The sequence below is a fragment of the Nonomuraea gerenzanensis genome, assembly GCF_020215645.1.
Lineage (GTDB): Bacteria > Actinomycetota > Actinomycetes > Streptosporangiales > Streptosporangiaceae > Nonomuraea > Nonomuraea gerenzanensis.
The window spans coordinates 6675367-6733037 of sequence record NZ_CP084058.1; the positions used below are offsets into that span (position 1 = coordinate 6675367).

General features: G+C 72.9%; 51 protein-coding genes and 1 pseudogene (2 of these 52 only partly in view). 27 read left to right on the top strand and 25 right to left on the bottom strand.

All coding sequences use genetic code 11. The features are described 5' to 3' along the window. On the bottom strand, window positions 1-223 hold the 5' end (the start) of the coding sequence (locus LCN96_RS31215; protein WP_225265999.1) for a hypothetical protein. It extends 722 nt beyond the left edge of the window; 223 of the gene's 945 nt are visible here — the first part of the coding sequence; its start codon is at window positions 221-223; the stop codon falls past the left edge of the window. Between the two features lie 140 nt (window positions 224-363). Here LCN96_RS31215 and LCN96_RS31220 point away from each other — a divergent pair, with 140 nt between their 5' ends. After that, window positions 364-6216, top strand: coding sequence for a VWD domain-containing protein (locus LCN96_RS31220; RefSeq protein WP_225266000.1), 5853 nt, complete (start codon window positions 364-366; stop codon window positions 6214-6216). Between the two features lie 52 nt (window positions 6217-6268). Here the strand turns inward: LCN96_RS31220 and LCN96_RS31225 are convergent, their stop codons facing one another. Further along, a complete protein-coding gene (locus tag LCN96_RS31225) occupies window positions 6269-6691 on the bottom strand; it encodes a nucleoside deaminase (protein WP_225266001.1) in 423 nt (140 codons plus the stop codon). 13 nt (window positions 6692-6704) lie between these two features. Beyond that, complete coding sequence (locus tag LCN96_RS31230) at window positions 6705-7559, bottom strand: LLM class flavin-dependent oxidoreductase (protein ID WP_225266002.1); 855 nt, start codon at window positions 7557-7559, stop codon at window positions 6705-6707. 94 nt (window positions 7560-7653) lie between these two features. Here LCN96_RS31230 and LCN96_RS31235 point away from each other — a divergent pair, with 94 nt between their 5' ends. Further along, on the top strand, window positions 7654-8109 hold the full coding sequence (locus tag LCN96_RS31235; RefSeq protein ID WP_225266003.1) for an Lrp/AsnC family transcriptional regulator: 456 nt from the start codon (window positions 7654-7656) through the stop codon (window positions 8107-8109). Between the two features lie 9 nt (window positions 8110-8118). Here LCN96_RS31235 and LCN96_RS31240 read toward each other — a convergent pair whose 3' ends face one another. The 4 genes from LCN96_RS31240 to LCN96_RS31255 form a co-directional block, all read right to left on the bottom strand. Then, on the bottom strand, window positions 8119-9006 hold the full coding sequence (locus tag LCN96_RS31240) for an ABC transporter permease (protein ID WP_225266004.1): 888 nt from the start codon (window positions 9004-9006) through the stop codon (window positions 8119-8121). Window positions 9007-9118: 112 nt separating this feature from the next. Further along, a complete protein-coding gene (locus LCN96_RS31245) occupies window positions 9119-9706 on the bottom strand; it encodes a TetR/AcrR family transcriptional regulator (protein ID WP_225266005.1) in 588 nt (195 codons plus the stop codon). 41 nt (window positions 9707-9747) lie between these two features. Next, entirely contained in the window at window positions 9748-10653 is a 906-nt protein-coding gene (locus tag LCN96_RS31250) for a LysR family transcriptional regulator (protein ID WP_225266006.1), read from the bottom strand. A gap of 66 nt (window positions 10654-10719) precedes the next feature. Next, window positions 10720-11586 carry a hypothetical protein gene (locus tag LCN96_RS31255; RefSeq protein ID WP_225266008.1) on the bottom strand — a complete coding sequence of 289 codons (867 nt, stop codon included), beginning with the start codon at window positions 11584-11586 and terminating at the stop codon, window positions 10720-10722. 166 nt (window positions 11587-11752) lie between these two features. Between LCN96_RS31255 and LCN96_RS31260 the strand changes: the two genes are divergently transcribed. Together LCN96_RS31260 and LCN96_RS31265 are read left to right on the top strand one after the other, a co-directional pair. After that, on the top strand, window positions 11753-12502 hold the full coding sequence (locus LCN96_RS31260) for an HAD family hydrolase (protein WP_225266009.1): 750 nt from the start codon (window positions 11753-11755) through the stop codon (window positions 12500-12502). Continuing rightward, window positions 12499-15423 (top strand): pyridoxamine 5'-phosphate oxidase family protein, encoded by a 2925-nt coding sequence (locus tag LCN96_RS31265; protein WP_225266010.1) that lies wholly within the window; start codon window positions 12499-12501, stop codon window positions 15421-15423. The genes LCN96_RS31260 and LCN96_RS31265 overlap by 4 nt, the downstream gene beginning before the upstream one ends. Window positions 15424-15434: 11 nt before the next feature. Here the strand turns inward: LCN96_RS31265 and LCN96_RS31270 are convergent, their stop codons facing one another. The 3 genes from LCN96_RS31270 to LCN96_RS31280 form a co-directional block, all read right to left on the bottom strand. Then, window positions 15435-16535 carry an esterase-like activity of phytase family protein gene (locus tag LCN96_RS31270; protein ID WP_225266012.1) on the bottom strand — a complete coding sequence of 367 codons (1101 nt, stop codon included), beginning with the start codon at window positions 16533-16535 and terminating at the stop codon, window positions 15435-15437. Window positions 16536-16714: 179 nt separating this feature from the next. After that, complete coding sequence (locus tag LCN96_RS31275) at window positions 16715-17335, bottom strand: TetR/AcrR family transcriptional regulator C-terminal domain-containing protein (protein ID WP_225266013.1); 621 nt, start codon at window positions 17333-17335, stop codon at window positions 16715-16717. Between the two features lie 28 nt (window positions 17336-17363). Continuing rightward, window positions 17364-18161 carry a putative protein N(5)-glutamine methyltransferase gene (locus tag LCN96_RS31280; RefSeq protein ID WP_225266014.1) on the bottom strand — a complete coding sequence of 266 codons (798 nt, stop codon included), beginning with the start codon at window positions 18159-18161 and terminating at the stop codon, window positions 17364-17366. 482 nt (window positions 18162-18643) lie between these two features. Between LCN96_RS31280 and LCN96_RS31285 the strand changes: the two genes are divergently transcribed. The 8 genes from LCN96_RS31285 (at window position 18644) to LCN96_RS31320 (ending at window position 23835) form a co-directional block, all read left to right on the top strand. Further along, complete coding sequence (locus LCN96_RS31285; RefSeq protein ID WP_225266015.1) at window positions 18644-18865, top strand: hypothetical protein; 222 nt, start codon at window positions 18644-18646, stop codon at window positions 18863-18865. A gap of 92 nt (window positions 18866-18957) precedes the next feature. Next, window positions 18958-19746, top strand: a complete 789-nt coding sequence (locus LCN96_RS31290) for a hypothetical protein (RefSeq protein WP_225266016.1) — start codon at window positions 18958-18960, stop codon at window positions 19744-19746. A gap of 98 nt (window positions 19747-19844) precedes the next feature. Next, the gene (locus LCN96_RS31295) at window positions 19845-20363 is read left to right on the top strand and encodes an RICIN domain-containing protein (protein WP_225266017.1); all 519 of its coding nucleotides are present in this window, start codon (window positions 19845-19847) and stop codon (window positions 20361-20363) included. A gap of 216 nt (window positions 20364-20579) precedes the next feature. Then, window positions 20580-20786, top strand: coding sequence for a sugar-binding domain-containing protein (locus tag LCN96_RS31300; protein WP_225266018.1), 207 nt, complete (start codon window positions 20580-20582; stop codon window positions 20784-20786). Between the two features lie 26 nt (window positions 20787-20812). Further along, window positions 20813-20986 carry a sugar-binding domain-containing protein gene (locus LCN96_RS57485; RefSeq protein ID WP_225276094.1) on the top strand — a complete coding sequence of 58 codons (174 nt, stop codon included), beginning with the start codon at window positions 20813-20815 and terminating at the stop codon, window positions 20984-20986. 57 nt (window positions 20987-21043) lie between these two features. After that, window positions 21044-22027: an AraC family transcriptional regulator gene (locus tag LCN96_RS31310; RefSeq protein WP_225266019.1), complete on the top strand. Its 984-nt coding sequence runs from the start codon at window positions 21044-21046 to the stop codon at window positions 22025-22027. Window positions 22028-22132: 105 nt separating this feature from the next. Beyond that, on the top strand, window positions 22133-23356 hold the full coding sequence (locus tag LCN96_RS31315; RefSeq protein WP_225266020.1) for a styrene monooxygenase/indole monooxygenase family protein: 1224 nt from the start codon (window positions 22133-22135) through the stop codon (window positions 23354-23356). After that, a complete protein-coding gene (locus LCN96_RS31320; RefSeq protein WP_225266021.1) occupies window positions 23353-23835 on the top strand; it encodes a flavin reductase family protein in 483 nt (160 codons plus the stop codon). The genes LCN96_RS31315 and LCN96_RS31320 overlap by 4 nt, the downstream gene beginning before the upstream one ends. Before the next feature lie 119 nt (window positions 23836-23954). On the opposite strand, the gene LCN96_RS31325 is transcribed toward LCN96_RS31320, so the two are convergent. The 8 genes and pseudogenes from LCN96_RS31325 to LCN96_RS31360 all read right to left on the bottom strand — a co-directional run bounded on the left by LCN96_RS31325 (window position 23955) and on the right by LCN96_RS31360 (window position 33344). Beyond that, on the bottom strand, window positions 23955-24785 hold the full coding sequence (locus LCN96_RS31325) for a carbohydrate ABC transporter permease (RefSeq protein ID WP_225266022.1): 831 nt from the start codon (window positions 24783-24785) through the stop codon (window positions 23955-23957). Next, on the bottom strand, window positions 24775-25719 hold the full coding sequence (locus LCN96_RS31330; RefSeq protein WP_225266023.1) for a carbohydrate ABC transporter permease: 945 nt from the start codon (window positions 25717-25719) through the stop codon (window positions 24775-24777). Before LCN96_RS31330 ends, LCN96_RS31325 begins: the two co-directional genes overlap by 11 nt. Window position 25720: 1 nt before the next feature. Further along, complete coding sequence (locus LCN96_RS31335; RefSeq protein ID WP_225266024.1) at window positions 25721-26974, bottom strand: ABC transporter substrate-binding protein; 1254 nt, start codon at window positions 26972-26974, stop codon at window positions 25721-25723. A 19-nt stretch (window positions 26975-26993) separates the two neighbouring features. Further along, a complete protein-coding gene (locus tag LCN96_RS31340; RefSeq protein WP_225266025.1) occupies window positions 26994-28598 on the bottom strand; it encodes an FAD-dependent oxidoreductase in 1605 nt (534 codons plus the stop codon). A gap of 7 nt (window positions 28599-28605) precedes the next feature. Next, window positions 28606-29616: a LacI family DNA-binding transcriptional regulator gene (locus LCN96_RS31345; RefSeq protein WP_225266026.1), complete on the bottom strand. Its 1011-nt coding sequence runs from the start codon at window positions 29614-29616 to the stop codon at window positions 28606-28608. 472 nt (window positions 29617-30088) lie between these two features. Then, window positions 30089-30307 (bottom strand): annotated as a pseudogene (locus LCN96_RS57490) (histidine kinase); the annotation flags it as partial. Between the two features lie 610 nt (window positions 30308-30917). Beyond that, window positions 30918-32156, bottom strand: coding sequence for an ATP-dependent Clp protease ATP-binding subunit ClpX (gene clpX / locus LCN96_RS31355; RefSeq protein WP_225266027.1), 1239 nt, complete (start codon window positions 32154-32156; stop codon window positions 30918-30920). A 9-nt stretch (window positions 32157-32165) separates the two neighbouring features. After that, on the bottom strand, window positions 32166-33344 hold the full coding sequence (locus LCN96_RS31360) for a cytochrome P450 family protein (protein WP_225266028.1): 1179 nt from the start codon (window positions 33342-33344) through the stop codon (window positions 32166-32168). 82 nt (window positions 33345-33426) lie between these two features. Between LCN96_RS31360 and LCN96_RS31365 the strand changes: the two genes are divergently transcribed. Continuing rightward, a complete protein-coding gene (locus tag LCN96_RS31365) occupies window positions 33427-34497 on the top strand; it encodes a TetR family transcriptional regulator (RefSeq protein WP_225266029.1) in 1071 nt (356 codons plus the stop codon). Window positions 34498-34849: 352 nt separating this feature from the next. Here LCN96_RS31365 and LCN96_RS31370 read toward each other — a convergent pair whose 3' ends face one another. Next, a complete protein-coding gene (locus LCN96_RS31370; protein WP_225266030.1) occupies window positions 34850-35713 on the bottom strand; it encodes an SMP-30/gluconolactonase/LRE family protein in 864 nt (287 codons plus the stop codon). A 319-nt stretch (window positions 35714-36032) separates the two neighbouring features. Here LCN96_RS31370 and LCN96_RS31375 point away from each other — a divergent pair, with 319 nt between their 5' ends. Continuing rightward, the gene (locus LCN96_RS31375; protein WP_225266031.1) at window positions 36033-37379 is read left to right on the top strand and encodes a family 43 glycosylhydrolase; all 1347 of its coding nucleotides are present in this window, start codon (window positions 36033-36035) and stop codon (window positions 37377-37379) included. Window positions 37380-37392: 13 nt separating this feature from the next. Here LCN96_RS31375 and LCN96_RS31380 read toward each other — a convergent pair whose 3' ends face one another. Then, the gene (locus LCN96_RS31380) at window positions 37393-38271 is read right to left on the bottom strand and encodes an EamA family transporter (protein ID WP_225266032.1); all 879 of its coding nucleotides are present in this window, start codon (window positions 38269-38271) and stop codon (window positions 37393-37395) included. Between the two features lie 106 nt (window positions 38272-38377). Here LCN96_RS31380 and LCN96_RS31385 point away from each other — a divergent pair, with 106 nt between their 5' ends. Next, on the top strand, window positions 38378-38881 hold the full coding sequence (locus LCN96_RS31385; protein WP_225266033.1) for a MarR family winged helix-turn-helix transcriptional regulator: 504 nt from the start codon (window positions 38378-38380) through the stop codon (window positions 38879-38881). A gap of 49 nt (window positions 38882-38930) precedes the next feature. On the opposite strand, the gene LCN96_RS31390 is transcribed toward LCN96_RS31385, so the two are convergent. Genes LCN96_RS31390 through uppS form a run of 3 tightly spaced genes read right to left on the bottom strand, consistent with a single transcriptional unit; the run spans window position 38931 to window position 41479 of the window. Then, window positions 38931-39872 (bottom strand): pentapeptide repeat-containing protein, encoded by a 942-nt coding sequence (locus tag LCN96_RS31390; protein ID WP_225276095.1) that lies wholly within the window; start codon window positions 39870-39872, stop codon window positions 38931-38933. Between the two features lie 9 nt (window positions 39873-39881). Then, the gene (locus tag LCN96_RS31395) at window positions 39882-40649 is read right to left on the bottom strand and encodes a GNAT family N-acetyltransferase (RefSeq protein ID WP_225266034.1); all 768 of its coding nucleotides are present in this window, start codon (window positions 40647-40649) and stop codon (window positions 39882-39884) included. Between the two features lie 53 nt (window positions 40650-40702). Next, window positions 40703-41479 (bottom strand): polyprenyl diphosphate synthase, encoded by a 777-nt coding sequence (gene uppS / locus LCN96_RS31400; RefSeq protein WP_318528319.1) that lies wholly within the window; start codon window positions 41477-41479, stop codon window positions 40703-40705. A 358-nt stretch (window positions 41480-41837) separates the two neighbouring features. Between uppS and fdhA the strand changes: the two genes are divergently transcribed. The 8 genes from fdhA to LCN96_RS31445 all read left to right on the top strand — a co-directional run bounded on the left by fdhA (window position 41838) and on the right by LCN96_RS31445 (window position 52351). Continuing rightward, the gene (gene fdhA / locus LCN96_RS31405) at window positions 41838-43061 is read left to right on the top strand and encodes a formaldehyde dehydrogenase, glutathione-independent (protein ID WP_225266035.1); all 1224 of its coding nucleotides are present in this window, start codon (window positions 41838-41840) and stop codon (window positions 43059-43061) included. Window positions 43062-43139: 78 nt separating this feature from the next. Further along, window positions 43140-44510, top strand: coding sequence for a sensor histidine kinase (locus LCN96_RS31410; RefSeq protein WP_225266036.1), 1371 nt, complete (start codon window positions 43140-43142; stop codon window positions 44508-44510). 43 nt (window positions 44511-44553) lie between these two features. Beyond that, window positions 44554-44928, top strand: coding sequence for a VOC family protein (locus LCN96_RS31415; RefSeq protein WP_225266037.1), 375 nt, complete (start codon window positions 44554-44556; stop codon window positions 44926-44928). 142 nt (window positions 44929-45070) lie between these two features. Beyond that, window positions 45071-45619 (top strand): DUF1062 domain-containing protein, encoded by a 549-nt coding sequence (locus LCN96_RS31420; RefSeq protein WP_311131961.1) that lies wholly within the window; start codon window positions 45071-45073, stop codon window positions 45617-45619. 267 nt (window positions 45620-45886) lie between these two features. Then, window positions 45887-46267, top strand: coding sequence for an STAS domain-containing protein (locus LCN96_RS31425; RefSeq protein WP_225266038.1), 381 nt, complete (start codon window positions 45887-45889; stop codon window positions 46265-46267). A gap of 91 nt (window positions 46268-46358) precedes the next feature. After that, the gene (locus LCN96_RS57180) at window positions 46359-47693 is read left to right on the top strand and encodes a TetR/AcrR family transcriptional regulator (protein WP_311131962.1); all 1335 of its coding nucleotides are present in this window, start codon (window positions 46359-46361) and stop codon (window positions 47691-47693) included. A gap of 159 nt (window positions 47694-47852) precedes the next feature. Then, the gene (locus tag LCN96_RS31440; RefSeq protein WP_225266039.1) at window positions 47853-49673 is read left to right on the top strand and encodes a flavin-containing monooxygenase; all 1821 of its coding nucleotides are present in this window, start codon (window positions 47853-47855) and stop codon (window positions 49671-49673) included. Next, window positions 49670-52351 carry an MOSC domain-containing protein gene (locus LCN96_RS31445; protein WP_225266040.1) on the top strand — a complete coding sequence of 894 codons (2682 nt, stop codon included), beginning with the start codon at window positions 49670-49672 and terminating at the stop codon, window positions 52349-52351. Before LCN96_RS31440 ends, LCN96_RS31445 begins: the two co-directional genes overlap by 4 nt. A gap of 13 nt (window positions 52352-52364) precedes the next feature. Here LCN96_RS31445 and LCN96_RS31450 read toward each other — a convergent pair whose 3' ends face one another. Together LCN96_RS31450 and LCN96_RS31455 are read right to left on the bottom strand one after the other, a co-directional pair. Beyond that, window positions 52365-52784, bottom strand: a complete 420-nt coding sequence (locus LCN96_RS31450; RefSeq protein ID WP_225266041.1) for an HIT family protein — start codon at window positions 52782-52784, stop codon at window positions 52365-52367. An 84-nt stretch (window positions 52785-52868) separates the two neighbouring features. Next, a complete protein-coding gene (locus LCN96_RS31455; protein ID WP_225266042.1) occupies window positions 52869-53375 on the bottom strand; it encodes a hypothetical protein in 507 nt (168 codons plus the stop codon). Between the two features lie 222 nt (window positions 53376-53597). Here LCN96_RS31455 and LCN96_RS31460 point away from each other — a divergent pair, with 222 nt between their 5' ends. The 4 genes from LCN96_RS31460 to LCN96_RS31480 form a co-directional block, all read left to right on the top strand. Further along, entirely contained in the window at window positions 53598-53789 is a 192-nt protein-coding gene (locus LCN96_RS31460) for a hypothetical protein (RefSeq protein WP_225266043.1), read from the top strand. 30 nt (window positions 53790-53819) lie between these two features. Beyond that, a complete protein-coding gene (locus LCN96_RS31465) occupies window positions 53820-54170 on the top strand; it encodes a hypothetical protein (protein ID WP_225266044.1) in 351 nt (116 codons plus the stop codon). A gap of 173 nt (window positions 54171-54343) precedes the next feature. Next, complete coding sequence (locus LCN96_RS56775; protein ID WP_263657343.1) at window positions 54344-56266, top strand: RNA ligase family protein; 1923 nt, start codon at window positions 54344-54346, stop codon at window positions 56264-56266. Then, window positions 56263-57671 carry the 5' portion of an RNA repair domain-containing protein gene (locus LCN96_RS31480; protein ID WP_225266045.1) on the top strand. It continues 1513 nt past the right edge of the window, so only the first 1409 of its 2922 coding nucleotides appear in the window; it begins with the start codon at window positions 56263-56265; its stop codon lies off the right edge, out of view. The genes LCN96_RS56775 and LCN96_RS31480 overlap by 4 nt, the downstream gene beginning before the upstream one ends.

A 57671-nucleotide genomic window follows, 5' to 3' on the forward strand; every position in this document is an offset into this window, starting at 1 on the left:
GCGCGGTGAGCACCAGCCGGGTGCCGTCGGACGACAGCGACACCGTCTCCGGCGCGAGGTGCGCCGGCAGGCCGGGGACGGCCGCGAACGTGTCGCTGTCGGCGTCGAGCACGATCACCGCGCTGCCGCCCGGCCCGGTGGCCGCGAGCACCATCCGGGCCGCGCGCACCGGCCGCGCGGCCGGTGCGTCGAGTGCGATCTCCCATGACCGGTCGACGACCACGACACCTCCCGTTACTGATCCGGTGCGCAGCCTAGTCAAAGATCACCCGAATGGGGAGCCGATGATCTCTATCGCCAAACGATCTTTTGGGTGTACGGTCCCGCTGCCAGTCTTATGTTCTCTTTATTCGGGGTGAACGCGTGCGGCGTCTTTCTGTCTTCATGGTGGCCGTGCTCGTGGCCGGGTTCCTCGTGCCCGTGCCCGAGTTCCTGTTACCCAGGCGGGCGGAGGCGGCCACCGCCTGCTCCCCCAACAGCAGCGACTGGTCCAACGGCCGCAGCGGCCAGAAGCGCTGCGTCTTCAACCACCAGTACTCCACGCGCCGCCGCATCAACGAGGCGTGCCTGCGCGACCGCCCGGTGCTCGGCACCCACATCTACCAGCAGCCGAACGAGTGCAGCCCGTCCGGCGGCATCGAGGCCATCGGGCAGGCCCGGGCCATCAAGTACCTCAGCGACCAGATCGGCGGAAGCGGGGGGCTGATCAACCCCGAGATCCAGTGGGAGCCGACCCTCAGCGGCGGCAGCGACCGGCCCGACATCGTCTACTACGACCGCGCCGGCAACAACTGGGGCCAGGTGATCGAGGCCAAGGTCGAGGGCAACCCCGACTACTCCGGCTGGGGTGGCCAGGTCGTCCGCTACATCAACGTGCTGACCGGCGACGGCGTCAAGAACGTCGTCCCCGGCACGGTGCTCAACCGCTGGGGCACCTACGACGACTGGTTCCAGGTCTACAGCAAGAACGCCTCCTGCAAGGTGGGCGACAAGGACGGCTACCAGTTGTCCACCTACCGGGCCCTGTCTCCCCTTCCCGGCCTGCTGCACATCGAGGAGGTCAAGAAGGAGCGCAAGTGCGAGGAGACCAAGAGGCAGCCCCCGCCGGGCAGCCCGCCCGCCGACATCCCCGAGCTGGACGAGAACGACGACGACCGCGACTGGCCCATCCCGCAGGGCCTGCGCCAGCTCATCGACCGCCTCACCAGACCGCCAGGCGGCGGCTCGAACGACTCGCAGAACAACGACGTGGCCAGGTACGGCAGCGCGGCGGCGGCCGCCGCCGCGCTGACCGCCGCCACCGTGGCCTTCCTGCGTACCCCGCAGGGCGTGCTGTTCCTGCGCGCGGCCGGCTTCGCCACCGTCGAGATGGCGCTGGCGCTCGGCGTGGGCGCGCTGGTCGCCCTCATCCTGCTGTGGTACTTCTCCGAGCACGGCGGCCTGGTCAAGGGCGAGCCGCACTTCACCACCCTGGACGGCCTGGGCTACGACCTGCAGTCCGTCGGCGAGTTCGTCCTGGCCGGCTCCGAGAAACACGGCCTGGAGATCCACGGCAGGCTCAGCCCCGCCAGCGGCGGCCGGGACGTGTCGGTGATGTTCGACGCGGCGATGGAGGCCGGTGACCACAAGGTCGAGTTCGACGAGGACGACCTGTACATCGACGGCCAGAAGCTCACGCTGGAGACCGGCAAGATCCTCTACCTCGGCCAGGACGCGTTCGTGCTGCGCGAGGACGGCAAGTGGCTCGTCATGTTCGACGGCCTGGAGGGTCCGGTGCTGTCCTGGAGGCGCGGCGCCGCCGGCCTCTACCTGCCGCCGTCCGCAGACAGCGACCTGGAGGGCCTGCTCGGCAACGCCGACGGCGACCCGAAGAACGACCTGAAGCTGCGCGACGGCACCCAGTTGCCCGCCAACGCCTCCCCGGCCCAGCTGCACACCGACTACGCCAACTCCTGGCGGCTGGACGACACCGAGTCGTTCTTCACCTACGGCCCCGGCGAGAGCACGGCGACGTTCACCAACCTGCAGTTCCCCTCCCGTATCGTCACGATCCACGACCTGACGCCCGAGCAGATGCAGCTCGCGACGGCGCAGTGCGAGGAGAGCGGCGTCGCGCCTGGCGTGCCGTTCAACGACTGCGTCCTGGACATCGCGCTGACCGCGGACACCTCGTTCGCCGAGGCCGCCGCCGAGCAGAAGACGGTCAGCCTCGACCCGGCCGCGCAGGCGGTGAACGCCGGCGGGGACCTGGCGATCGACTTCGAGGGCACGCTGGGCAAGAACGTGCTGCCCTCGCGGGTGTCGGCCGACCCCGCGGTGAGCTCGTTCGCCGGGCCGTTCAGCGGCGGTGACTCCTACCGGTTCTTCGTGCAGTCGCTGCCGCTGCACAAGGCCGGCACGCTGGGCTTCGATCTGCTGGCCGTCGGCGACTGGGCGTCCGACTCCGACACCGAGACGATCAAGGTCGAGACCGACCGCGACGACCCGTACACGATCACGCCGGGCGAGCTGACGCCCGTCGCGTCCGGGACGCTGGCCAACGGCCTGCCGTGGGCGAAGTACCGCGTCACGATGCCGATCGCGCACAAGAACAGCCAGATCGAGGTCAAGGTCTCGGCCACCGGTACGGCGGGCCTGTCCAACCAGGCGTACGGGCTCGACAACGTGGCGCTCGATCTGGAGGTCACGCCGCCGCAGACGTTCCAGGTATCGCTGCCGTTCACGGCCTCGGACGGCGTGCCCGGCGAGGGCGCGGGCAACCTGGAGGGCGAGGTCGCGGTCGACGAGTACCGCTTCACGCTGGACCAGCCGGCCTCGGTCTTCGTCAACGCGCAGGAGTGCCCCGGGTCCGGGTTCGGGCTCCGGTGGGAGCTGGCGAACGCCGCGGGCGCGAGCGTCGCCACCTCCTACCTGTGCGGTGCCAAGCGCGTGGACGGGCTGCCCGCCGGCGCCTACCGGCTGCGCGTGTGGCCGTGGAACGACGTGTTCGGCGCCTACAGGCTCAGCGTGAACACGCTGGGGGCCGACGTGAGCGCCACCGCGTCGATCGACGGGCCGCAGGTGCCGCTGCAGGTCACCGACCCGGGCCAGCGGGGCACCTGGACGTTCACGGGCACGGCGGGCCAGAAGGTCTCCGCCGAGCTCGCCGACGGCACGCTGACCTCGCTCAGCGACGCCACCCTGCAGCTGCGCGGGCCCGACGGGAGGGTGCTGGCGCAGGACTCCTGCGGCCCGGCCTGCTACGTCGACACCGAGACGCTGCCGGTCACCGGCACGTACGCGATGGTGTGGGACCCGAAGGACGCCAAGACGGGCTCGATCGCGCTGCGCCTGCACGGGGTGCCCGAGGCGGTCACCGGGACGGTCGCCATCGGCGCGCCGTCCACGCTGACCACCACCGTCCCGGGGCAGAACGCGTCCTGGTCGTTCGCCGGCACGGCGGGCCGGCGGGTCGCGTTCGCGGTCAGCGGCCTGGCCGGCGCGGCCAGCGCCTCGATCGCCAAGCCGGACGGGACCCGGCTGTTCGGCTCCACCTACTGTTCGAAGGCCTGCGCCTTCGACACCACCACGCTGCCCGCGACGGGCACGTACACGCTGCTCGTCGATCCCAGCGACGTGCACACGGGGCCCGTCACGGCCAGTGTGATCGAGGGTGACGTCGTCGGCGCCCTGACCGTCGGCGGCGAGCCGGTGCGGCTGACCACCACGGGGCCCGGCCAGCGGGCGTACTGGACGTTCGCCGGCACGGCGGGCCAGCGGGTCGCGTTCGCGCTGACGGACGGCACGTTCAGCGGCGCGTACGCGTCGCTGCGCAAGCCGGACGGCACGGACCTGGTCCGCTCCACCTGGTGCAAGACGTCGTGCGCGTTCGACACGATCGCGCTGCCGGCGGACGGCACCTACACGCTCGTCCTGGACCCGTCCAACACCGCGGTGGGCGCCATCAGCGCGCAGGTCACCGAGGGCGACGTCACGGGCACGCTCACCGCGGGCGGCGGCCCGGTCAAGCTGACCACGACCGGCCCCGGACAGGCCGCCACGTGGTCCTTCGCCGGCACGGCGGGCCAGCGGGTCGCGTTCGCGCTGACGGAGGGCACGTTCGGCAACGCGTACGCGCTGGTGCGCAAGCCGGACGGCACGGAGCTGTTCGACTCCACCTTCTGCAAGACGTCGTGCGCGTTCGACACGGTCTCGCTGCCGGCGGACGGCACGTACACGGTGGTGCTGGACCCCTCCGCCACGGCGGTGGGCTCCATCTCCGCGCAGGTCACCGTGGGCGACGTCACGGCGGCGCTCACGGCGGGCGGCGAGCCGGTCGAACTGACCACGAAGGGCCCGGGGCAGAACCCGATCTGGACCTTCGCCGGGACGGCCGGGCAGCGGATCTCGGTCACCTTCTCGGGCGGCACGTTCTCCAGCGCGAACGCCTCCCTGCGCAAGCCGGACGGCTCGGTCCTGGTGCCGTCCACGTTCTGCGCGAGCTCCTGCTACTTCGACACGACGGTGCTGCCGGTGGACGGCACCTATCAGGTGGTGGCCGACCCGGCCGGCATCCAGACCGGCTCGATCTCGGCCCAGCTCAACCTCGTGCCGCCGGACGTGACCGCGCAGATCGCCGTGGGCGGGCCGGCGTCCACGCTGACGACCGCCATCCCCGGGCAGCGCGGCCTGTGGACGTTCGCCGGGACGGCGGGGCAGCGGGTGTCGTTCGACTTCACCGGCTCGACGTTCACCTACGCCTCGGACGCCACCGTCAGGGTCAGGAAGCCGGACGGCCCCGACCTGATCCCCGACACCAACTGCGGCATCGGGTGCCTGCTGGAGCCGGTCACCCTGCCGGCGACCGGCACCTACCAGGTGGACCTGCGGCCCAAGGGCGCCAAGACCGGCGCGCTGACACTGCGGACGTACCTGGTGGAGGACGTCACCGCCACGATCGCGGTGGACGGCGTCACCTCGACGCTGACCACCACGACCCCGGGGCAGAACGGCACCTGGACCTTCACCGGGACCGAGGGCCGCCACGTCAACCTCGCGTTCATGAGCGGGACGTTCTCCAGCGCCTCCGACGCCGCGGTCTCGGTGCGCGCCCCGGACGGCACCGTCCTGCGGGAGGACACCTCCTGCGGCAAGCTGTGCATGCTGGACCCGATCACGCTGCCCGCGCCCGGCACGTACACGATCCTGTTCGACCCGCGCAAGGCCCTGGCCGGCTCGCTGACCGCGCAGCTCACCGAGGGCGACGTCACCGGGACGGCCTCGGTCGGCGGCCCGGCCTCCACGCTGACCACCGTCGGCGCCGGGCAGAGGGCCGTCTGGTCGTTCACGGGGACGGCGGGCCGGCGGGTGTCGTTCAACTTCACCGGCTCGACGCTCACCAGCACCTACGACGCCTACGTCGCGGTGCGCAAGCCGGACGGCACCGTCCTCATCGACGACACGGCGTGCGGGAAGAACTGCCTGCTGGATCCGGCCGTGCTGCCGGTGGGCGGCACCTACACGGCCGAGTTCAGGCCGCAGAACGCCAAGACGGGCTCGATCACCCTGCAGCTGCACGAGGTCACCCACCTGAGCGCGAGCGTCACGCTCGGTGGCCCCGCCTCGACGCTGACCACCACCACTCCGGGCCAGAACGGCACGTGGTCGTTCGCCGGGACGGCCGGGCAGGTGGTGTCGTTCAACCTCACCGACGCCGGCTTCACCGCCACCACCGGCGCGCGGGTGTCGGTCAAGAAGCCGGACGGGACCACGCTGGTGCCGGCCACCTACTGCGGCAGGAACTGCTTCCTGGAGCCGGTGGCCCTGCCCGTGACCGGCACGTACACGGTGGAGTTCGACCCGCAGGACGAGAAGGTGGGCAAGCTGACGCTCAGGGTCCACGCGGTCCGCGACCTCGCGCCGGCCGCCGTCACCATCGGCGGCGCGGCGCTCACGCTGACCACCACGACGCCGGGCCAGAACGGGAGCTGGACCTTCAGCGGCACCGCCGGGCAGCAGGTGGCCGTCACCTTCACCGGCACCAGCTTCGCCGCCTCCACCGACGCCCGGGTCGGCCTGCTGAAGCCCGACGGCACGGCGCTGGGCAGCTCCCCCTACTGCGGCCGCAACTGCACGATCGCGGCGACGACGCTGCCCGCCACGGGCACGTACACGATCGTCTTCAACCCGCAGGGCGACAAGACCGGCTCGCTGACCGCGAAGGTGGCGGTGCCATAGTCCCCTGAACGAAAAGGGCACGGCCGGAACCGCTCCGGCCGTGCCCCCCTTTCTAGTAGTAGCCCTCCAGCGGGACGCGGGCCTCCTCGAACAGCGCCGGCCCCTCCTGCGGCACCTGCGGCCAGCCGCCACCGGGCTTGAGCCCGGCGAGCTGCTCGTTGGACAGCGCGTACACCACGCGCCCGAGCCCGGACCGCTCGATCCCGCCGCGGCACATGTCGCACGGCTGGCAGCTCGTGTACATGGTGGTGGCCGCGGCGGTGGCCGGGTCCAGCTCGCGGGCCGCCCACCGGGCCAGTTTCAGCTCGGGATGGGCGGAGATGTCCCGGTCGCCGAGGACCGTGTTGTGCGCTTCGGCCAGCACGTCGCCGTCCGGCCCCACCAGCAGGGACCCGAACGGGGCCTCGCCGCCGGCGCGCGCCTTGGCGGCCAGCTCGATGGCCCTGCGCAGGAAGCTCTCCTCTTGCGGCGTCACTGTCGCTCCTTCGTCACTCGCGGGTGTCGTCCAGGCTCCACCGGTCCGCCACGGCGGCCAGCGCGTGCCAGGCCCCGGCCGGGTGCAGCGTCTCGGCGGGGTCGTCGTCGAACGGGTCGAGCACCACGGTGTCGGCCCCGAGCACGCGCAGCTCCTCGAGGTCCTCGACGATCTGCTCGATGGTGCCCTCGCCCGCCCGCCGCTCGGAGCCGGTGACCGGGGTGGTGGTCAGCCGCAGCACGATGCGCGGCACCAGGGCGGGCGCCGGGCGGCCCAGGTCGTCCGCGGCGGACTTCAGCCGGTGCGCCGCGTCGCGCAGCCACGGCAGGGTCGTGCGCAGGGGATGGTAGGCGTCCCCCAGCCGCACCGCGCGGCGCAGCCCGGCCTCGCCGTTGCCGCCCACCCAGATGGGAATGGTGCCGGCGCGGTAGTCGTCGTCGTCCGCCCACGCGGTACGCATCGCCTGGAGGTGCTCGTCCGTCAGCCGGCCTCGCCGCTCGAACGGCACCCCGAGCGCCTCGAACTCCTGCCGCGCCCAGCCGGTGCCCACGCCCAGGACCAGCCGCCCGCCGCTGAAGCGGTTGAGGTTGGCCGCCATCCGGGCCATGAGCAGCGGGTGGCGGTACGGCACGATGAGCACCGAGGTGCCCAGCCTGACCCGCTCGGTGACACCGGCCAGCCACGCGAGCGTGGTGAACGGCTCGTAGAACGGAGCCGGGTACTGCTCGGCGACGTCGGGTGTCACCACCACATGGTCCGAGATCATCAACAGGTCGTAGCCGAGGGCCTCCACCGTCTGCGCCCAGCGCCGCAGCACGGCCGGGTCGGTCCCCGGCCCGAAGTTCGGCACGTTCACCCCGATTCGCATAGCTGCGAGGCTATCGGGGTGACGGCCCGGAGCTGAAGGCATTGTTCACGGCGTCGGCGGAGGTTCGCCGGGATCCTGCCGGTATCGTGGCCGGGTGACCGAGGAACTCGACGAGACCGACTGGTCGATCCTGGCGGAGGTCCAGCGCGACGGCCGCGTCCCGTTCACGGAGCTGGGCCGCCGGGTCAACCTGAGCGCCTCGGCCACCACCGAGCGGGTCAGGCGGCTGGAGACGCTGGGCGTCATCACGGGCTACCGGGCCGAGGTCGATCTCACCAAGGTCGGTTACGCCATCCTGGCCGTCGTCCGGCTGAAGTACCCCGGCAGCCGGCACGAGCCGCTGCGCCGCCTGCTCGGCGAGCGGGCGGAGATCCTGGAGTGCCTGCGTACGACGGGCGAGGACTGCTACACGCTGAAGGTGGCGGCCGGCTCGATGGCCCATCTCGAACGCATCGTGGACGAGCTCGCCCAGTTCGGCAGCACCACGACGAACCTCGTCTACAGCCGGACCCTGCCCTATCGCGGCCCGCGGACCCCGCCCCCGCCGTGATCGCGGCGCTCAGCCCCGCCCGTACCGGTCCTCGGCCCGCCAGAAGTACCAGGATCCGGCCACGAGCGCGACGAGCGCCCACACCAGGCACGACACCCACACGAGCTGCGGCGGGGTGTGGCTGCCGATGAGGATGTCCCGCATCCACTCGATGTAGGAGGCCGCCGGGTTCAGGTACATGGCGGTGGCCACCCATTCGGGCAGCCCGGCGCTGTTGACCACCTTGTCGTGGATGGCGAAGAACACGCCGGAGGCGTACAGCCACGTCCGCATGATGAAGGGCAGCAGCTGGTTGAGGTCCCGCAGCGAGGCGCCGAGCCTGGCCAGGACCAGCCCCGCGCCGATGTTGAACATGCTCTGCAGCAGCAGCACGAGGGGGATCATCAGCCAGAACAGGGTCGGCGGCTCGCCGGTGAGCACCACGATGACCAGCAGCACGCCCATGGAGATGACGAGCTGCTGCAGCTCCTGGATCGTGTACGCCAGCGGCAGCGAGGCCCGCGGGAAGTGCAGGGCGCGGATCAGCGACAGGTTGCCGGAGATCGACTTGGCCCCCGCCGTGACCGTGCGCTGGGTGTAGGTGAAGACGAACATGCCGGTCAGCAGGAACGCCGGATAGTTCGGGATGTTCTTGCTGCCGCCGAGGATGAGGCCGAACATCACGTAGTAGATGGCGGCGTTCAGCAGCGGCGTGATCACCTGCCAGAGCTGGCCCAGGGCGGAGCCGGAGTACTTGGAGACGTTGCGCGAGGTCGCGTACGTCAGCACGAAGTGCCGCCGCTGCCAGAGCTGGCGCAGGTAGAGGCCGAATCGGGGGCGCGCGATGGCGGGTTTGAGCCCGTGCCTGCGGGCCAGATCCGCCAGCGACTGCGGTGCGGGGTCTTCCACTTGGCTCATGAGCACCTCGAAGCGTTGCGGTCACCGTGCCGGACGGCTGTTGCGCTGATCATGCCCCGTGGCGGGGGGCATCGGTCCAGTCTTGGGCCGGAGCGTCGCGGAGTCGAGGAGCTCAGCCGGTGAGATACGGGCGCAGCGTCTGCGCGAGCGCAGCGCGCATCGCGTCGGGCAGCGGGCCCTCGCCCGTCAGCGCCCACAGGATCAGGGCGCCGTTGTAGGCCACCTGCACCGCGCCGGCCAGCGGCTGCACCTGCGTGTCCGCGTGCAGCTCCCCGGCCGCCACCGCCTCGGCGAGCAGCGCGGTGATCTCCTCGCGGGTGCGGCGGGCGTGCTCGGCCGCGTGCGCGCGGAATTCGGGGTCGGTCAGGTCGAGCTGCAGGAACCCGAGGCTGCCCGCCAGCTCCTCGGGCGTGGACACGCCTTCGGCCAGGTGGACGAGCGCGGCGCGCAGCGCGGCCAGCGGCGCGGCGTGCTGCTGCCTGGCCTGCCGGAACGGCTCGGCCGCGGTGCCGGTGGCGTGGGCGGCGAAGGCCAGCAGCAGGCCCCGCTTGGAGCCGAACCGCTGCACCAGCGTGGCCGGGGACAGCCCGGCCTCCTGGGCGACGGCGGCCAGCGTGAGCCCCTGGGGGCCGTGCCGCCCGATCGCGCGGGCGGTCGCGCCCAGGATCGCCTCGTCGCTGGTGGTGCGGGGCCTGCCCATGATCGCTTCCCCCGGAGGATTGACGAATGCGCGTTTATAAACTAACAGCTCCCGCCCGTGCCGAGGTCCGGCAGGTGGCGGCGGGCGTGCTCGATGAACGCCCTGGCGGCGGGGCCGCTCCGGCCGCCCTCCCGCCACACCACGCCCATCCGCCCGCGCAGGGGCGGCTCGGTGACGGCCAGCACGTGCAGCTCGGACTCCGCCGCCGCGACCGTGGACTCGGGCAGGACGGCCACGCCGAGCCCGCGCGCGGCGAGCTGCCCCAGCACGTACGGCTCGGCGGCCTCGAACGCCACGTGCGGTGCGAACCCCGCCTCCCGGCAGACCTCCTCCAGCGCGGTACGCAGCCCCGTGCCGGGCGGCAGGCAGATCAGCGGCAGCCCCTTCAGCTCCGCCACCCGGATCGACCGCGCCCCGGCCAGCTCGTGCCCGCGGCTCACGACCGCCACCAGCGCCTGGTCCACGACCACCTGCACCGCCAGCCCCGGCGGCAGCGGGGCGCCGAGCCCGAGCAGGCCGAGGTCGATCCGCCCGCCGGCGACGCCGTCGAGCAGCTGCTCGGGGCCGGACTCCACGAGCGAGATCTCCACGGCCGGGTGCCGCTCGTGGAAGCCGGCGAGCATCCCCGGCAGGTCCAGCACGGAGGGCGTGGCCACGCCGCCCATCACGACGCGGCCCCGCAGCAGCCCGGTGAACTCGTCGGCGACCTGCCGCATCCCGGACACCGCGGCCAGCGCGGCCCGCGCGTACGGCAGCACGGCCTCGCCCACGGCGGTCAGCCGCACCTCGCGGCCCGACCGGTCGAACAGCGGCTCCCCCAGCTCCCGTTCGAGCTGGCGGATCTGCGCGCTCACGCCGGGCTGGGCGACGTGCAGCCGGGTGGCGGCCCGGGTGAAGCCCGCCTCCTCGGCGACGGCCACGAAATACTCGAGCTGCCGCAGTTCCATGGCCACCCATGCTAGGCCCCCACCCAGGCTGCGGGGTCAGGGCTGCGGGGGTCAGGGCTGCGGGGGTCAGGACGGCGAGGTCACGCCCGTCACCGCGAACCGCTCGACCTCGGCCACGTGGCCACCGGTCGAGGCCACGACCGTCAGCACCCGCCCCGGCCGCGGCTCGAACGTGACCCGCGCCGACCAGGCGGCGTTCTCGCCTCCCGCGGCCAGGCAGCACCGCTCCCCCAGCGGGGCCTGCGTGCCGGGCTGCCGGACCTGGATCCTGATGCTCTCGTCCACGCCGGTGATGCGCCCGCCGACGGTCAGCGGGGAGCCGGCGGAGGCGCCGTAGGCGGGTCTGGTCAGGGAGAGCGTGGTGTCGTCGGTGCCGACCACCTCCCAGGGGGCGTCCTGGCCCGAGCCGTACCGTACGAGGTGCACGACGGCCGCGACCAGCGGCCGGGAGGTGTCCTCCGCGCGCAGGCCGACGTGCACGCGGGCGTGCGGGCCGTCCGTCACGGTCTTGACGGCGCGGTCGATGCCGGCGAAGCCGAGGAAGTCGCGGCTGAAGGCGATCGCGGTGAGGCGGGCGTCGAGGTGCCACGGCTGGTGGCCGCTCGCGCGGTACTGGCGCTGCCAGGCCGCCACCTCGCGCGGGCTGGAGAACGGCCACAGCGGCTGGTAGCGCCCGGCGACCAGGTTCGAGCGCGGCGTGGGCCGGCCCTCGGGGCTGGTCGCGGGGGCGTCCGGGGCCGACGTGGCGGGGGCCGACGTGGCGGGGGCCTGCGTGGTGGGGGCCTGCGTGGTGGGGGCCTGCGTGGTGGGGGCCGGGGAGGGGCTGAGCGTGGTGGTGCTCTGCGAGCGCGGCGGCCTGGTGTCGCCGCAGCCCACCACCCCCACCCCCAGCACGGCGAGCAACGACAACACCCTTACGGTCAACGCTCTCATGCGGCGCCTCCTGCTCATGGCCGTGGGAATGGGGGTTCGCCAGGCGCGGCCTGGTGACAGACCTACCCACTGGCCGCTCCCGCTTCCCGTGTGACGTGCCGGAAGTCCCGGGTCACGAGGTCGGACGGCCATGGCTGGGCGCGGCGTGCGCGGGTAGCGTCCAAGCATGGCCACCTTCGATCTGACCAGCACACGCGCCGTCGTCTTCGACACCGACGGCGTGGTCACCGACACGGCCCGGGTGCACGCCGCCGCGTGGAAGCACGTCTTCGACGCCTTCCTCAGGGGACGCTCGGCGCCCTTCGACATCCGCGCCGACTACCTCGCCCATGTGGACGGCCGGCCCCGGCTGGACGGCGTGCGCACGTTCCTGGCCTCGCGCGGCATCTCGCTGCCCGAAGGCGGGCCAGGCGACGAGCCGGGCGCGCCGACCGTGCACGGGCTGGGGCTGGCCAAGGACGCCTTGTTCGTGGAGCAGATCCACCGGCACGGCGTGGCGGCCTTCCCCTCCACGGTCGCGCTGCTGCACGAGCTTCGGCAGCGCGGCTGCCGCACGGCGGTGGTGTCCGCCAGCAGGCACTGCCGGGCGGTCGTGTCATCGGCGGGGCTGCTGCACCTGTTCGACACGCTGGTGGACGGCAACGACGCGGCCCGCCTGGGCCTGCCGGGCAAGCCGGATCCCGCGCTGTTCCTGGAGGCGGCGCGGCGGCTGGAGCTGGCGCCGCGCGAGGTGGCGATCGTGGAGGACGCGCTGCCCGGCGTGGAGGCCGGGCGCAGGGGCGGGTTCGGGCAGGTGGTGGGCGTGGACAGGAGCGGCACGCAGGCCGCCGCGATGCTGGCCGCGGGGGCCGACGCGGTGGTGGCCGACCTGGCCGACGCCGACGTGGCAGGCCGCGTGCCGGTGGGCGGGCGATGAACGGCCGTCCCGAGGACGCGTGGACGCTGGTCTACGACGGGTTCGAGCCGTCGGGCGAGGGGCTGCGCGAGGCGCTGTGCACGCTGGGCAACGGCCGGTTCGCCACGCGCGGCGCCACCCCCGACGGGGCGCCGCGCACGCCCGGCACGTACCTGGCCGGCTGCTACGACCGGCTCGACTCGGTGGTGGCCGGTCACACCGTGACGAACGAGGACATCGTCAATCTGCCCGACTGGCTGCCGCTGACGTTCGCCACTCCGGGCTCCGACTGGTTCGCGCCCGAGCGGGCCGACCTGCCGCTCTACCGGCACGTGCTGGACCTGCGCCGCGGCGTGCTGGTGCGCGAGCTGCGCTGGCGCGACGGCGAGGGCCGGGTCACCCGGGTACGCCAGTGCCGCCTGGTGTCGATGGCGGACCCGTACCTGGCGGCGATGCGGACCACGTTCACCGCAGAGAACTGGTCGGGCCCGCTGCGGGTGCGCGCCACGCTGGAGGGCCGGGTCCGCAACGAGGGCGTGGCCCGCTACCGGGAGCTGCGCGGCGACCACCTCACCGGGCACGCGACCGGCTCGGAGGACGACCTGGCCTGGCTGACGGTGAGCACCCGCTGCTCCCACGTCACCGTGGCCCTGGCCGCCAGGATCGACACGGACCCCGGGGGCACATCCGCGCGGCCGGTGCTGAGCACGGACCACATCAGCTCCGAGCACGTCCTCGACCTGGCCGAAGGGGTGCCGGCGGGCCTGAGCAAGGTGGTGTCGCTGACCTCCTCGCGCGACCCGGCCGCCCACGACGCGCGCTCGTCGGCGCTGCGGCACGTACGCCGGGCGCCGCCGTTCGAGGAGCTGCTGGCCCGGCACGAGGCGGCGTGGCAGCGGCTGTGGGCGCGGGCCCGGCTGGACGTGGACGGCCCCGCGCTGTCGCAGGCCGTGCACCTGCACGTCTTCCACCTGCTGCAGACGCTGTCCCCGCACACGGCCGACCTCGACGCCGGGGTGCCCGCCCGGGGCCTGCACGGGGAGGCGTACCGGGGGCACGTGTTCTGGGACGAGCTGTTCGTGCAGCCCTGGCTGGACCTGCGCTTCCCGCAGATCTCGCGCGGGCTGCTGCGCTACCGCTGGCGGCGGCTGCCGGAGGCGCGGGACGCGGCCAGGGAGGCCGGTCACGCCGGCGCGATGTTCCCGTGGCAGAGCGGCAGCGACGGCCGCGAGGAGACCCAGACCCTGCACCTGAACCCCAAGTCGGGCCGCTGGCTGCCGGACCACTCGCGACTGCAGCGGCACGTCGGCCTGGCCATCGCCTACAACGTGTGGCACCACTACCTGGCCACCGGCTCCATGCCGCCGTGGTGCGCCGAGCTGCTGCTCGACATCGCCAGGTTCTTCGCCTCACTCGCGGTGCCCGCCGGCGACCGGTACGAGATCCGCGGCGTCATGGGCCCCGACGAGTACCACGACGCCTACCCCGGCGCCGCCACGCCCGGCCTGGACAACAACGCCTACACCAACGTCATGACGGCCTGGCTGATGGCCCGCGCCCGTGACACCGCCGCGCTGGCCCCCGATCTGGCGCCCACCGGGGACGAGCTGGCGCACTGGGACGACGTCGGCCGCCGCCTGCGGGTCGACTTCCACGACGGCGTGATCAGCCAGTTCACCGGCTACGGCGACCTGCTGGAGCTCGACTGGGAGCGCTACGCGGGCGTGCGCCGCCTGGACCGGGCGCTGGAGGCCGACGGCGACGACGTCAACCGGTACCAGGCGTCCAAGCAGGCCGACACGCTCATGCTGCGCTACCTGCTGACCGGCGACGAGCTGATCGGCCTGCTGCGGCACCTCGGCTACGCGGCCGGCCCCGACCTGCTCTCCCGCACCACCTCCTACTACCTGCGGCGCACCAGCCACGGCTCCACTCTCAGCGCCGTCGTGCACGCCTGGGTGCTGGCGCGCTCGAACCGGGCGCAGTCGTGGCGGTTCTTCACCGAGGCCCTCTACAGCGACATCAAGGACGTCCAGGGCGGCACCACCGCCGAAGGCATCCACCTGGGCGCCATGGGCGGCACGCTCGACCTGCTGCAGCGCTGTTACCTGGGCCTTGAGCTCCGGCCTGACGGGATGCGGCTCGATCCGCGGATGCCCGACGAGGTCGGCCTGATGTCCATGCCGATCCGCTACCGCGGGCGTCAGTTGTTCATCGACGCCGACCACCACGAGGCCCGGCTCAGCGGCACCGCACGCCGTACCTATGGCAGAGGGGAAGTCATCATGGCAGGCACAGGGGATCTCGGCCGCCGGGTCATCCATCACCGCGAGCGGCTCGGGCTGTCCCGCGAGCAGGTCGCCGAGCGGGCCGACATGTCACCCGGTTACCTGAAATATCTGGAGGAGAACGCCGACACCCCGGACACCGGGGCGCTCTACCGGCTGGCCGACGCGCTGGGCACCACGGTGCAGGACCTGCTCGGCGGCGGCCAGGACCGGCCACCGGGGCGCGGCCCCGCCATGGCCCACCCGGCCCTGGAGACCCTGGACGAGCAGGAGTGCCGGCGGCTGATCGCGCCGGGCGGGATCGGGCGGGTGGCGTTCAACGGCTCGCACGGGCCGACCGTGCTGCCGGTGAACTACAAGGTGCACGAGGGCGCCATCGTCTTCCGCACCGCCGCGGGCGGGGCCATGGACAAGGACCTGCGCAGCGGGCTGGAAGGCGTGGACATCGTGATCGCCTTCCAGATCGACAACATCGACGAGACCAACCGGGAGGGGTGGAGCGTGCTGGTGCAGGGGCCCGCGCACCACGTGCCGCCGGAGGAGGCGGCCGGCGTCGCCGGCGCGGGCGTCACCCCGTGGGCGGGGGGCGAGCGGCAGCTCTACATCCGCATCGTCCCCCAGCACATCACGGGGCGCCGCATCCACGGCAGCTGACGGTACGGGGGTCAGGGGCAGCCCGTGGCGCCGAACGCCATGAACTGCGTCACCTCCTCCTCGGAGAAGTTGTCGTCGGAGCCGATCACCAGCGTGCACTCGCCGCCGGCCAGCCTCGGGCCCCAGGCCATGCCCTCCAGGTTCTGCACCGGCGGGCGGAACTCGCCGAGGTCGCGCACCAGCCGCTTGGAGACCGGCCGGAACGTGTCGGCCTCCGCCAGCGAGTCGCGGCCCAGGACGTCGGAGGCGCCGCGCACGTCGATCTCGTACAGCTTGACCCGGTATCCCACGCCCTGGATCCAGGACCGTTCCAGCGCCAGGTACCGGTGCTCGTCGATGGCCAGGATCTCCGACACGCCGCTGTCGGTCAGGCCGGTCGGCGGGTTCGGCGGGGCCGCCAGGGCGTCGAGCGGGTAGGCGTACTGGGCGCGGACCCGGCCCTGGCGGTCCCACACGGTCAGCCGCGTCATCGAGCCGCGCTCGGCGGTCGGGGTCGGCCCGTCCTCGAAGCGCGGCCCCTCGGTCACGGCCGTGACGGCGCGCTCGGTGACGGCCACCCCTTCGAATCCGAAATTGCGCCGGGGGCCGCTCTCCGCGTCCTCGAAACGCAGATTCGACGGGAGCGGGAATTCGGCGAGCTGCCGCCCTTCGACGTCCATTCCCCGCACTTTCGGCTGCGAGATGGGAATATCCGGATTCGACTCGTCGGGCCGGTCCCCCTCGTCACCCCACAGCAGCCGCCCGCTCCACCGGTCGACCCTGATCGACTCGGGGTCGGCCGAGCCCGGCTTGCCGTAGGCGGGGTACGTCGTGCCGTCGGGCCGGTAGAGCATGGTGACGCCGGTCAGCCGAACGCCGGTGAAGTCGCCCGTCTTCCGGTTGAAGGCCAGGCGGTCGGTGTAGAAGCGGGCGGGGTTGTAGCGCCAGCGGTCGTCGGAGACGAAGTACCAGACGCCGGTGCGCGGATCGCGGTCGAACCCGGACAGGCCGCCGACGGTCGTGCCCCCGAGCTTGTCCATGTGCGGCACCCGCTGCTCGCCGAGGAAGCGGGTGATCCGTACCGGCTCCTGCGGCGCGGACGCGGCGGCGGGCGGGGCCGTGCCCGCCAGCACCGCGAAAGCGAGGGTGATTTCCGTGATTCTCCGTGCAGTTTTCCGTGTACCTGGCAATTGTTCCTCCGTCCCGGAATTCGACGGAGGACATGAAAGCGCGTCCCAGCAGTGAAGTCTACGAAGGAGACAACCGCATGCCGCACTGCAAAAGGCGCGAATCGCTGCGGGTCGCGGGGCGGTCAGGCGGGGGCCGACCCGGCGACGCCGTCGAGGATGAGCCGCAGGCCGTGCGCGAACGCCTCGTCGCTCGTGGGCGCGCCGCCCGTCCTGACGCCCTCCATGGTGAGCGGGTAGTCCCTGGCGTACGCGGCCGGGGCGGGGCTGTCACCCCGTTCCTGGCGGTCGCGCCCGGCCTGCTCGTTCAGCACGAAACCGAGCGTGTAGTGGCTGATCGCGGTGATCGCGTGCAGCCCCTGGGCCGGGGTGAAGCCGAGCCCGGTGAGCGTCCTGAGCTCCTGCTCGAAGGCCCTGGCGACGTCGGGCCCCGGGTTGCCGGTCGCGATCAGCCGCGCGCCGTCGCGGTGGCTGAGCAGCGTGCGCCGGTAGCGGTGCGCGCGCCGGGTGAGCCACTCCCGCCAGCCCTCCCCCTCGGCCGGCCCGCCCATGTCGTGGGCGAGCAGCTCGCGGGCCATCTCGTCGAGCAGCTCCTGCTTGTTGCGGAAGTGCCAGTAGAGCGCCGGGTTCTGGACGCCGAGGCGGGCGGCGAGGCGGCGCACCGACAGGCCCTCCAGGCCGGTCTCGTCGAGCAGCTCGAGTGCCGCGCGGACGACGGTGCCGCGCGCCAGTCCCTTCTGTGCCATCGATCGATCACCTTAACAGCGCCGGGCATCACGCCTGGCGGGTGCCGATGACGGCCGTGGCGTCCAGGTCGTCCGACGTCGCCACCCGGACCGTCAGCCCGGCGGCCCGCGCGGCCTCGGCGGTCGCCGGCGCCTGGCGCTCGCTGGTCTCCACCAGCAGCCGCCCGCCGGGAGCCAGCCAGCCGGGCGCCCCGCCGATCACCCGGCGCACCACGTCGAGCCCGTCGGCGCCGCCGTCCAGCGCGTGCAGCGGTTCGTGCAGGCGGGCCTCGGGCGGCAGCAGGCCCACCGACTCCGACGGCACGTACGGCGGGCTGGCGATCAGGATGTCCACCCGGCCGCGCAACGCGGCGGGCAGCGGGTCGTACAGGTCGCCCTCGTACACCGTCGCCGTCCCCTCCAGGTTGCGCCGGGCGCAGCGCACGGCGACGGGGTCGAGGTCGGCGGCGTGCAGCTCGGCCCGCGCCAGGCCCGCGACCACCGCCGCGCCCATCGCGCCCGTCCCGCAGCACAGGTCCAGGATCACCGGCGTGCCCGTGACCTCGCGCGCCAGCTCAGCGGCCGCCTCGATGAGGAAGCCGGTACGCGGCCTGGGCACGAACACGCCCGGCTCCACGTACACGCGCAGGCCGCAGAACTCCGCCCACCCCAGCACGTGTTCGAGCGGCTCCCCCGCGACCCGGCGCGCCACCATGGCGTCGAGGTCGGCGGGGGTGGGCGCGGTGGACAGGAGCAGCCCGGCCTCGTCCTCGGCGAAGACGCAGCCGGCGGCGCGCAGGCGGGAGACGATGGCGGCAGTGGTGAGCGATGACGAAGAAACCGACATGGGGAGCCTTTCGGGATGCCGATGGGCGCTCCCGCGGTCACCTAATCCCTGTGGGCCGCGCTCTGCGAGGGGAGCACCCGGACTGACACAGCGTTGATGGGTCTCACCTCCCAAGGACGATCCTCTTGACGAGACCGTCACAGTATCAGCCCGCGCAACGCCCTGCCCGGGGTGGGGTCGGTGGGTCGCTGACCTGCGGCTCCGTTACGATGAGTGACGTCACTCAGCCGTGCCGCCTGACGCGGGCGCGGCCCGGACGTCCGAGGGATCGCCCTGTCCGCGAGTCCGGACGAAGCACGCAGGTCATCACCGCAAACCTCGCCTGCGCCAACATCGGCGCGAGTCAGGGCAAAAGGTCGGCCAAGCGGCGGCGGGCCGACCGGATGAGGACAGGTGACGAACCTACGCTCATCCCAACGAACCCCTCGCTGACCGCTGAACCCATCGATAACGCCGCCTGGCCGGCGGCTGGAGTCATCCCGGTGATCACCGCAATCTTCTTCGCCATCGCGGCCGTCTCGGCCCTGGAAATCACGCTCGTCCTGGCTCTGCTGGGGTGGGGAGGCGCGCAGCTCGGCGCCTTCCTGCGCCACCATCCGCACGGTTCCGCCGGCGGCCTGCGCGACCTGGCCGCAGAAGCACGGCAGTGCGGGCTCCTCGCGCGCGACGCCGTGCGGCGTCGCTGGGAGTCCCACGGCCGGTAGTGCCCATCATGCCCATGCGGGCCTGTTGTCGAAGGAACAAATCAAGAAGGGGACCGGGCTCAGGCATGGGCGACGTTCAGCGGAAATCAGAGTTGACCGGGCCGCGCATCGCGGGCAACGCGCTGGCCGCGGCCACCGCCGCGGTCGCGGCGTCGCATCTCGGGGTGGCCGGCACCGTGCTCGGCGCGGCGCTGGTCAGCGTCGGCACCACGGCGGGCACCGCCGTCTACGCGCACTACCTCGAACGCACCGGTGAGAAGGTCAGGCAGCACACGGTCAAGGCCCGGCGCGGGCAGAGCTGCGCAGGTGGCGGGACGGACACGCTGGTGCCCGTCGAGGAGGCGGCGCCGAGGCGGTTGCCGTGGGCCAGGGTGGCGGTCGCCGCCGGGCTGGTCTTCGCCCTCAGCATGGGCGGCATCCTGACCTACCAGACCGTGGCCGGTCAGACCGTGGCCGAGCAGCTCACCGGCAAGCCGGCGCGCAAGACCGCGCGGGCCAAACCCACACCTGTCAAGGACAAGGACGCGGAGCCCGGCTACTCCGCTCGCCGCGTGCGGACGGCGGTGACCCCCGTGGCGAGCAGGTCCCCGGACCCGTCGGCCACGCCGGCCGTCACGGCCACCCTCACCGTGACGGTGTCCGCGACTCCGGCCGTCACGGCGGCGCCGGCACCGGCCGGCCATCCCACGCCCGCGCCGACGGCCACGACCGCCGCTTCCGGCTCCCCTGCGCCCTCGGCCCCGGCGCAGAGCCCCGCTCCCACCGGCTCCATGCCGCCACCGCAGCACGTCGAGCCGGGCGACCGCGTCCGGCGCCCGCCGGCGACACCGGACGAGAGCGCCAGGGTCCGGACCGCCGCCGCGCAGGAGGACGAGGAGTGACACCGGGGCGGCGCCGCGGGCGATGGAACGGGATGGAACGCCTTGGTTGACATGGAGGGCCCGGAGGCGGCCCTCGTCGTCTTCAACGGAGGCACAGCATGTCGATCAAACGGGGATTAGCCGTCCTGACCGCCGCCCTGGCGTCGGCAGGACTCATCACGGCGGCTCAACCGGCACAGGCTCTGAACTACTTCAAGATCGTCAGCTTCGCCAGCGGGATGTGCCTGCAGCCCGACCCGTCCGCCCCCGCCGCCTCCGACGCCCAGATCTTCCAGGCGCCGTGTGACGGCAGCGTGGGGCAGAACTGGTTGCCGCTGCAGGAGAGCGGCAGCAGCACGACGTACCGCTTCCTCAACCAGCGCACCGGCTGGTGCCTGGAGGCCAGGGAGGGCGCCGTGAACCTCGGGCGCGTCGACCAGTGGCCGTGCAACAGCATCAGCAACGAGCGGTGGGTCTGGCAGGGGTCGTTCAACAACTCCACACCCAAGCAGCTGCGCTCCGCCGTCAGCGGCACGCGTACGCACTGCATCGACGTGCCGGGGGGATCGCCGACGGTGCCGCTCTACGTCTTCCGCTGCAACGGGAGCGCGGCGCAGATGTTCTACATCCGTCAATGACGGTGCGCGGAGCCGGCGGGCTGATGCGGGCGTGACCATCTGCGACGCCCGGCCTGACCCGCCCGGCCGCGCCTGTGCCTGTGCCTGTGCCTGTGCGCGCGACCAGGACTGACCACGGGCGACCGTACCGCACCACGGCCCTCGACCACCCCGCCGGTCGAGGGCTTCGCTCATGTCCGGCGATCGCACGACCGGCGGCAAGCGCCGGCCCGCGAGGTGCGGCCCGGCCGGACCATCCCCGGCGGGCTCGGGCGTCCTGAGGCGCAGGTGCACGCCACCCGGCTCATCGCCCGCCTGGCCGACCTCACCAACGCCCGCCCCGTGTTCGTGCCGCTGCCCGGCGTGGTCGCCACCGGCGCGATCCGCGAGGCGCTGCTCCAGGACCCCGACCTGGCCGACGTGAGGCCCAGTGGCACGACCTGACGGTCACGCTGACCGGCATCGGCGACCTGGCGCCCGGCGGGTCATCGGCGTCGAAGCGGGCGACGTTCCGCGCCGTCGGGCGGCGGATCGGGATCGCGCGCGGGCTGCGCAAGCTCGCGGCGATCAGGGCGGCCGGCGAGGGCGGCCGGGTCAACGTGCTCATCACCGACCTGCGGGTGGCGCGCCGGCTCTGCTCCTGACGCTCCGGTGTGTCCTTTTACCTGGAACGCCGAGATCGCCGACGACGATCATTCGGTGTGCTGCTCCGCAACCGTTCCGTCTTCGCCAGCTCCGACCTCGACGAAGTGCGCGGCGAGGTCGCCAAGGTGTTCTGCCCGCACCGGCTCGACCTGTCCGGGGACGCGGGCCTGCTGTCGGCCCGGTTCAACTCCGTCCAGCTCGGCTCGGTCCGCGTCAGCTACCTGGACTACGGGGCCGACGTGCACATCGAGCCGGGCGACCTGGAGACGTTCTTCCTGGTCATGATCCCGCTCGCCGGGCGCAGCCTGATCCGCGCCGGCGAGGCGGAGATCGTCTCCACCCCGTCGCTGGCCTCGCTGCCCTCGCCGACCCGCCACCTCGACATGCGGTGGGCCGCCGGCTGCCCCCAGCTGCTGGTCAAGTTCGAGCGGGCCTCGATCGAGCGCTCGCTTGAGCAGCTGCTCGGCGAGCCGCTCGACGCCCCGGTCGTCTTCGACCTCGGCGTGGACCTGACGGCGGGCTGGGCCAGGTCCTGGCGGGACCTGGCCGACCTGCTCGTCAAGGAGGCCGAGCGCGACGACGGGCTGGGCGGCCATCCGCTGGCCGTCGCGCACCTGGAGAACGCGCTGACCACGCTGCTGCTGACCATGCAGCCCTCCAACTACTCGGCGCGGCTGACGGCCCCCAGGCCGCCGGCGCTGCCGAAGGTGGTGCGGCGGGCGATGGAGTTCATCGAGGAGCACGCGCACCTGCCGCTCACCACCGCCGACGTCGCCGGCGCCGTCGCGGTCAGCAGCCGCTCGCTCCAGGAGGGGTTCCGTGCGCATCTGGGGCTGACCCCGATGGCCCACCTGCGGCGGGTACGGCTGGCGCGGGTGCACGACGAGCTGAGCGCGGCCGACCCCGCCCGGGTCACGGTGACCACGGTGGCCGCCCGGTGGGGCTTCCTGCACCAGGGCCGGTTCGCCGCCCAGTACCGCGACAGGTACGGGCAGCCGCCGTCGGAGACGCTGCGCAGAGGTTCCGCGCCGGGTGGATGAGATCCGCGCTCAGCGGATGGCCCGGCCCCGGGCGCCGGCCGTACCGTTCTTGTCAGGCGCCGATCATCCACCTCTCCACTCGACCCCCGGAAGGGACACCTCACCATGCGCGACATCCTCATCGTCGGCGCCGGGCAGGCGGGGCTCCACCTGGCCATCGGCCTGCTCCAGCACGGCTACGACGTCACCGTGGTCTCCAACCGCACCCCCGAGTCCATCCGCGACGGCCGGGTCATGTCCGGCCAGGCCATGTTCGGCACGGCGCAGGCCCTGGAGCGCGAGCTGGGCCTGGACCGGTGGGCCGGGCTCTGCCCGCCCATCGACGGCATCGCGCTGACGGTGCCCGGCCCGGACGGCGGCAAGGCGCTCGACTGGGCGGCGCGGCTGGACGTGCCGGCCCGCTCGGTGGACCAGCGGGTGAAGATGCCGGCCTGGCTGGGCGAGTTCGAGCGGCTCGGCGGCAAGCTCGTCCTGCACGACGCCACCGCCGAGGACCTGGAGCGGTACGCGGCCCGGCACGACCTGGTCCTGGTCGCGGCAGGGAAGGGGGAGATCGCCTCGCTCTTCGAGCGGGACCCCGCGCGCTCGCCGTACAGCGCCCCGCAGCGCGCGCTGGCGCTCACCTACGTCAACGGCCTGCTGCCCCGCTCCGGCCATTCGGCGGTCTGCTTCAACCTGCTGCCCGGCGTGGGCGAGTTCTTCGTCTTCCCCGCGCTGACACACTCGGGCCCGTGCGAGATCATGGTGTTCGAGGGGGTGCCGGGCGGCCCCATGGACTGCTGGGGCGACGTGCGCGGCCCCGCCGAGCACCTGGCGCGCAGCCGCGAGGTCCTGCGGGCGTTCTTCCCGTGGGAGGCCGAGCGCTGCGCCGCGATCGAGCTCACCGACGCCAACGCGGTCCTGACCGGCCGCTTCGCGCCCACGGTGCGCCGTCCCGTCGCCGTGCTGCCGTCCGGCGCGGCCGTGCTCGGTGTCGCCGACGTCGTGGTGCTCAACGACCCGATCACCGGGCAGGGCAGCAACAACGCCGCCAAGTGCGCCGCCACCTACCTGCGGGCCATCGTGGAGCGGGGCGCGCAGCCGTTCGACGCGGACTGGATGCGGCGCACGTTCGAGCTGTTCTGGGCGCAGGCCCGGCACGTCACGGACTGGACCAACGCGCTGCTGGCGCCGGCCCAGCCGCACCACCTGGCGCTGCTGGGCGCGGCCGGGCAGCGGCCGGAGATCGCCTCCCGGTTCGTCAACGGCTTCGACGACCCGGCCGACTACGCCGACTGGTTCATGGACGCCGGCCGGGCCGAGGCCTACTTGGGCGGGGTCGCGGCATGAGAGCGCTGCGGGAGGCCCTCGGGCAGTTCGCGACCGGGGTGGCGGTGATCACGACCGCGACCGCCGGCGGGGAGCGGGCAGGCGTGACCGTCAACTCCTTCACCTCGGTCTCGCTCGACCCGCCGCTGGTGCTCTGGTGCCTGTCGGCGCGCGCGCCCAGCGCCCGGCTCTTCCTGCGGGCCGGGCGGTTCGCCGTCAACGTGCTGGCCGCCGGCCAGGACCACCTGTCCAGGCGCTTCGCCACGCCCAGCGCCGACAAGTTCGCCGGGGTGGAGCTGCTCGGCGCGCCGCTGCCGTTGCTCGCCGGGACGCTGGCCACGTTCGTCTGCCGGACGGAGCGCGTGCACGACGGCGGCGACCACCACATCTTCGTCGGCGCGGTGGAGCGGTACCAGCGGGCCGAAGGGGAACCACTGGTGTTCCACTCCGGCCGCTACCGGGAGTTCTGGCCCGAGCCGGCCCTGGCCCGCCCCGCCTGAGCCCGCCTGAGCCCGCCTGAGCCCGCCTGAGCCGAGGATCACCCTGAGGCCGAAGGTGCCCTGGTGCGGGATGCGCAGGGCGTGGAAGCGGCGCCATCCGTCGCGGGAGTAGCGGGCGGTCAGCCTTTCAGACCGGTGTGCGCGAGCCCCTCGATGAACTGCCGCTGGGCCAGCACGAAGACGACCAGGATGGGCAGGGCGGTCATCGTGGCCGCGGACAGTTGCACGTTCCACAGGGGCGAGCCGTAGGCGTCGACGAACTGGGTGAGCGCCTGCGGCAGGGTGAACTTCGACGGGGTGGACAGGAACACGATGGGTTCGAGGTAGAGGTTCCAGGAGTGCAGGAACGTGAAGATGGCCACGGCCCCGAGCGCCGGCCGGGCCAGCGGCAGCGCCACCCGGCAGAAGGTGCCGAAGCGGCCGAGCCCGTCGACCCTGGCGGCCTCCTCCAGCTCGCCGGGCAGCGTGATGAAGAACTGCCGCATGATGAACGTGGCCAGCACGCTGGGCGCGCCCAGGATCGGCACGAGGATCAGCGGCCAGTGCGTGTCGGTCAGCCCCGCCGTGTGGAAGAGCTGGAACAGCGGGACGATCGTCACCTCGCTGGGGATGAGCAGGCCGACGAGCACGACCAGGAAGAGCACGTTCTGCCCGGGGAAGCGGATGCGGGCGAAGGCGTAGCCGGCCATCGCCGCCACCGCCATCGTGCCGGCGGTCACCACGGCCGCGATGTAGAGGCTGTTGAGGTACTGCTGCCCGAACGGCTGCAGCTCGAAGACCCTGGCGTAGGTGGAGAAGTCGAACCTGGTGGGCACCAGCGCGGGCGGGAAGGCGAAGATGTCGCTGATCGGCTTCACCGACGAGGTGACCATCCACCAGGTCGGGAAGACGAACGGCACGCACAGCGCGCTCAGCACCGCATACAGCGCGAGCTTGACCCTACGACTCATGGAAGACCCACTTCCGGCGCAGCCGCCACTGCAGCAGCGTCAGCGCCGCGACGATCAGGAACAGCAGGACCGACAGGGTGGCGCCGTAGCCGAGGTGCCTGAACTGGAAGGCCTGCTGGTACAGGTAGTAGACGAGGACGGTGGTGGACAGGCCGGGCCCGCCCTGGGTGAGCACGGCGATCTGCGCGAACACCTGCAGCGACCCGACCACGGTGATGATCGAGGTGAGCAGGATGGTCGGGCTGATCTGCGGCACCGTGATGCGCAGGAAGCGGGTCCAGGCGCCGGCGCCGTCGAGCTGCGCCGCCTCGTAGAGCTGGCGCGGCACGCCCTGGAGCGCGGCCAGGAAGAGCACCATGTTGAGCCCGACGTTCTTGACGACCTGGACGACGACGACCGACAGCAGGGCGGTGCTCTCGCCGCGCAGCCAGTTGGGGCCGTCCACGCCGGCCAGGCCGAGCAGGCCGTTGACGCCGCCGTCCTGCTGGAGCAGGAACTGCCAGACGATGGTCCAGGCGACCAGCGACACCAGCACCGGCGAGAAGAACAGCGTGCGGAAGAACGTCGTGCCGCGCAGCTTCTGGTCGAGCAGGACGGCCAGGGTGAGCGCGAGGGCGAGGTTGAGCACGACCAGGCCGGCCGAGAAGAGCGCGGTGCTGGTCAGCACCTGCCCGAGGTTCGGGTCGGCGAGCAGCTTGGCGTAGTTCTCGCCGCCGACGAACTCGAACGTGCCCGCCAGCACGTTCCACTCCTGGAGGCTGTAGTAGCCGACCAGGCCGAGCGGCAGCAGCACGAACAGCACGCTGCCCGCGAGCTGCGGCGAGATCATCAGGTAGCCGACGAGGGCGTCGCGCCGGGGGATGGTCCAGAAGGCGCGGGGCGGCCGGGTGGCGGGGCGCGCGGCCGTCCCCTCACGCAGGTCCGTCGCCGTCACGTCAGCCGCCCAGCAGCGGCTGGATCTTCGCGCACACGCCGTCCAGCACCGCCTTGACGTCGGCGTCCGGCTTCCACAGCGGGTCGAGCGCGGCCCTGGCGGTCTGGGCCAGCTCGGCCTGGCCGGTGTGGCTGGGCTTGACCACGCCCTGCTCGATGCCGTCGATCACCACTTCCTGGAGCTGGTCGCCGTTCAGCATGGGGCTGGTCTTGGCCATGGTGTCGGCCGTCAGCAGGGAGGAGCGGGCGGGCGGGAAGTAGGCGGCGAGCTTGGCGGAGTTGGCGGCGTTGGTGAAGTAGGCGAGGAAGTCGGCGGCCAACTCGGCCTTCGGCGACTTCTTCAGCACGCCGATCCCGGCCTGGCCGATGACCGCGTACTCGCCCTTCGGCCCGGCGGGCAGCGGCACCAGGTCCCACGTGAAGGTGGCGTCCTCCAGCATGGCGGCGCGGGAGATCTGGGCGACGGCCATCGCGGTGTCGCCGGAGAAGAAGTCGACCGCGGTGCCGGGGCCGGGCATCGCCTTGTCGGTGAAGATCGACTTGTGCAGGAACGTCATGGCCTCGACCATCTCGGGCGCGTTGAACTGGCAGGTGCCGCCGTCGTCGCTCCACGCCTTGGCACCCCAGCCCTGCCAGACGGTGGCGAGGTTGTCCCACGCCTTGTAGTCGAAGTTGAGGATGGTCAGGCCGTTCTTGCCCTTCGCCGCGACGGCCTTGTTGATCTCGTTGGCGTGCTCCCAGTCCCACTGGCCGGCCTTGATCAGGTCGCGCGGCGCCTTCTGGCCCGCCGCCTTGACCAGGTCGGTGTTGACGAAGACGCCGAAGGGCGAGGTGGAGAACGGGTAGGCGTACAGCTCGCCGTCGCGCTCCCACAGCCGGGTGGCGGCGGGCACCAGCTCGCCCGCGTTCTCGATCTTGCCCTTGAGCGGGACGAGCGCGCCGGAGCCGACGAAGTCGGGCGCCGCGTTCTCCAGGATCCAGGCCAGGTCGGGGGCGTTGCCGCCGGCGATCTGGGTGGTCAGCGTGGTCGTGTAGTTCTCGAACGGGATCGGGTCGAAGGTGATCTCGCCGACCCGCGGGTGCGACTTGCGGTACTCGGCGGCGATGTCCTTGAACAGCTTCAGGTGGGCCTCGTTGGAGGTCCAGATCGACATGCGCAGCGGCTGCGGGCCCTGCGCGGCCGGCGCCGCACCGCCACCGCAGGCGGTGACCGTGAGCAGGCAGGCCAGCGCGAGGGTTGCCAGGGGTGCTTTCATGGGGGATCTCCTTCTGGCGTCAGTAGCCGGTGACGTCGGGCCAGCGCAGCTCCACGCCGTCGCGGACGAGCCGGTGCTGGTAGTCGGCCAGGAGCCGCTCGTCCGCGCGCACGGCGTGCGGCGTGGTGGCGCGGTCCAGGCAGAAGGCGGCGAGCGCGCCGGCCGCCTCGCCGACGTTCCACTCCACCGGGTGCAGGCGGTAGGCGCCGTTGGTGATGTGGGTGGTGCCGATGTTCTTGCAGGCGGGCAGCAGGTTGCTCATCCGCTGCGGGATCAGCGCTCCGAGGGGGATCTCGAACGGGGAGCAGGCGACGTCGATGTAGTTGTCGCCGCCGGTCGAGGGGTGCAGGTCGATGCGGTACATGCCCACGCCCACGGAGTCGTGGTAGGAGACGGCGCCCTTGTCGCCGCGTACCGCCACGGACAGGTCCTGTTCGGTGACGGTGGTCAGGGCCCGGATGCGCCGGGACTCGCGGATGTAGGGGGCCTGGGCGAGCCCGTCGGTGCCGCCGGTGACGTCGCCGCGCAGCCGCAGGCCGGGGTAGCCGGTGCCGCCGTCGTGGCGGGGCGCCTCGGTCTGCAGCCAGTACAGCACCGACTTCGACAGCTCGCGGGCCGCCGCCAGGTGCCGGTCGGCGTCCGGCACGTCGATGACCGGGCCCTCCAGGTAGTCGATCATCGGCCAGTTGACGAGCGTGATGTCGCTGTCGTACGCGCCGGGCACGAACAGGTCGCGGGCGGCGATCCTGCGGAAGGTCCACAGGTTGCCGTCGCCCGGGTTGACCCGCTGGTCGGCCTCCACCAGGCGGGGGTCGTCGCCGGGGTTCGGGGTGAAGGAACGCTCCATGATCTCCAGCGTCCGCGGGCTCGGGCAGCGCCACGACAGCAGCCGGTCGCCCCAGAAGGGCGGCTGGTAGGCGCGCCAGAAGTCGTAGGAGGCCGGCTTGTCCACGGTGTGGTCGCCGTCCACGTGGTCGATGGCGAAGCACACGGACACGGCCTGCATGTTCATCGGCTGCGCCACCGCCGGGGCGCTGGGCTCGCCGGTGTCGTCCCGGGCCTCGAAGCCGGTCACGTACTCGGCGCCTGCCAGCGGCAGCAGCTCGCCGGTCTCGGTGGCGTCCAGCACGTACGGCGCCACCGCGGTGATCTCGCCGCCCCCGTCGCGGTGCGCGAGCCGCACGGCCGTGACGCGGTCGCCGTCCACCTCGGCCCCGACCGGCCGGTACGGCTGCAGCACGCGCAGCCTGCCGGACCCCCGGTAGGGGGCGAGCATGGCCTCGATGACCGCGACCGCGACCCGGGGCTCGTGGCACAGCTTGCTGACGTGCCCGCCGCCCGGGTTGAGCTCCCGCCACGCCCGCGCCCGCTCGGTCAGCGGGTAGTGCTCGCGGTAGTAGCGCCGGATGCCGTCGCGCAAGGCGCGGTAGCTCGCGGTGACGCCGAACCGCTCCACCCAGGTGTGCTCGTCCGGCGGCACCGCCTGGCTGGTGAGCTGGCCGCCCAGCCAGTCGTACTCCTCGGTGAGCACCACCGAGCGCCCCGCCCGCAGCAGAGCCAGCGCGGCGGCCACGCCGCCCAGCCCGCCGCCGACGACCAGGGCGTCTGCCGATATCTCGATCACGTGGGTCTTACCTCTCATGTGCTCGTGCCAGCGTCGAGCCTTCGACCAGCTCGCACGCCAGTAGTTCCTGCGGGGTGCCGCCGCGCTCCAGGACGCGGGTGAGCAGCTCGACGGCCCTGCGTCCCATCTCCCGCCGGGGGATGCGGAAGCCGGCGAAGTCGATGTCGGTGGAGACGGGCCTGGTCCGCGCGCCCAGCGCGACGATGGACAGGTCACGCGGCACGTCCAGGCCGCGGGCGCGGGCGGCCTCGGCGATGGCCACGCCGTCGGCCAGCTCCTCGGCGAACACCACGGTCGCGCCGGAGTCGAACAGCCCGTCCGCGGCGGGCAGGTGCAGCCCGTCGGCGCCGGTCGCGGCCACGCCCTCGGTGAAGCCGCGCAGCCGGTCGGCGTAGGACTCCGGGCCGCGCCCCGCCCCGACGTAGGCCATCCGCCGGTGGCCGAGCGCCGCCGCCCGCTCGACCAGCGCCCGCACGGCGGGCGGGTAGTCCGCGCCGACGTAGGGCACCGGCCCGCCGGCGTCGTCGCGGCGGCCGACCGAGACGAACGGGATGCCCTCGGCCAGCAGCCTGGCCAGGTCCTCCGGGTCGATCGTCCGGCCGAGCAGCACGCAGCCGTCGGCCAGCCGGATCCGGCTCTCGGCGCTGAAGATCCGCCGCCGCTCCCCCTGCTCGACCTTGGCGCTGGTGAACAGCAGCAGGTCGCAGCCGGCCTCCTCCGCGCACTCCTCGATGCCGACGAGGAACGGGTGGTAGAAGTCCGCGCTCTCGGCGGGGAAGACGGCCTCGTAGGTGAACACGCCGTAGATGCGGTTGCGGCGCTCTGCGAGCCGGCGGGCCGCCGGATCGGCCACGTAGCCGGTCTCCCTGATCACCGCGAGCACGCGCTCGCGGGTCTCCGGGGAGATGCGCACCTCGCCCTCGGCCCGCCCGTTGAGCACCAGCGACACCGTCGTCTGGCTCACTCCGGCCATGCGCGCGATGTCCTGCTGCGTCAGCCGCCGCCCAGAAGCAGTCACAGTACGTATCACTCGCGATCTCGATAATGCGTATTAGTTCGGCAATTGTGAGACCGGACAGAACGGGACGTCAAGGGGTAATCGCTGTGGTAATTCGTATTAGCACCTGCCGGGCTGCTCGAAGAGGGGCGACGCAGCGTGAGCGGGCCTGCTTCTGGCGGCTCACCGGGTCCGGCGGCAGGCCGCGGCCGGGATGTGCCCGTGCAGGCGCAGCCCCTCCCCCGGGCTGGTCTCGATGGTCAGGGTGCCGCCGATGGCGCCCAGGCGGTCGTACATGTTGGTGATGCCGTGCCCCGTGCTGATCAGGCCGGGCCGGCGGGTAGCGGCCGAGGCCGGCGGCGCGGATCTCGGCGGGCAGCGGCGAGTGGCGGACGGCCGTGCGCAGCGCCGCCTCCAGCCCCGACTCGGCGAGCTGCAGCGGGTAGATGCCGTGCGCCAGGTCGCGCAGCTCGGCCTGCGTCTCGCGCAGGTCGGACGAGAGCTGCGCGAGCACGGGCGCCGCCTGCGCGGGGTCGGTGTCCATCAGCCGCTGGGCGATCCTCGACTGCACGGCCGCCGCGACGAGCCGCTGCTGGGCGCCGTCGTGCAGGTTGCGCTCGATCCGGCGGCGCTCGCGGTCGGCCGGGGCCGGGCCTGGTGACGCGGCTGTGGCGGTGGCGTACGGAGGTCGTCCTGCTCGTGCTCGCGGCAGGGGCGGCGGTCGTCATCGCCACCGCCATCGGGCAGGGGATGTGGTGGGCGCCGGTGGCGATGGCGGGCACCGTGGATCCAGGGCGTGTGCGCGGAGACGTCCATGCACACCCGGCGCGGCAGAATTCCGCTGATCCTCTGGATAACGCCGACCGAGCACGGGGAAAGGGCCTTCATTCTGCTCCGGGCGGGGATTGGCGCCGACGACTTCGAGGCGTTCGGCGCGGAAATGGCGGCGGCCTGCTGCGCGGCTTCCGTCCGCGTGCGGCGGCACCCGAGCCGGGCGCGGTTCGTCACCGTGGACGTCATCCGGCGCGCCGCGCGGGACGGCGTTCCCGGGGCGGGGACGTGGGGCGGGGACGTGGGGCGACGGCGAGCAGGGCGGGGAGAGCCGCCCGCTGGAGAAGCCGGCCGGCTGACCCCGCCCCGACCACCTGGGCGGAACGGGCTCACGCCACCCGAGCCCGCCGCCCGTCGCAGCCTCAGAGCGTACCGGGGCCACCGGGCCGCCCCGGCCCTGAGGCTCCGGCCACCCGGACGGGGGCGGTCGCGTCCGGGTGGCCGGCCTTCACACAGCCGGCCGGCTGCCTGCCTCGGCCCCCGTGGTGGGGTCAGGCGGATCGCTCCCTGCGCCCGGGGTCGCGCCGGTCGCGCGGCACCAGGGTGGGGTTGACGTGGTCCAGCACCGTCTCCCTGGTGATCACGACGCGGGCCACGTCGTCCCGGCCCGGCACCTCGTACATGACGTTGAGCAGCACCTCCTCCATGACGGCGCGCACCGCCCTGGCGCCGGTGCGGCGCAGCAGCGCCTGCTCGGCGACGGCGGCCACGGCGCCGTCGGTGAGCTCCAGCTCGACCCCGTCGAGCTCCAGCAGCCGCCGGTACTGCTTGATCAGCGCGTCGCGCGGCTCGGTCAGGATGCGGATCAGCGCCTCGCGGTCCGGCGGGCGCAGCGTCGCCAGCACGGGCACCCGGCCGACGAACTCGGGGATGAACCCGTACCGGACGAGATCCTCCGGCATGACCTGGGCCAGCACGTCCTCCGGGGGACCCGGACGCGGCGCGGCGCCGAAGCCGGCGCCGCCACGGGCGACCCGCCGCTCGACGAGCTGCTCCAGGCCGGCGAACGCGCCGCCGGCGATGAACAGCACGTTCGTCGTGTCGAGCGGGATGAGGTCCTGGTGGGGGTGCTTCCTGCCGCCCTGCGGCGGCACGCCGGCCACCGTGCCCTCCAGGATCTTCAGCAGCGCCTGCTGCACGCCCTCGCCGGAGACGTCGCGCGTGATCGACGGGTTCTCCCCCTTGCGGGCGAGCTTGTCGATCTCGTCGATGTAGACGATGCCGGTCGCGGCCCTGACCAGGTCGTGGCCGGCCGCCTCGACGAGCGCCAGCAGCATGGTCTCGACGTCCTCGCCGACGTACCCGGCCTCGGTCAGCGCGGTGGCGTCGGCGACGGCGAACGGCACGTCGAGCAGCCGCGCGAGCGTCCGCACCAGGTGCGTCTTGCCGCTGCCGGTGGGGCCGACGAGCAGGATGTTCGACTTGCCCAGCTCGGCGTCGGGTGCGCGGACGCGCTTGTAGTGGTTGTAGACGGCCACGGCCAGGGCGCGTTTGGCCTGGTCCTGGCCGATCACGTACTGGTCGAGGAAGGCGTGGGTCTCGCGCGGCCTGGGCGGCTGCGGGGCCCGCGCCGCCGCGCGTTCCCCGGCCATCAGCTCGGTGCACTGGCCCACGCACCCGTCGCAGATGCAGACGGCGGGCGGGCCCGCGATGAGCCTGCGCACCTCGCTCTGGCTCCTGCCGCAGAACGAGCAGCGCGGCAGGTCGCGGGGCTTGCCGGTGCGTGCCATCGGGCCGCCTCAGCCCGCCGGGCGCAGGGTCACGGGCAGGGACGCCAGCCGCCGCGTGCCGGGATCCGGCAGGTACGCCGCCTCCCCCGCGAGCGCCAGGCCGGGGAAGCGGCGCAGCAGCACCCCCAGCGCGACGCCGGTCTGCACGCGCGCCAGCGAGGAGCCCACGCAGAAGTGCGGCCCGTGCCCGAACCCGAGGTGCGGCCCCGGCTCCCGCGTGATGTCGAACCTGTCGGGCTCGTCGAACACGCGCGGGTCCCGGTTGGCGGCGGCCACGGAGACGGTGACCGGCTGCCCCTCGGGGATGGGCACGCCGCCGATCTCGACGTCCTCGGTGGCGAACCGGGGCACGGTCATCGGCTGCGGCGGGCTCCAGCGGGCCAGCTCCTCCACGGCGCGCGGCATCAGTGCGGGGTCGGCGCGCAGCGCGGCGAGCTGGTCCGGGTGGGCGAGCAGGGTGGCGACGGCGTTCGCGATGAGGTTGGCCGGGGTCTGCCCGGCCAGGACGAGCAGCCACACCATGGTGACCAGCTCGTCGTCGGAGAGCCGGTCGCCGTCTTCCTCCACGACGCGGGCCAGGTCGGGCAGCAGGCCGTCGCCGGGCTGCGCCCGGGCCGCGGCGATCGCGGATCCGGCCGCGTCGATGATCTCCGGGATGGCCCGCGCGAACCGCTCGCCGTGCCCGGCGGCGACGGCGGCGCCGTACTCGCGCCAGCGCGGCCTGTCGGCGGGCGGGATGCCGACCAGCTCGCAGATCACGTCCATCGGCAGCGGCTTGGCGAAGCGCTCCAGCAGGTCCACCGGCTCTCGCTCCGGCAGCTCGTCGAGCAGCCCTTCGACGATCCGCTCGATGCGCGGGGCGAACCCGGTGGCCTGGCGCGGTGTGAACGCGGGCGTGACCAGCCGGCGCAGGCGGGCGTGCTCGGCGCCGTTCGTCTCGGCCATCGTGCGCAGGTACCGCAGGCAGTGCTCCGGCACGCCGGGCCGCCGGTAGCTGGACTCGTTGAGCTCCATGCGCGGGTCGGCCAGCATCGCCCTGGCCTCCTCGTGCCGCGTCACGGCCCAGAACGGGCCGAACCCGGGCACCAGCAGCCGCACGACCGCCGACCGCTCCCTGACCTGCGCGTACGCCGTGTACGGGTCGTGCAGCACCGCCGGGTCGGTCAGGTCGATCTCCGGCACATCCATCACAGGCCCCATTTCGAATGATCCCATCATCTGGATGTTCACGGTATCTTGGCTGCGGAGCACCCGGCAACGAGGAGGACGGTTGGCCCGGCTCACCCGAGCGCAGACACAGCAGCGCAACCGGGCGAAGGTGCTGGCGGCGGCCAGGGCGGAGTTCGCCGAGCGCGGATACCGGGAGGCGAAGATCGACGACATCGCCGACCGGGCCGAGCTCACGCGCGGGGCCGTCTACTCCAACTTCCCCGGCAAGCGCGCGCTCTACTTCGCCGTGCTGGCCGACCTGGCGGAGCGCGCGCCCGTGACCGCCCCGGAGGAGCCCGCGCTCACCGTGCCGGAGGCGCTGAGCGAGGTGGCGCGCGCCTGGGTGACCCGGCTGCCGCTGGCCACCGAGGGCGAGCGCGAGCCGAGCAGGCTGGGCATGCACCTGATCCCCGAGATCCTCGCCGACGAGGTCACGCGGCGGCCCTACGCGCAGCTCATGCAGCTCAACGCGGTGCTGCTCGGGCTGGCCATGGAGCGGCTGCGCCCGCCGCGCGAGCCGGACGGGCGGCTGGTGCGGCTGGCCGGGTCCGTGCTCACGGTGCTGCAGGGGGCGGCGCAGCTCGCGGCGGCGGCGCCGGGGTTCGTGGACCAGTTCGACGTGATCCGGGGGTGCGAGCAGCTCGCCGGCCTGGATCTGGGCGACCGGTGGGCGCCCGCGCCGCTGCTCCCCCGGGTGCGGGAGACCGACGAGCCATGGGCGCCGCCGTCCGGGGCGATCGACGCGGTCACGGGCGGGCCCGCGCGGCTGGAGCGCGACGGCGTGGTGGCGGTGCTCGGGCTGCACCGGCTCTCGGCCGCCGAGGACGCGGTCCGCGCGGCGCCCGCGGACGCCGAGGTCACGGCCGTGGTGGTGACCGGTGCGCCCAAGGAGCTGCTACCGCTGGCCCGGCTGGTGGTCGCCGAGGTGAGCACGTGCCTGCGCCAGGCGTTCCCGAAGCCCGCCTGGCCGCGGCTGCGGGTGGTGTACGACGAGAGTGGCGCGCTGGCCGCGGCGGCCGGGGTGGCGCAGCCGGGGGACGACACCGAGGTGGCGCTGCGGGTGGAGGCGGGCAGGGTCGTCGTGCGCGCGCAGGGTTACGGCGCCGCCCACGCCGCCGCCGGGCGGCGCTGAGGTCTTTTCGCGCCGGGTTCCGTTCCGGAGGGAACCGGCGGGCGTGGCCGTGCTGTCCAAGCTATGGGCGACGTTCACGCCGGTGCCCCGCCCGTCGGCCGCCTGCGAAGGCAGGCCGTGGTGCCGCTGGACAGCCGGCTGACGCCGCGGACGGCCCTTCCCGTCCGCCGCGAGTGCTGGACGTCGCCCCCCGCCAACCCCTGGCGATCTCCCGCGCCGGCCGCACGTCCAGGCCGTCGCCCACACCGGCTCCCTGCGCTGGACGGGCGCCCCGCGCCGGCTCCCTGCGCTGGACGGGCGCCCCGCGCCGGCTCCCTGCGCTGGACGGGCGCCCCGCGCCGCCGGCGGCCGTTCACAGGGTGGTGGGCAGCACCGGCAGGCCGCGCACGCCCGGGTCGGCGCAGAAGAGCGCGCCCGCCTCCGGTTGCTCGGCCCGGTCCACGTCCAGCGCCGAGGTGGTGACGAACAGCCGGTCGAGCCCTTCCCCGCCGAACGCCACCGCCGTGACCTTGCGCACCGGCAGGTGCACGACCGCGTCGAGCCGCCCGCCCGCGTCGTAGCGGTGCACGGCCCCGCCCTGCCACATCGCCACCCACACCCCGCCCTCGGCGTCCACGGCCAGCCCGTCGGGCGCGCCCCGCTCCGGCTCCACCACCGCGAACGGCCGCCGCCCGCTCAGCCCCGCCTCCGGGTCGTAGTCGAGCACGTCCACCCGGCCCGTCGAGGTGTCGGCGTAGTACGCCAGCCGCCCGTCCGGGCTGAAGCCGAACCCGTTGGAGATCGTCACCCCGGGCAGCACCACGCGCAGCGCGTCTCCCGGCCCCGCCACGTAGAACGAGCCACGCCCCGGGGCGGCGTCGTAGGCCATGCTGCCGATGTAGAAGCGGCCGTCGGGGTCGCAGCCGCCCTCGTTCATGCGGATCGCTGGATCGCGCCACGCCTCGCCGAGCGAGCGCAGCGGGGCGTCCAGCTCGTCGGAGTCGGCCAGCAGCAGCTCCCGCTCGGCCGCGACGACGTATCCGCCGGACACGCGTGGCCGCACGACGGCGGCCACCGCGCCGACGTGCCGCCGGCGCACCTCGCCGTCGGGGGCGAGCGCCAGCACATCGCCCGCCAGCATGTCCACCCACCGCAGCCCGCCCCAGCGGGCCGACCACACGGGTCCCTCGCCGTGCTGGGCGACGGGGCCGGTGGCGGGGTACGCGGCGATGGTCATGCCGCTCCCCCGGACGCCGGTCGAGCGCTGCGAGCAGTGAACGCGATCACGGACGCCACCTAACCGCGCGGCGCCTCCGCCCGACAAGTCCGTTACACGAACGTTACGGCGAGTGCACCGCAACAGCGTTATCCGCAGCCCTTTTGACCTGCACTTTCACCCTTCGGGCCGCGCTTGGGGCGGCGATGGGAGATTTCTTCCGGGTTATTGACGAAATTTGAGCGCCTTGGGCAGACTCTCCGCATCGCTGCACGGCGGCGGCCTCTCGCACCCCGCGGAGGCGAGTCCGGCATGCGCGGATGTGGAAGGGACACACGTGATGACTGGTTCCGACAACGGGTCGAGCGTCGGCCGACGATCCTTGCTCACCGGCGTGGCGGGCCTGCTGGGAGCGGCGGCCCTGCCCGCCACCGCCACCCCTGCCCAGGCGGCGACGGCCGCGCAGGCTTCCGGGGGGCGTTACCCGGCGAACTGGCCCGAGCTGGAGCCCTACGGCCTGGCCGACACCCGGCCGGAGTTGTGGCCGCGCGCGGACAACTCCTTCGTGCTGCCGCTGGAGTTGCGCCCCCGGGACCGGGAGCTGGGCCGGGTGTGGATGCGCGACACGTACGTCAACTGCTTCCGCGTCGGCGGCCGGCCGCTCTACGTCGCCACCGGCACCACCCGCGTGCCCGGCCTCGCCGCGGCGGGCCCCTGGAACGACGGCATCTTCGTGTGGACGGCGCGGTCGCTGCGCGGCCCGTGGCGGCTGGCGGACACCACCCGCATCCGGCCCGGCGCCGAGAAGGGCAAGGTGTGGTCGCCCGAGTTCGTGGAGGAGAACCGGCCGGGGCGGACGGTCGTGGCGCCGTGGCAGGAGTACTGGACGGACGAGGGCCAGTTCGGCAAGCGGGGCAACGCCTGGGCGCCGGAGGTGCACTACTTCCACGGCAAGTGGTACATCGTGGCGTGCATGGGCGACCATTCGCAGAAGGTCGGCTCGTTCATGCTGGTGAGCGACGGCGGGGTGGAGGGCCCGTACCGGGTCGTGGAGGGCAACCTCGACAAGCCGTTCGGCGACTCCTTCATCGGCGGGCCCAACTGGATCAAGCCGGGCGCCTACCACCACATCGACGGCAGCCTCTACACCGAGGGCGACGACGCGTGGCTGGTGCTGCACAACAACCTGTACGCCAGGTTCAGGGACGACATGGAGGACATCGTCCCCACCACGGACCTGCCGAAGTTCCAGCAGACGGCCTACACGCCCGAGCCGTACCTGGAAGGCGCGTACGTCTTCAAGCACGGCGGCAAGTACTACCTGCTGCACGCCGCGTGGAACCGGTCGTCGACCGGCGCCGACGGCGGCACCCGCCACGCCTACGACCCGGCCGGCGCCGGGCGGGTGCAGTACCAGTACGACGCCGTCGTGGCCGTGTCGGACACGTTCGAGGGCCCGTACTCCAAGCGCTGGACCGCGGGCGTCGGCGCGGGGCACAACAACTTCTTCGTCGACCACAGCGGCCACGTCTGGGCGACGTTCTTCCGCAACCCCGCCTTCGGCTACTGGGCCGACCCGTCGCGCGTCGCCGACGCCGCCGTGGCCGGGGTGGTGCGGATGGAGTGGACGGGCCCCGAGGGTGACCGCCTGTACGTGCAGCGCCCGAACCGGGGGCACGCGCAATAGCCCGCCGCCGCCCTCATCCGACGAGTTCGGGCTTCCCCTCCCGGTCGCGCGCCGCGACGGCCCGCGGCCGGGAGGGCTGCACCTGAGCGGCGACCAGGGCTCCCAGCACCACCACCGCGCCGAACGCCTGCGCCACCGTGAGCTGCTGCCCGAGCACGATCCAGCCCAGCAAGGTGGCCACGACGGGGCTGAGCAGCCCGAGGAACGTGACCTTGGTCGCCGACAGCACCCGCAGCCCCCTGAACCACAGGGCGTAGGCGAGCGCCGCCCCGATCAGCGAGAGGTAGGCGTACCCGGCGACGTTCGCCCCGCTCAAGGTGGCGGGCGGCGCCCCCTCGACGGCGAGCGCGACGGGCACCAGCAGCACCCCGCCGGCGACGAGCTGCCAGCCGGTGGTGGCCAGCAGCGGCGCGGGCGACTGCCACCGCTTGCTCAGCACCACTCCGACGGCCATCACCCCGGCCCCGCCGAGCGCGGCGACCACCCCGAGCGCGTCCAGCCGCGCGTCGGCACGCAGCACGAGCAGGCTGACCCCGGCCACCCCCGCAGCGGCGGCCACCACGGTGCGCACCGTGAGCCGCTCGCCGAGCAGCCCGGCGGACAACAACGCGACCAGCAGCGGCTGGATGGCGCCGACGGTCGCCGCCACCCCTCCCGGCAGCCGGTACGCCCCCACGAACAACAACGCGAAGAACACCCCGATGTTCAGCGCCCCCAGCACCAGCGCCCGCCACCACCAGATCCCCTGTGGCAGGCGGCGGGTGATGGCCACGAGGAGCAGACCGGCGGGCAGCGCCCGGATCACCGCCGCGAGGAGCGGGCGGCCGGGCGGGAGCAGCTCGGTGGTGACGAGGTAGGTGGTGCCCCAGATGGCGGGGGTCAGCGCGGTCATGAGGACGAGGCCCCGTTGATTTCTTAGCACTAAGACAAATTATCTCAACGTTAAGCTATCTGTCGCGTGATTTACCTCACCGCTAAGACATCGGTAGCCTGGTCCGGTGGCCGATCATGTCGAACTCGTCCTGAAGCAGTGGCACGCCCAGCGTCCTGACCTGGACGTCTCCCCGATGGGGGTGATCGGGCGGCTGTCACGGCTGCATCGGCTGATCGACGCGGAGCTGCGCCGGACGTTCGCGGCGCACGAGCTGGACTCGGCCTCCTTCGACGTCCTGGCCACGCTGCGCCGCAGCGACCCGCCGCACCGGCTGACCCCGGCCGAGCTGATGCGGGCCTCCATGATCACCTCGGGTGCGGTCACGCAGCGGCTCGATCGGCTGGAGGCGCGCGGGCTGGTGTCCCGGACGCCCAGCGCGTCGGATGGGCGGGTGGTGCATGTGACGCTGACCGAGGAGGGGTTCGCGTTGATCGAGCGGGCGCTGCCGGATCACGTCGCTACGGAGCACCGGGTGCTGGCCGCGCTCCCGGCCGACCGCCGCGACGCCCTCGCCGCCACGCTGCGCGACCTGCTGGAATCCCTGGGGGACACGACTGAGGCACCGTAGGCGGGCGGGCGACGGACCTGCTGCGACGCGCGGGCGGCCTCGGCCGAGGTCAGCGACGGCGCGGGCGGCGGCCCGTGTTCTGGACGCGGCGCCCGCCGGATCCCGAGCGGCGCTCCCCGCCGGCGCGCACCCGCTCCCCCGCACCGCCTTCACCCCAGTGCGCGGGCCGGGCGAGCGCCCCGGGCAGCCGGGTGGCCGAGTCGCCCTTGGCGGCGTTGACCTGCGCCTGGGTCAGGAAGATGCACCCCGTGAGATCGGCCCCCGCCAGGTCCGCACCCCGCAGATCAGCCCCGATGAGATCAGCCTGCCGCAGATCGGCCCCACGCAGATCAGCCCCGATCAGATAGGCCCCACGCAGATTCGCCCCGCGCAGCCCGGCCCCCTTCAACCGGGCCCCGATCAGGTCGGCCCCACGCCGTTCCTTCCCCTGCAACCCCGCGCGAGCCAGCTCACTGGCCCGCAGCAGCAGCCCGTTCACCGCACCCCGGTGCGCGCCCACGTCCAGCTTCTCCAGCACGTCGGCGCTCTGCCCGGTGAGCCGCTCGGTCTCGGCCAGCGCGAGCCGCAGCTCCTCGTGCACCGGCCGCGCCGCCTCCAGGGTCAGCGCCTCGGCCAGGTACCACAGCAGCTCGTGCAACTGCCGCATGACGGGGAACACCGCGTACATCTGCCGGGCCGTCGCCGGCTCCGCCCGCCAGCTCCGCCCCTCGTACGTGACCTGCGAGACCTTCTGCCCGGCCCCGAAACAGTCGAACACCGTGCACCCGGGGAACCCCCGCTCCCGCAGCCGCGCGTGGATCGAGCAGCGGAAGTCGTCACGCAGGTTGTGGCAGGGCTGCCCGCCGGCCTTGTCCACGGCGAAGTCGGCCGAGGCCGCGAACGGCAGCGCGACGCAGCACAGCCCGAAACAGCTCTCGCAGTCGGCCAGCAGGCCGAGCTCTCGCGGGTCCGTGACGTACTCCTGGTGCTCCGAGGGGAAAGGACGGCAGATCAAGGGTACTCAAGGATGCACGTACGGCGTCGTCGTCGTGAGCGCGGCGAAGCCCAGCCGCAGCAGGATGGGCCGGCTCTGGTCGGAGGCGTCCACCTGCAGGTACTCGTAGCCGCGCGCCACCGCCTCCCCGGCCCGGTAGGCGACCAGCGCCCGGTAGACGCCCCGCCCGCGCCACTGCGGCACCGTGCCGCCGCCCCACAGGCCCGCGAACCGGGTGCCGGGGTGCAGGTCCATGCGGGCGGCGCTGACGGGCACGTCGCCGGCCATGGCGACGGCCGCGACGACGGTGCCGGCGGCGAGCTGGGCGAGCAGGCGTTCCCTGATCCGTACGCGGGCGGCGCCGAAGGCCACCTCGTGCACGTCGGCCACCAGCTCCACGCCGTCCTGATCGGTCACCGGCACCAGCCGGATCCCGTCGGGGACGGGCGCGGCCGGGACGTCGGCGGCCCGCGCCACCATGAGCGTCTCCTCCGGTTCGGCCTCGAAACCGGCGGCCAGCAGGCGGCCGCCGAGGTCGGCGGGCCGGTCGTGGCCGTACACCTTCCACTCGAACGGGCGCCCGAGCGCGCCGAAGTGCCGCACCTGCGCGGCGATGGCGGCGTCGGCGTCGGCGCCGGAGCGCAGGCCGGACCAGAGGACGCCGTTCCAGCCGTCCTCCGGCCCCACCTGGCGCACCACGTCGCCGTCCCGCTCGACCTCGGTGCCCGGGCCGTCCGCGGCGGCCTCGCGCCGCAGCTCCCGGTCGAACACGGCCAGCACTTCCCTGTGATTCACCGGGACACCTCACCAGCCGCCCCGGTCGTACGGCAACCGAATTTCGTCCGCCGTCAGCTGCCGTAACGCCGCTGGCGGGCGGCGAAGCTGCGCAGCGCCCGCAGGAAGTCGATCTCGCGGAACGCCGGCCAGAACGCCTCGCAGAAGTACAGCTCGGAGTAGGCGGACTGCCAGAGCAGGAAGTTCGACATGCGCTGCTCGCCGCTGGTCCTGATGACGAGGTCGGGGTCGGGCTGGCCGGCCGTGTAGAGGTGGCGGGCCACGTCGTCCACGGTCAGGGTCGAGGCCAGCTCCACCATGGACTGGCCGGCTTCGGCCCGCTCGTACAGCAGCTCGCGCAGCGCCTCGATCACCTCCTGGCGCCCGCCGTACCCGATGGCCAGGGTGAGGTGGAAGCCGCTCTCGCAGGTGCGGGTGGCCTCGACGGCGCTCTTGAGCGCGCGGGCCGTCGTGTCGGGCAGGATGTCGAGCATCCCGGCCACGTGCACCCGCCAGCGGGCGTCGGGGCGGTCGAAGTGGTCGGCGACCATCTGCTCGATCACCTTCAGCAGGAAGGCCACCTCCTCGTCGTTGCGGCGCTGGAGGTTCTCGGTGGAGCACAGGAAAACGGTCAGGTGCTGGATGCCGAGGCCCTCGCACCAGGTCAGCACGTGTTCGATGTGGTCGGCGCCGTACTTGTGGCCCATGCTCGGGTTGGCCATGCCCATCTGCTTGGCCCAGCGCCGGTTGCCGTCCATGATCAGGCCGACGTGGCGCGGCAGGGGACCTGCCATGACCTGCCGGCGCAGGCGCCGGGCGTAGAGGGAGTGAAGGAGGTCAGTCGTCTGCACCCTCCAAGGATGGCGCGGACGGTGCTCCGGAATCTGATCTTTCCCGATTTCTGACGGATGAGCTGCCCGCCCGCCTCTGACGGCCGTACGCGGGCGCGGGGCTGCTGAAGCATGGTGGACGACGCCGGGCTGTCCATCGCGGCGGCGTTCGGCGACGCAAGCTCAACCCGACCCCACGGCATGGACACAAAAGGGTCCGTATTCGACAAAGCGGATTTTGGACGAATTCTCGGGATATATTCGAATATCGGGGACAAAACGCTTGCCGATGTCCTCCGACCTCCGGAGAGGAGGTGATCTCTGAGCCTGTGGAACGTACCGAACGTCCAGCACTTCCGCCCAAGGGAGAGATCACCACATGCCTGGCAACAAGGGAGTCGTGTACGAAGGCCCGGGCAAGGTCGAGGTCCACGAGGCCGACTACCCCGGTTTCGAGCTCAGGGACGGCCCCGGGGTGAACCCCGCCAACGTCGGACGCAAGCTGCCGCACGCCGCGATACTCAAGACCGTCGCGACCAACATCTGCGGCAGCGACCAGCACATGGTCCGCGGCAGGACCACGGCGCCCCAGGGGCTCGTGCTCGGCCACGAGATCACCGGCGAGGTCGTCGAGACCGGCCCCGACGTGGAGTTCGTCAAGACCGGCGACCTGGTGTCCGTGCCGTTCAACATCGCCTGCGGCCGGTGCCGCAACTGCAAGGAGGGCAAGACCGGCATCTGCCAGAACGTCAACCCGGACCGGCCCGGCTCGGCGTACGGGTACGTGGACATGGGCGGCTGGGTCGGCGGGCAGGCCGAGTACGTCCTGGTGCCGTACGCCGACTGGAACCTGCTGAAGTTCCCCGACAAGGACCGGGCGATGGCCAAGATCCTCGACCTGGCCATGCTCGCGGACATCTTCCCCACCGGCTTCCACGGCTGCGTGACCGCGGGCGTCGGGCCCGGCTCCACCGTCTACATCGCCGGCGCCGGCCCGGTGGGGCTGGCCGCGGCGGCCTCGGCGCACCTGCTGGGCGCCGCCGTCGTCATCGTCGCCGACCTCAACAAGGAGCGCCTGGACCAGGCCCGCAGCTTCGGCTGCGAGACGGTCAACGTGGCCCTCGGCGACCCGAAGGACCAGATCGAGCAGCTCCTCGGCGAGCCGGAGGTGGACTGCGCCGTGGACGCGGTCGGCTTCGAGGCCCGCGGGCACGGCCGCGAGGCGGAGGTGGAGCGTCCCGCCACCGTGTTGAACTCGCTCATGGACGTCACCAGGGCGGGCGGCGCGATCGGCATCCCCGGCCTGTACGTGACCGGCGACCCGGGCGCCGCCGACGAGGCCGCCCAGCAGGGCTCGCTGTCGATCCGCATCGGTCTGGGCTGGGCCAAGTCGCACAGCTTCGCCACCGGCCAGTGCCCGGTCATGCGCTACAACCGGCAGCTCATGCAGGCGATCCTGCACGACCGGGTGCAGATCGCCAAGGCCGTGAACGCCACGCCGATCCCGCTGGACGAGGCGCCGCGCGGCTACCGGGAGTTCGACGAGGGCGCGGCCCGCAAGTACGTGCTCGACCCGCACGGCATGCTGCCGCGAGCGTCCTGACCCGCGGCACAGGGCTCGGCCGGGCGGCGCGGCGCGGGGCGCGGTCTTCATCGGGGCGAGCCGCCGCCGGGAGGTGACATGCCGATCCTTTCCCGCCCCGGTTCGGTGCGGGCCCGCTGCACGCTCATCGCGGCGCTGTTCGCGATGAGCGTGCTGGTGGTGCTCGGCGCGACCGTGGACCTCGCGATCCGCTGGCGGGTCCAGTCCGACGCCTACAGCCAGGCCGAACGGGTGGCCAGCCAGTGGAGCCCGGTCGCCCGCGACGGTTACGTGCCGCAGCCGATCCCGGCCAACGAGCCCGTCGATCTCATCCAGGTCGTGGACGCCCGCCATCGGGTGGTCAAATCGAGCCGGGCGGCCTCGGCGACCGAGCCGCTCAGCATGCTGCGCCCGCCGCCGGACGCGCGCTTCCAGCCGCGTACCGAGTGCATGCGGGGGCGGTGCATCCTGCTGCAGGCCATCCGCCTGTCCCCGGCGCCGGACGCGGCGGTCGTCTACGCCGGCATCCCCGAGCCTGACCTGCTGGCCACGCACGACCTGGAGTACGCCGTCGTGGCCGGGACCGCCCTGTTCACCGGCCTCGCGGCGTGGACCGCGTGGGTGCTGGTGGGGCGCGCGCTGGGGCCCGTCGAGGCGATCAGGTCGAGGATCTCGCAGATCACGGTGAGCGACCTGAGCATGCGGGTCCCGGTGCCACGGGGCAACGACGAGATCACCCGGCTGGCCACCACCGCCAACCACACGCTCAGCCAGCTGGAGGGCGCGGTGGAGCAGCTGCGCCAGTTCGCCTCCACGACCAGCCACGAGCTGCGCACCCCGATCGCCGGGCTGCGCACCCAGCTGGAGGAGGCGCTGCTCTACCCCGAGGACGTCGATCCCCAGCAGGCGCTGCGCAGCGCGCTGGCCACGGCCGGCCGGCTGGAGGCGATCGTCAACGACCTGCTGCTGCTCGCCCGCCTCCGGGCCGCCGACCCGTCGCCTCCTGAGCGGATCGATCTGGGCGAGCTGGTCGCCGCCGAGGTGCGGGCGCAGGGAGGCTCCGTACCGGCCCGCGTGCACGCTCCCAGGGGGCTGGAGATCCGCGGCTCGCGCATGCAGCTGATCCGCGTGCTCGACAATCTCCTGACGAACGCGCAGCGGCACGCCGAGTCCCTCGTCGAGGTCAGCGTGGAGCCTGCCGACGACGGGGTGGCGGTCACCGTGGCCGATGACGGGCCGGGCATCCCGCCCGCGCACCGGGAACGGGTCTTCGAACGCTTCGTCCGCCTCGACGAGGGCCGCCGCCGCGACCCCGGAGGCAGCGGCCTGGGCCTGGCCATCTCCCGCGACATCGCGCACTCCCACCACGGGACGCTGACGGCCGAGGACTCCCCGCGCGGGGCCAGGTTCGTCCTGTGGCTGCCGCTCGTCAGCGGCGGCCCCACGCACCGGCCCGCCACCGGGCTGTAATGGGTTGGATGCGTGCGGCCGGGGCCAGCTAGGATGCCCGATCATGGCCTCGCGTATCTCCGAACTGATCATCCCCTGCCAGGACGCGCAGCGGCTCGCCGCGTTCTGGTGCGAGGTGCTGGACTTCGTCGTGCTCGACACCGAGGACGACGGCTCGGTGGAGATCGGGCCACGCGAAGGGTTCGGCGGGCTGCAGCCGACGTTGATCTTCAGCCCCACCACCGAGCCCAAGACGGGCCCGCTGCGGCTGCACTTCGACGTCAACGCCACCGACCGCGATCAGGACGCCGAGCTCGAACGCCTCCTCCAGCTCGGGGCGCGCCCGGCGGACGTCGGCCAGACCGGCGAGGAGTCCTGGCACGTCCTGCAGGACCCGGAAGGCAACGAGTTCTGCCTGCTGCGGACCCGCCTGAGCTGAGCACCGGCCATCGACCCCACGTGAGGACTTCGCGCGCATGACGCCGCCCGCTCTGTAGACCTGACACCCGCATCGGGAGCCGACGACGCCGTCGGCTCTGTTCCCTGTGCTCTTCGTCAAGTCCGCAGAGAGATCAAAGTCTATGGAGAACGTGTTGTCCTGGGTGGTGCGGCGCACCCGCCTGCCCCTGCTCACCCTTCCGTGCGTGGACTGCCCCTCCGGGCACGCCACCGTCGGCGACGGCAGGTTCCGCGTCACCGACAACGGCAAGCTGCTCGCCGTCCGGCTGGTGATCAGCTGCGTCGGCTGCGGCAGGCCGGGCAAGCTCGCCGTCCACGAACGAGTCCCGATCCGGTCCCTGCCCGCCGGGAGGCTGGCCGGTTACTCGGCCGGCGTGCCCGCCCTCGTCGCGGACACCCTCTTCGATCCGCTGTTCGCGCGGCGTCATCGGTTCGCGCTGGATTGGGAGGGGTGCTGGGAGTTGCGCGCGCCCGCCGTGCCCGGGGACTCGTGGCCCCTGCGGGTCACGGTCACCTTCGAGGATCCGGTGCCGGTCCGTCCTGAGCAGCTCATCGCTCAGGCGCTGGGCATGAGCCGCGGCGAGATCGCGCACCGGGTCAGGAGCGATGCGCCGCTGAACCGCAGGACGAGGTCCGGCTTCTCCTTCGTCCTGACCGAACCGGTGCCGTAGGCCCAGGCACCGGTCGTCTCAGGGTGCCCGCCGCTCGGGGCGCCCGGAGCGCCGTTCGCCGGGGCGGGACACGGTCGCGCCGTGTCCCGCCCCGGCCTGTGAACGCGAGACGATCATGGTGACTTTCCCGGCATACCCCCATGAGCTGCGCATTCTGCAGGACGGTGACCCCCGCAGGGGTAGCGCCCAGCACGCGGAGTGGGCGTAGGCTGGCGGATATCCGGACACACGCCCGTCCCCCCTGGGCTCCGATGGAGGTCCGCTACTGTGCCGTCGCTGACGTTCAGTTCCCAGTACCTGCCCGGCGTGACCGTCATCGCGATGGCCGGGAGGGTGGACATCACCACCGCCCACCTCCTGGACGACTACCTCGCCCGCACCCGCCGCCACCCCGGCGACCACATCGTGCTCGACCTGAGCGAGGTGTCCTACCTCGGCGACTCGGCGCTGCACGTCCTGCTGCACGCCCACGCCTTCGCCCGCCACCACGGCGCCGGCCTGCATCTCGCGGCGCTGCAGCGCGGCCCGGCGCACCTGTTGCACGGCACCGAGGCGGGAGGCATGCTCAATGTGCACCCCACTCTGGAGCAGGCCATCCGTACCGCGTTGCAAGCGGCGCAGCCGATCCCTGTCAGCGGCGCGAGCTAGCGCGGGCTCCCCCGGGGCACGACGCCGCACGCCGGAGCCTCTTGCACTGAGTGCAAATGCGGCCTGCGCGCCAAGGCCCTAATGTCTAGGGGTGACCTCCACGTCCTCCGGCACCCGGACCACTGCCGCCGCGGACAAGACCGAACGCCGGCGCCGGCTGCGCCAGGCCGCCCTGACCCTGTTCGAGGAGCACGGGTTCGCCGCCGTGTCGATCGACGACATCGCGGCGGCGGCCGGCGTGTCCCGCCGTACCTTCTTCAACCACTTCGACACCAAGGCGGGCGCCCTGTTCGACCCGGCTCCCGGTGAAGCGGCCCAGGTGGCGGAGCTGCTCGCCCAGGAGCCTGGCACCGACCCGTGGATGGCCCTGACCAGGGCGCTCAAGGCGTTCCTGACCGCGGAGCTGCGGACGGTGTCCGCGCGGCGGCGCATTCTGGCAGGCCAGCCCGAGCTGAGCCGCTTCCTCCTGCCGGCCAACCTGCACTTCGAGGAGTCCATCCTCGGCTGGCTCGGCGATCGGGGGGTCGCCGGGCTGCGGGCCAGGGCGATGAGCAGCATGGCGCTGGTCTGTGTCCGCGAGAGCTTCATGGCGTGGGATCCCGAGAGCGGCGCGGCGTCGCTGTTCGAGCTCCTCGACGAGATGTTCGCGCTGGCCGCAGCCGGCACGACCGCCATCCGGACGGCACCGGCGACGCACCCGGACAGCGCCACCGGCGGCGCCACCGCCAGGGCCGCCGGCAGCGACAGGGCCACCGACGAACCTGATGATGCCGCCCCCGGGAGGGGCGTGGTGAAGGCGGGTCAGACCCGGAGCCGGATCCTGCTGACCGCCGAGCGCCTGTTCGCCGAGCACGGCGTGTTCGCGGTCTCCAACCGCCAGGTCAGCGAGGCCGCCGGCCAGGGCAACAACGCCGCGGTCGGCTACCACTTCGGCACCAAGGCCGACCTCCTGCACGCGATCGTCGAGCACCACACCACGCAACTGGAGCAGATCCGCGCCCGGCTCCTGCGGGCCAACGGCGACAGCCCTGAGCTGCGCGACTGGGTGGCCTGCGTCGTGCTGCCGTTCACCGAGCATCTGAGCGACCTGGGCTCCCCGAGCTGGTACGCCAGGCTCGCCGCGCAGATCATGACCGAGCCGCAGCTGCGCGAGCTGGCGGCCACGGGCCTGCACGACGCACCTCACTTCTACGCGGTCGTCGCCGGCCTGCACCGCTGCCTGCCGGCACTCCCGCCCGAGCTGCGCAGGCGCCGCGACGACATGGCCCGCACGCTGCTCGTGCACACCTGCGCCGCCCGCGAGCACACCCTGCCTGACGACGCGGACGCGGCCAGGGCGGCCTGGTCGGCCACGGCCGCCGAGCTGATCGACGCCGTCGAAGGGCTGTACCTGGCCCCGGCGACCAGCCACAAAGCAATCATTTGACTTAATTTTCCACATTCGGTTAGCTGTTCTCAGACGGGGCGATCATCGTCCGCCGCTGCAGCACGACGCCCCGTCCGATCGGCCGTGCGCCGATGACTTGCCGCGCCGTCTCCCCAGGCGCGGCGACGACTCAGCGGCTCCCTGATCGGAAGGGACCCCATGGACCACTCCTCGCCGCGCCCCGCACCTCTCACGGTCGCGGAGCTGGGCTTCGACCCGGACGCGCTGCGCGCCAGGTACCGCCACGAACGCGACCGCCGCCTGCGGCCCGACGGCAACGCCCAGTACCAGGGCACCCGGGGCGAGTTCGGCTACTACGCCGCCGACCCGTACACCGAGCGGGTCGAGCGCGAGCCGGTCCGCGACCGGGTCGAGGCGCTGGTGGTGGGCGGGGGCTTCGGCGGGCTGCTCACCGGCGCCAAGCTCCGCGACGCGGGCGTGGCGGACGTCCGCATGCTGGACGAGGCCGGCGACTTCGGCGGCACCTGGTACTGGAACCGGTACCCGGGCATCCACTGCGACATCGAGGCGTCGGTCTACCTGCCGCTGCTCGAAGAGGTCGGCTACGTGCCCACCATGCGGTACGCGTCCGGCGAGGAGATCCGCCGGCACGCCGTCGCGATCGCCGAGCACTACGACCTGTACCGCGACACGCTGTTCCACACCCGCGTCACGGAGCTGCGCTGGGACGACGACGCGGACGAGTGGCAGGTGCGCACCGACCGGGGCGACGACTTCCGGGCCCGCTACGTGGTGATGTCCGCCGGCACGCTGGCCCAGCCGAAGCTGCCCGGCATCCCCGGCATCGAGACGTTCAAGGGGCACACGTTTCACACCAGCCGCTGGGACTACGGCTACACCGGCGGCGACCAGACCGGCGGCCTGCACAAGCTCGCCGACAAGCGCGTCGCGATCGTCGGCACCGGCGCCACCGGCATCCAGGCCATCCCGCACCTCGGGCGCGACTCCCAGCACCTGTACGTCTTCCAGCGCACCCCCTCCTCGGTGGACGTGCGCGACAACCGACCCACTGACCCGGCCTGGGCCGCCTCGCTCAAGCCCGGCTGGCAGCGCGAGCGCATGGACAACTTCCTCACCGTCGTCACCGGCGGCCACGCCGAGCAGGACCTGATCGACGACGGCTGGACCAGCACCGCCCGGCTGCAGCGCAACCTGATGGCCGGCACCGTCGACACCACCCTCTCCCCCGGCGAACGCGCGTACTTCGACGAGCTCGCCGACTTCCAGAAGATGAACGAGATCCGCGCCCGCGTGGACGAGATCGTCACCGACCCGGCCACCGCGGAGCTGCTCAAGCCCTGGTACCGGTACATGTGCAAGCGGCCCACGTTCAGCGATCACTACCTGCAGACCTACAACCGGCCCAACGTCACCCTGGTTGACACCGCCGACCACGGCGGCATCACCGCGATGACCGAGTCGGCGGTCGTGGTCGGGGAGCAGGAGTACGAGGTCGACTGCGTCATCTTCGCCACCGGCTTCGAGGTCGGCGTCTCCGGCATCGTCGCCGGTGTCCTGCCCGTACACGGCCGGGGCGGCACGCCGCTGCTGGGCACCTGGATGCAGGGGCCGCGCACGCTGCACGGCTTCTACAGCCACGGCTTCCCGAACCTGTTCCACCTGGGCCCGCTGCAGAACGCCACCGCGGTGAACTTCGTGCACATCCTGCTGGAGCAGGCCACCCACATCGGCGCCGTCGTCGCCGAGGCCCGCCGACGTGGCGTCGCCGCGATCGAGCCGGCCAAGGACGCCGAGGAGGCGTGGATCGGCACCATCCGGGAGCTGGCGCCCGACAACAGCCGGTTCCAGGCCGAGTGCACGCCCGGCTACTACAACAACGAGGGCAAGCCCCGGCCGGTCGGTTTCACGTACGGGCCCGGTCCGATCGCCTTCCATGAGCTGCTGCGGCGCTGGCGTGCCGAGGGTGGCATGGATGAGGTGCTGGCGGGCGAGCGATGAGCGGGCAGCCTTCGAGCGGGCAGCCGGTGAGCCGCCGTAAGGTCGAGCGGCTGGTCCGGGCCGCCCCGCTGGGGGGCTCGAACGGCATCGCCTTCGGGCCCGACGGACGCCTGTACGTGGCGCAGTACCTCGCCGGCCAGATCAGCGCCGTGGACCTGGCCACCGGCGACGTCGAGGTGGTCGTACCGCCGGACGGCCCGCTGCGATCCCCCGACGACCTCGCCTTCGACACCGCCGGCGCGATGTACGTGACCGACCTGATCCCCGGCCGGGTGTGGCGACGCGACCCCGCCGGAACCTTCACGCTGGTCACCGACCGGATCACCGCGCCGAACGGGATCGCCTGCGTCGGCACACGGGTGTTCGCCAACGAGATGATCCCCGGTGGCCGCCTGCTGGAGCTCTCCCCCGCCGGTGACGAGCCCAGGGTGCTCGCGGCGGGCCTGGCCATGGGCAACGCCATGCAGCTCGGCCCGGACGGGCGGCTCTACTACCCGCACATGCTCACCGGGGAGGTGTTCCGCGTCCCGCTCGACGGCGGCGAGCCCGAGCTGGTGGCCGCCGACGTCCCGGCCCCGGTCGCCGTGCGGTTCGACCGCGAGGGCGTCCTGCTGGTCCTGTCGCTCGGCCAGACCGGGACGGTCACGCGCCTCGACCTCACCGGCACCGGTGACCGCTCCGCCGTCGTCAGCGACCTCAACGCCCTGGACAACGCCGCCTTCGACGCCGACAACCGCATGTACGTCTCCAGCTACGCCCACGGCGGCATCGCCGAGCTGGCACCCGACGGGCGTACCCGGCAGATCGTCCCCCGCGGCCTCGGCGGGCCCTTCGGGGTGACCATCGACCTCGGCGGCGGCATCCACCTGGCCGACCACTACCGCCTCGCGCAACCCGGCAACGGCCCGGATGAGGACGTCACCACCACCGACCTGCTGACCTTCGTGCACGGCGTCGCCGCCGACGGCGACCTCCTGCACGCCACCTCCCAGTACGGCCAGGTCCGCACCTACGACCGCCGCTCCGGCACGGTGCGCACCCGGGCCGACGGCCTGAACCGGCCGCTGGGCGTGGCCGTGCGCGCCGACGGCACCCTGGTGGTCGCCGAGTCCGGCGCCGGGCGCGTCCTCACGATCGACCACGACGACCAGATCAGCGTGCTGGCCGGGGGCCTCGGCCGCCCGGTCGGCGTGGCCGTCGGCGCCGACCAGCGCTGCTACGTCAGCGACGAGCAGCTCGGCGCGGTGCACCGGATCGAGGACGGCGGGCCCGCGCTGCTGGCCGGCGGGCTCGGCACCCCGCAGGGCATCACCGTCCACGACGGCACCCTGTACATCGTCGAGCCCTCCCACCGCAGACTGCTCGCCATCGACCTCGCCACCGGAGACGTCAGGACCGAGGCCGACTCCCTCGCAGTGGCACCCGCGACCGGCCTGACCGACCCGGACCACGACCCGTCCCTCCCAGAGCCGACCCCGTCCCACCCGGACACCGGCCCCTCCCACCCACGAACCGGCCCCTCCCGCCCAGAACGCAGCCTCTTCGTCATCCCCGGCCTCCCCGGAATCCCCCGTCCGTTCGCCGGCATCGCGGCCACGCCGAACGGCGCCCTGGTCATCGCCGCGAACGGCGACGGCAGCGTCCTGCACCTCCCAGCACCCGCACCACGACCTCCACCCTCACCGCCAGATCCTCAAGGCGCTCAGCGGACTCCTCCTCGCCCGCTCCGGCAGCCTCCGCGAAGAACGTTTCACGTGACCACTGCACGGCTTCCCCTCCGCGCACCCGTTTCCCCTGATCGGAGATCCCACCCTCGAAACCCGCGAACGAGCCCCATACCCCGGGAGAGCGCTTCCTCATATCCTTGCCCCATGGAGCTAGCGGAGATCCGCACCTACCCCGTCAAGTCCACCAAGGCCGTCCCCCGCCCCTCCGCCCAGGTCCTCCCCTGGGGCCTGGAAGGCGACCGCCGCTGGGCCGTGGTGGACCCGCGAGGAGAGCTGATCTGGGTGGGCGAGCACCCCCGGCTCCTGTCCGTCTCGGCGGCCGAGACCGCCGACGGCCACCTCCTCCTGTCCGCGGACGGCATGGACGACCTCAAGGTCCCTCCGCCCACCGGCGACACGCTGCCCGTGAGCTTCGCCAACTTCACCCGAGGCGTCCTCGCCCACCCCGACGCCCACGACTGGTTCACCCGCCTGCTCGGCAAGCCGGCCCGCCTCGTCCGGCAGGAGGACCCGCGGCCCGCGACTCCCGGCGGCCCGCCCGAGGAGACCGTCCCCTTCGCCTGGGACGCCGCCCTCCACCTGGTCTCCCGCAGTTCTCTGAGCCGCCTCAACGACTGGATCACCGAAGGCGCCGCGGAACGGCAGGAGCACCCGCCCGAGCCCCTCGACATCACCCGCTTCCGCCCCAACGCCATCATCGACGGCGCCCCGCCCTTCGTGGAGGACACCTGGACGTCGGTCCGCATCGGCGAGATCGACTTCCGCGTCTCGGAGCTGTGCGACCGCTGCGCCGCCACCACCTGGGACCCGGCCACGCTCGACCGCGGCAAGGAACCCCTGCGAACCCTGGCCAAGCACCGCCGCTGGGACGGCAACACCTGGTTCGGCATCCGCCTGGTGCCGAAGAACCTCGGTGAGCTGAGAGTCGGCGACGAGGTCCGTCCAGGCTGACCGGCCGGACGCCTCAGGACGCCGCGGCGGCCCTGATCTGCTCGGCCAGCGGCGACAACGACGACAGCGGCACCTCGCGATGCGTCCACGCCTGCCTGAGATCCTCGGTGGTGTAACGAGGCAGCAGGTGCAGGTGGAAGTGGAACACGGTCTGCCAGGCCGTGGGGCCGGTGGCGTGCCAGATGTTCATCCCGCCCGGTTCCAGCGCGCGCCGCAGCAGGTCGGCGGCGTGCACGGCGCCGCGCATGAGCAGGCCCGCCCGGTCGGGGCCGATGTCGGTCAGGTCGCGGCAGTGCTCGCGGGGGACGACCAGGGTGTGGCCGCGGGTCGCCTGCGAGATGTCCAGGAAGGCGACCACGTGGTCGTCGGTGTAGACGATCTCCGCGGGGATCTCTCCGGCTACGATGCCGCAGAACGTACAGGTCCGTGTCATGGCGCCGCTCCTTCACATGATCGCATCCGAGCGTAGCGGGGCCGGATCACCTGCGGGCGGGGGCACTGCACGACAGCCTGAAGGTCACGTGGTGCGCATCAGGCAGGAGACTCCCCGCGGGTTGAAGGCCTGCAGCGGCACGGACTTCGTCGTCCGCTTGAGCTTCCCGCCCACGTAGTATTTCTCCACGACCTTGTACCACTGCCGCGTTCCCGCCGGATAAGCCTTGTAGATCTGGTTGTTGGACGAGAACACGCGAGAGGTGCAGGCGGCTCGCACCTCTACCGTGCGGGCCGAGCTCATGTTCAGTTCGGCCGACACGAATGACCTGGAGACGCCCAGAGCGACGCCGATCGTGCGCGTCACGCTGAAGGAGCGTGAGATCGTGCAGGTGCCGCCCTTGTCCGCCTGGCAGGAGGTCAGGAGGCGGGTGCCATCGTAGACATTCGTCATCAGCTTCCCGATTTTCTCGATCGAATAGACCTTTCTGGGAGCCTCGGGAAGGGTCGGCTCATCGGCGTAGGCGGGTGCCGTCGACAATCCCAGCGCGATTGCCGCGAAAGCACCGGCCATCATGGTTCGAGCCACCATTGATCCTCCCATTCAGGGGTTTCTGATTCGGCTGGGTCGCCAGCGTACTGACGTCCGGTATGGCGAAGGTATGTCGGTTTGCTGGACAGAATCCCGGGGCGGTGATGCGGCATCGTTATCAACGAGCCTCGGTGTCACGTCCTACGTTGGATGGGGAACCCGGGGTGCCCCCCTCGCCTCGCCGAGCCGGCCACTCCACCCTCACCTCCCGGAAGGGACGCGATGACGAGCAAGAAGATGCCCTCGGGCGCCGGGCTCGGCTCCGGGATCAGCCTCGGCTTGGTCTTCGGTGTCGTCTTCGGGCTCGCCCTGGACAACCTCGCCCTCGGCATCTCGCTGGGCGTCGCACTGGGAGTGGCCTTCGGCTCCGCCTTCAGCGTGCGGAAGAAGGACGACGGCGAGAACGGTCGATGACGATCAAGCCTTGTGGAAAGCGAGTCAGGCATGAGCGAAACTCGCAAGACCGAGCCGGAGATCCCGGCCTGGGTGACCGCCGGCATCACCAAAGCCGAGAAGGCCGGTAGGCCCGCGTCCTTCTATCCCGCCGCCTGCGCCTACGCGTACATCACGCTGCACGCCGACGCGTTCGGCGCGGAGAGGACAGTGGCGCGCACCGGCGCGGAGAGCTGGCTGCGCGCCAAGCTCGGGCTCGGCTCCCAGAAGTATCGCTCGCCCGTCCTGCACGCGGTGCTCCAGGAGCTGGCCGACGCCTACCTGCGCGAGCACGGCATCGACCTTCCGGACGGGACGAAGTCCAAGGCCATGCGGTGGTTCCCCAAGGCAGTGAAGGACTGAGGAGCCACCGATCCGCGCCGATGTCGGCCGTCATCGCACCATGTCCGGCCTTTCGAGCCTGGACGCGGTCGGGCGTGCTGCGCAAGGAGAGCTGACTTCTCTCCTGATTTATTGGCTGGAGGGGCTCGTCGAGCCGCTTGTACAGTGACCTCCAGCCGAGGGGGGGAGGGATCATGCGCGTGCCCTATCCGCGTACCCCTCACCTGCCCTGGTCGCCCGGCGCGACCTCCGACGACGTCCGCGTGGGCGACCTGTCGGGGTTGCGCGGGCGCGAGGTCGTGGTCACCGAGAAGCTCGACGGGGAGAACACCACCCTGTACACGGACGGCCTGCACGCCCGGTCGCTCGATTCCGGCCACCATCCGTCCCGGGCCTGGGTCAAGGGGCTGCAGGGGCGGATCGGCGGGCGGATCCCGGCGGGGTGGCGGGTGTGCGGGGAGAACATGTACGCCCGTCACTCCATCGCCTACCAGGGGCTGGAGAGCTGGTTCTACGGGTTCTCGGTGTGGGACGGGGATCGCTGCCTCGACTGGGATCGGACCGTCGCCTTCCTGCGGGAGCTGGGCATTCCGGTGCCGCCTGTGTTGTGGCGTGGTGTGTTCGACGAGCTTGCGCTGCGGAGGCTGCGGCTGGATGCGGAGCGGCAGGAGGGGTACGTGGTGCGGGCCGCCGAGGGGTTCGGGCGGGAGGAGTTCGCGGGGCGGGTGGCCAAGTGGGTGCGGCGGGAGCATGTGCGCACGGGGACGCACTGGATGCATGCGGCTGTGGTGCCCAACGGGGTTGGGGCGGGGGCGGCGCTGTGGTCGGTGCGGGCGGGCGCGGACCCGGATGTGGGCGCCCTGCTGACCGCACTCAACCTGACCGTACTCGACCGCACCCCGCCCGACCGCACCCCGCCCGACCGCACCCCGCCCGGCGCCGCCCTGCGTGAGGCAGGCCCGGCCGCCGCAGGCTCCGGCGTGGCCGCCTCAACGCGGGCCGTGCCGGTGGGCGTGGTGGGCGAGATGGCGGCCGAGGTGGCGGCCGAGCCGTTGGCCGAGCCGTTGGCTGAGGCGGTGGCCGAGCCGGTGGCCGAGGCGGTGGCTGAGGTGGCGGCGCGGCTGGACACCATGGGGCGGTGGGGGGACGCGCGGCTGGCCGGGGTGCTGGCCACCGTGCTGCACGCCCACCCCCGCCCCTGGGTGGCGGCGCGGCTGGCCGGCCCGTTGGGCATGCCGCTGGCACGGCGGATCGCGGACCTGGTCGGCTTGCACGGCGGGCTGCGCAGGCCCTACCCGGACGAGGAGCGGCGGACCGGGCTGCGGCGGATGGCGCTGGCCGCCGACCTGGGGGTGCTGCACGCCGTGGCCGCGTCCGTCCCGGCGGCGGAGCCCGGCGGAGCGGACGCGCGGGAGCAGGTCGAGTGGTCGGCGCTGCATGCCGACGAGGCCGGGCTGCTCTCGCCGCGACCGCTGGCGCCGCTGCGGGGCGGGCTGCGCGAGGCGCTGGCCGGGCTCGATGGGGAGGCGGCCGACCGGTGCTGGGCGGAGGCCCGCGACGCCTGGGCCGGCGGCAGGCTCACCACGGTCGAGGAGGCCGTGGCGGCGACGTGGCGCTGGCGATCGGGCGGCTTCCCCCGGCTGGTGCACCTGGTGGGGCCGTCGGGCAGCGGGAAGAGCACGTTCGCGGCGGAGCTGCCGGGGATCGACGCGTACGTGTCGCTGGACGACCTGCGCGACGCCCGCGGCTCGCGGGCGGACCAGCGGGCGAACCGCGAGGTGCTCGGCGACGCGCTGAACCGGCTCGACGCGGCCCTGGCCGCCGGCGGCACCGTCGTGTGGGACGCCACCTCGCTCAACCAGCACCAGCGCGGCCTGGTCCACGCCGTGGCGCGCCGCCGCGACGCGCTGACGACGCACGCGGTCGTGCTGGTGGAGGAGGACGATCTGCACCGGCGCAACGCCCGCCGCGCCCATCCGGTGCCCGCGCAGGTGCTGGCCACGCAGTCGCGCCGGTTCGTCCCGCCGTATCCCGGCCAGGCCCATCGCACGTGGTACGTCGGGGCGCGCGGAACCGTCGACGACGTGGACGGCGCCCTGTACGGGCAGGAGACATGATGCGTACCAGCGAGGAGATCTACCACCGGATCCGCTGGGACCCGAGGTTCGACCCGTCCCGGTTCGTGCTGGGGATCGCCCGGCGCGAGGCCGCACCCAAGCGGGTCGCGCTGCCCGCGTTCACGCCGGCAGGGGAAATCCCCTGGCATCGGGTGCTGTTCGTCGAGGCGGACGGCGAGCTGGTGTGGGACCGGGCCACGGGGCTCGACCGCGTGGACACCTGCGAGGCCGGCCGGGCGCGGGTCGTACGCCTGCTGCGCCCGCCGTTCTTCACCGCCTCGACCCCGCACGCCTGGGATCCGGCGGGCGGCTGGCGTCCCGCCACCGGGCACGCGCCCGCCACGCGCACGTCCGTGCGCGTCCTGACCTGGAACACGTTGTGGGACCGCTACGACAGCGACCGCATCGACACCGCCCGCCGCCGTCCCCTGCTGCTCGCGGCCCTGGAGGAGGCCGACGCGGACGTGATCGCGCTGCAGGAGGTCGAGCCGGCGCTGCTGTCGATGCTGCTGGCCGCCCCCTGGGCGCGCGACGGCTACACGCTCGGCACCGACCCGTACGGACCGGACGTGGACGACGGCGGCCTGCTGCTGCTCACCCGCCTGCCGGTGCGCGAGGCGGGCCGGCACGAGCTGGGCCCGCACAAGTCGGTGGCCGCCGTCGTGGTGGACACCGCCACCGGCCCCCTCGTGGTCGCCGTCACCCACCTGAGCAGCGACCACTCCACCGACGGCGCGGCCAGGCGGCGGGGCGAGCTGACCGCGATCGCCGAGGGGCTGGCCGGCGTGGACGGCGACGTGGTCGTGGCGGGCGACTTCAACGACGGCACGGACACCCCGGCGGCGGCGCTCGGCCTGCGGGACGCCTGGGCGGAGGCGTACGGGAGTGATGGGACGCCCACGTTCGACCCGGTCGTCAACCCGCTCGCGGCACTGTCGTCGCGGTCCGGGCAGCCCGCGCGCCTGGACCGGATCCTGCTGCGCGGCCGGCCCCAGGTGGTCTCGGCTGGGCTGCGCGGCGACACGCCCGGCCCGGGCGGGCTGTACATCTCCGATCACTACGCGGTGGAGGCGGTGCTCGACCTCACCGGTGACGTCCGTGACCGCGGGGTGCTGGACGTGCCGCCGACGGCGCGGACGGCGGTGGCGTGGATCCCGCCGGTCGAGCTGTGGCCGGCGATCCAGGACGTGCGCCGGGCGCACGATCCGCAGGTCCGGCGGTGGCCGCCGCACGTCAACCTGCTGTTCGGGTTCGTGCCCGAGTCGGAGTTCGAGGCGGCGGCGCCGTTGCTGTCCGCCGCGGCGGCCGAGGTGGGGGCGTTCGCGGCCAGGCTGGAGGGGGTGCGGGTGTTCCGGCATCGTGATCAGGTGACCGCCTGGCTCGATCCGGCCGCCGGTGATCCGGC

Bases quoted from the DNA above. Each gene is read 5' to 3' on its own strand.
- LCN96_RS31230 (WP_225266002.1), bottom strand. From the start codon at position 7,559: ATGCGAATCGGGGTGAACGTGCCGAACTTCGGGCCGGGGACCGACCCG.
- LCN96_RS31240 (WP_225266004.1), bottom strand. From the start codon at position 9,006: ATGAGCCAAGTGGAAGACCCCGCACCGCAGTCGCTGGCGGATCTGGCC.
- LCN96_RS31245 (WP_225266005.1), bottom strand. From the start codon at position 9,706: ATGGGCAGGCCCCGCACCACCAGCGACGAGGCGATCCTGGGCGCGACC.
- LCN96_RS31250 (WP_225266006.1), bottom strand. From the start codon at position 10,653: ATGGAACTGCGGCAGCTCGAGTATTTCGTGGCCGTCGCCGAGGAGGCG.
- LCN96_RS31255 (WP_225266008.1), bottom strand. From the start codon at position 11,586: ATGAGAGCGTTGACCGTAAGGGTGTTGTCGTTGCTCGCCGTGCTGGGG.
- LCN96_RS31260 (WP_225266009.1), top strand. From the start codon at position 11,753: ATGGCCACCTTCGATCTGACCAGCACACGCGCCGTCGTCTTCGACACC.
- LCN96_RS31265 (WP_225266010.1), top strand. From the start codon at position 12,499: ATGAACGGCCGTCCCGAGGACGCGTGGACGCTGGTCTACGACGGGTTC.
- LCN96_RS31275 (WP_225266013.1), bottom strand. From the start codon at position 17,335: ATGGCACAGAAGGGACTGGCGCGCGGCACCGTCGTCCGCGCGGCACTC.
- LCN96_RS31280 (WP_225266014.1), bottom strand. From the start codon at position 18,161: ATGTCGGTTTCTTCGTCATCGCTCACCACTGCCGCCATCGTCTCCCGC.
- LCN96_RS31295 (WP_225266017.1), top strand. From the start codon at position 19,845: ATGTCGATCAAACGGGGATTAGCCGTCCTGACCGCCGCCCTGGCGTCG.
- LCN96_RS31315 (WP_225266020.1), top strand. From the start codon at position 22,133: ATGCGCGACATCCTCATCGTCGGCGCCGGGCAGGCGGGGCTCCACCTG.
- LCN96_RS31320 (WP_225266021.1), top strand. From the start codon at position 23,353: ATGAGAGCGCTGCGGGAGGCCCTCGGGCAGTTCGCGACCGGGGTGGCG.
- LCN96_RS31325 (WP_225266022.1), bottom strand. From the start codon at position 24,785: ATGAGTCGTAGGGTCAAGCTCGCGCTGTATGCGGTGCTGAGCGCGCTG.
- LCN96_RS31335 (WP_225266024.1), bottom strand. From the start codon at position 26,974: ATGAAAGCACCCCTGGCAACCCTCGCGCTGGCCTGCCTGCTCACGGTC.
- clpX (WP_225266027.1), bottom strand. From the start codon at position 32,156: ATGGCACGCACCGGCAAGCCCCGCGACCTGCCGCGCTGCTCGTTCTGC.
- LCN96_RS31360 (WP_225266028.1), bottom strand. From the start codon at position 33,344: ATGGATGTGCCGGAGATCGACCTGACCGACCCGGCGGTGCTGCACGAC.
- LCN96_RS31370 (WP_225266030.1), bottom strand. From the start codon at position 35,713: ATGACCATCGCCGCGTACCCCGCCACCGGCCCCGTCGCCCAGCACGGC.
- LCN96_RS31375 (WP_225266031.1), top strand. From the start codon at position 36,033: ATGACTGGTTCCGACAACGGGTCGAGCGTCGGCCGACGATCCTTGCTC.
- LCN96_RS31380 (WP_225266032.1), bottom strand. From the start codon at position 38,271: ATGACCGCGCTGACCCCCGCCATCTGGGGCACCACCTACCTCGTCACC.
- fdhA (WP_225266035.1), top strand. From the start codon at position 41,838: ATGCCTGGCAACAAGGGAGTCGTGTACGAAGGCCCGGGCAAGGTCGAG.
- LCN96_RS31410 (WP_225266036.1), top strand. From the start codon at position 43,140: ATGCCGATCCTTTCCCGCCCCGGTTCGGTGCGGGCCCGCTGCACGCTC.
- LCN96_RS31415 (WP_225266037.1), top strand. From the start codon at position 44,554: ATGGCCTCGCGTATCTCCGAACTGATCATCCCCTGCCAGGACGCGCAG.
- LCN96_RS31420 (WP_311131961.1), top strand. From the start codon at position 45,071: ATGGAGAACGTGTTGTCCTGGGTGGTGCGGCGCACCCGCCTGCCCCTG.
- LCN96_RS31440 (WP_225266039.1), top strand. From the start codon at position 47,853: ATGGACCACTCCTCGCCGCGCCCCGCACCTCTCACGGTCGCGGAGCTG.
- LCN96_RS31445 (WP_225266040.1), top strand. From the start codon at position 49,670: ATGAGCGGGCAGCCTTCGAGCGGGCAGCCGGTGAGCCGCCGTAAGGTC.
- LCN96_RS31450 (WP_225266041.1), bottom strand. From the start codon at position 52,784: ATGACACGGACCTGTACGTTCTGCGGCATCGTAGCCGGAGAGATCCCC.
- LCN96_RS31455 (WP_225266042.1), bottom strand. From the start codon at position 53,375: ATGGTGGCTCGAACCATGATGGCCGGTGCTTTCGCGGCAATCGCGCTG.
- LCN96_RS31460 (WP_225266043.1), top strand. From the start codon at position 53,598: ATGACGAGCAAGAAGATGCCCTCGGGCGCCGGGCTCGGCTCCGGGATC.
- LCN96_RS31465 (WP_225266044.1), top strand. From the start codon at position 53,820: ATGAGCGAAACTCGCAAGACCGAGCCGGAGATCCCGGCCTGGGTGACC.
- LCN96_RS56775 (WP_263657343.1), top strand. From the start codon at position 54,344: ATGCGCGTGCCCTATCCGCGTACCCCTCACCTGCCCTGGTCGCCCGGC.